This is a genomic window from Synechococcus sp. PH41509 (assembly GCF_020514285.1).
In the GTDB taxonomy this organism is placed as follows: Bacteria; Cyanobacteriota; Cyanobacteriia; order PCC-6307; family Cyanobiaceae; genus Parasynechococcus.
The window spans coordinates 54,658-103,858 of the sequence record NZ_VTLD01000003.1 but is presented as its reverse complement, the minus strand read 5'-3'; the positions used below and the strand labels follow the sequence as shown (position 1 = coordinate 103,858).

Annotated in this window: 55 protein-coding genes, 1 tRNA gene and 1 pseudogene (1 of these 57 cut by a window edge); 27 read left to right on the top strand and 30 right to left on the bottom strand. The window is 58.7% G+C overall.

Features of this window, described 5'->3' with window-relative positions:
- Positions 1-1,130, top strand: a 1,130-nt coding sequence (gene purB / locus FZZ88_RS00870; protein ID WP_230332789.1) for an adenylosuccinate lyase, incomplete at its 5' end; no start/stop codon positions are given.
- Here the strand turns inward: purB and FZZ88_RS00865 are convergent.
- Positions 1,131-2,324, bottom strand: coding sequence for a polysaccharide biosynthesis/export family protein (locus FZZ88_RS00865; RefSeq protein WP_226423722.1), 1,194 nt, complete (start codon positions 2,322-2,324; stop codon positions 1,131-1,133).
- A 69-nt stretch (positions 2,325-2,393) separates the two neighbouring features.
- On the opposite strand from FZZ88_RS00865, the gene FZZ88_RS00860 reads away from it, so the two are divergent.
- Genes FZZ88_RS00860 through FZZ88_RS00850 form a run of 3 tightly spaced genes read left to right on the top strand, consistent with a single transcriptional unit; the run spans position 2,394 to position 4,945 of the window.
- Positions 2,394-3,335 carry a GNAT family N-acyltransferase gene (locus tag FZZ88_RS00860; protein ID WP_166017780.1) on the top strand — a complete coding sequence of 314 codons (942 nt, stop codon included), beginning with the start codon at positions 2,394-2,396 and terminating at the stop codon, positions 3,333-3,335.
- A 42-nt stretch (positions 3,336-3,377) separates the two neighbouring features.
- The gene (locus FZZ88_RS00855) at positions 3,378-3,662 is read left to right on the top strand and encodes a phosphopantetheine-binding protein (RefSeq protein WP_166018078.1); all 285 of its coding nucleotides are present in this window, start codon (positions 3,378-3,380) and stop codon (positions 3,660-3,662) included.
- Between the two features lie 2 nt (positions 3,663-3,664).
- A complete protein-coding gene (locus tag FZZ88_RS00850; RefSeq protein WP_370520018.1) occupies positions 3,665-4,945 on the top strand; it encodes a beta-ketoacyl-[acyl-carrier-protein] synthase family protein in 1,281 nt (426 codons plus the stop codon).
- Here the strand turns inward: FZZ88_RS00850 and FZZ88_RS00845 are convergent.
- Positions 4,896-6,887: a capsular biosynthesis protein gene (locus FZZ88_RS00845; protein ID WP_226423721.1), complete on the bottom strand. Its 1,992-nt coding sequence runs from the start codon at positions 6,885-6,887 to the stop codon at positions 4,896-4,898. The two genes, FZZ88_RS00850 and FZZ88_RS00845, sit on opposite strands and share 50 nt — an antisense overlap.
- Positions 6,888-6,954: 67 nt before the next feature.
- Positions 6,955-8,952, bottom strand: coding sequence for a capsular polysaccharide biosynthesis protein (locus FZZ88_RS00840; protein ID WP_166017777.1), 1,998 nt, complete (start codon positions 8,950-8,952; stop codon positions 6,955-6,957).
- 32 nt (positions 8,953-8,984) lie between these two features.
- On the opposite strand from FZZ88_RS00840, the gene FZZ88_RS00835 reads away from it, so the two are divergent.
- The 8 genes from FZZ88_RS00835 to FZZ88_RS00800 are packed head-to-tail and all read left to right on the top strand — an operon-like array spanning position 8,985 to position 18,193.
- Positions 8,985-9,665, top strand: a complete 681-nt coding sequence (locus tag FZZ88_RS00835) for a cytidylyltransferase domain-containing protein (RefSeq protein ID WP_166017775.1) — start codon at positions 8,985-8,987, stop codon at positions 9,663-9,665.
- A gap of 26 nt (positions 9,666-9,691) precedes the next feature.
- On the top strand, positions 9,692-10,999 hold the full coding sequence (locus FZZ88_RS00830; protein WP_166017773.1) for a DUF6716 putative glycosyltransferase: 1,308 nt from the start codon (positions 9,692-9,694) through the stop codon (positions 10,997-10,999).
- The gene (locus FZZ88_RS00825; RefSeq protein WP_166017771.1) at positions 10,996-12,024 is read left to right on the top strand and encodes a DUF6716 putative glycosyltransferase; all 1,029 of its coding nucleotides are present in this window, start codon (positions 10,996-10,998) and stop codon (positions 12,022-12,024) included. Before FZZ88_RS00830 ends, FZZ88_RS00825 begins: the two co-directional genes overlap by 4 nt.
- Positions 12,021-13,340 carry a DUF6716 putative glycosyltransferase gene (locus FZZ88_RS00820; RefSeq protein ID WP_166017769.1) on the top strand — a complete coding sequence of 440 codons (1,320 nt, stop codon included), beginning with the start codon at positions 12,021-12,023 and terminating at the stop codon, positions 13,338-13,340. Before FZZ88_RS00825 ends, FZZ88_RS00820 begins: the two co-directional genes overlap by 4 nt.
- A 38-nt stretch (positions 13,341-13,378) precedes the next feature.
- Positions 13,379-15,664, top strand: coding sequence for an N-acetylneuraminate synthase family protein (locus FZZ88_RS00815; RefSeq protein ID WP_226423734.1), 2,286 nt, complete (start codon positions 13,379-13,381; stop codon positions 15,662-15,664).
- Positions 15,661-16,578, top strand: coding sequence for a hypothetical protein (locus FZZ88_RS00810; protein ID WP_166017767.1), 918 nt, complete (start codon positions 15,661-15,663; stop codon positions 16,576-16,578). The genes FZZ88_RS00815 and FZZ88_RS00810 overlap by 4 nt, the downstream gene beginning before the upstream one ends.
- A 3-nt stretch (positions 16,579-16,581) precedes the next feature.
- Positions 16,582-17,358: a sulfotransferase family protein gene (locus FZZ88_RS00805; protein ID WP_166017765.1), complete on the top strand. Its 777-nt coding sequence runs from the start codon at positions 16,582-16,584 to the stop codon at positions 17,356-17,358.
- Positions 17,342-18,193, top strand: a complete 852-nt coding sequence (locus FZZ88_RS00800) for a sulfotransferase (protein ID WP_166017763.1) — start codon at positions 17,342-17,344, stop codon at positions 18,191-18,193. The genes FZZ88_RS00805 and FZZ88_RS00800 overlap by 17 nt, the downstream gene beginning before the upstream one ends.
- A gap of 26 nt (positions 18,194-18,219) precedes the next feature.
- Here the strand turns inward: FZZ88_RS00800 and FZZ88_RS00795 are convergent, their stop codons facing one another.
- A complete protein-coding gene (locus tag FZZ88_RS00795) occupies positions 18,220-18,906 on the bottom strand; it encodes an SDR family oxidoreductase (RefSeq protein ID WP_166017761.1) in 687 nt (228 codons plus the stop codon).
- Positions 18,907-18,989: 83 nt separating this feature from the next.
- Here FZZ88_RS00795 and FZZ88_RS00790 point away from each other — a divergent pair, with 83 nt between their 5' ends.
- The 3 genes from FZZ88_RS00790 to FZZ88_RS12105 all read left to right on the top strand — a co-directional run bounded on the left by FZZ88_RS00790 (position 18,990) and on the right by FZZ88_RS12105 (position 19,972).
- Complete coding sequence (locus FZZ88_RS00790; RefSeq protein WP_166017759.1) at positions 18,990-19,205, top strand: Nif11-like leader peptide family natural product precursor; 216 nt, start codon at positions 18,990-18,992, stop codon at positions 19,203-19,205.
- 27 nt (positions 19,206-19,232) lie between these two features.
- A complete protein-coding gene (locus FZZ88_RS00785) occupies positions 19,233-19,769 on the top strand; it encodes a PAP/fibrillin family protein (protein WP_166017757.1) in 537 nt (178 codons plus the stop codon).
- A gap of 68 nt (positions 19,770-19,837) precedes the next feature.
- A complete protein-coding gene (locus FZZ88_RS12105) occupies positions 19,838-19,972 on the top strand; it encodes a hypothetical protein (RefSeq protein WP_255453091.1) in 135 nt (44 codons plus the stop codon).
- A gap of 10 nt (positions 19,973-19,982) precedes the next feature.
- On the opposite strand, the gene FZZ88_RS00780 is transcribed toward FZZ88_RS12105, so the two are convergent.
- Both FZZ88_RS00780 and FZZ88_RS00775 read right to left on the bottom strand, forming a co-directional pair.
- Positions 19,983-20,504, bottom strand: a complete 522-nt coding sequence (locus FZZ88_RS00780; RefSeq protein WP_226423720.1) for a DUF2808 domain-containing protein — start codon at positions 20,502-20,504, stop codon at positions 19,983-19,985.
- An 83-nt stretch (positions 20,505-20,587) separates the two neighbouring features.
- Positions 20,588-21,106: a hypothetical protein gene (locus tag FZZ88_RS00775; RefSeq protein ID WP_166017756.1), complete on the bottom strand. Its 519-nt coding sequence runs from the start codon at positions 21,104-21,106 to the stop codon at positions 20,588-20,590.
- A gap of 298 nt (positions 21,107-21,404) precedes the next feature.
- Here FZZ88_RS00775 and FZZ88_RS00770 point away from each other — a divergent pair, with 298 nt between their 5' ends.
- Positions 21,405-21,590 carry a hypothetical protein gene (locus tag FZZ88_RS00770; protein WP_166017755.1) on the top strand — a complete coding sequence of 62 codons (186 nt, stop codon included), beginning with the start codon at positions 21,405-21,407 and terminating at the stop codon, positions 21,588-21,590.
- A gap of 235 nt (positions 21,591-21,825) precedes the next feature.
- On the opposite strand, the gene FZZ88_RS00765 is transcribed toward FZZ88_RS00770, so the two are convergent.
- From FZZ88_RS00765 to FZZ88_RS00750, 4 genes are all read right to left on the bottom strand, one after another.
- Entirely contained in the window at positions 21,826-22,098 is a 273-nt protein-coding gene (locus tag FZZ88_RS00765; RefSeq protein ID WP_115022469.1) for a DUF3303 domain-containing protein, read from the bottom strand.
- 813 nt (positions 22,099-22,911) lie between these two features.
- Complete coding sequence (locus FZZ88_RS00760) at positions 22,912-23,193, bottom strand: Dabb family protein (protein ID WP_230332788.1); 282 nt, start codon at positions 23,191-23,193, stop codon at positions 22,912-22,914.
- Positions 23,194-23,483: 290 nt separating this feature from the next.
- Entirely contained in the window at positions 23,484-23,621 is a 138-nt protein-coding gene (locus tag FZZ88_RS00755; RefSeq protein WP_230332787.1) for a hypothetical protein, read from the bottom strand.
- A gap of 259 nt (positions 23,622-23,880) precedes the next feature.
- Positions 23,881-24,027 (bottom strand): hypothetical protein, encoded by a 147-nt coding sequence (locus FZZ88_RS00750; RefSeq protein WP_166017753.1) that lies wholly within the window; start codon positions 24,025-24,027, stop codon positions 23,881-23,883.
- A gap of 202 nt (positions 24,028-24,229) precedes the next feature.
- On the opposite strand from FZZ88_RS00750, the gene FZZ88_RS00745 reads away from it, so the two are divergent.
- Positions 24,230-24,430, top strand: a complete 201-nt coding sequence (locus FZZ88_RS00745; RefSeq protein WP_166017685.1) for a hypothetical protein — start codon at positions 24,230-24,232, stop codon at positions 24,428-24,430.
- Positions 24,431-24,586: 156 nt separating this feature from the next.
- Here FZZ88_RS00745 and FZZ88_RS00740 read toward each other — a convergent pair whose 3' ends face one another.
- From FZZ88_RS00740 to FZZ88_RS00690, 11 genes and pseudogenes are all read right to left on the bottom strand, one after another.
- Positions 24,587-25,021, bottom strand: a complete 435-nt coding sequence (locus FZZ88_RS00740; protein WP_166017752.1) for a hypothetical protein — start codon at positions 25,019-25,021, stop codon at positions 24,587-24,589.
- Between the two features lie 114 nt (positions 25,022-25,135).
- Entirely contained in the window at positions 25,136-25,360 is a 225-nt protein-coding gene (locus FZZ88_RS00735) for a hypothetical protein (protein ID WP_226426202.1), read from the bottom strand.
- Positions 25,361-25,533: 173 nt separating this feature from the next.
- On the bottom strand, positions 25,534-26,499 hold the full coding sequence (locus FZZ88_RS00730; RefSeq protein ID WP_166017751.1) for a carbamoyl-phosphate synthase: 966 nt from the start codon (positions 26,497-26,499) through the stop codon (positions 25,534-25,536).
- 266 nt (positions 26,500-26,765) lie between these two features.
- Complete coding sequence (locus FZZ88_RS00725; protein ID WP_166017750.1) at positions 26,766-27,092, bottom strand: hypothetical protein; 327 nt, start codon at positions 27,090-27,092, stop codon at positions 26,766-26,768.
- Positions 27,093-27,114: 22 nt separating this feature from the next.
- Positions 27,115-27,366 (bottom strand): hypothetical protein, encoded by a 252-nt coding sequence (locus FZZ88_RS00720; RefSeq protein WP_226426201.1) that lies wholly within the window; start codon positions 27,364-27,366, stop codon positions 27,115-27,117.
- A 1,174-nt stretch (positions 27,367-28,540) separates the two neighbouring features.
- The gene (locus FZZ88_RS00715; protein ID WP_166017748.1) at positions 28,541-28,765 is read right to left on the bottom strand and encodes a hypothetical protein; all 225 of its coding nucleotides are present in this window, start codon (positions 28,763-28,765) and stop codon (positions 28,541-28,543) included.
- Positions 28,766-28,925: 160 nt separating this feature from the next.
- The gene (locus tag FZZ88_RS00710; protein ID WP_166017747.1) at positions 28,926-29,864 is read right to left on the bottom strand and encodes a carbamoyl-phosphate synthase; all 939 of its coding nucleotides are present in this window, start codon (positions 29,862-29,864) and stop codon (positions 28,926-28,928) included.
- Between the two features lie 291 nt (positions 29,865-30,155).
- Positions 30,156-31,090 (bottom strand): annotated as a pseudogene (locus tag FZZ88_RS00705) (carbamoyl-phosphate synthase).
- 151 nt (positions 31,091-31,241) lie between these two features.
- Positions 31,242-32,369: a DUF1254 domain-containing protein gene (locus tag FZZ88_RS00700; RefSeq protein ID WP_166017746.1), complete on the bottom strand. Its 1,128-nt coding sequence runs from the start codon at positions 32,367-32,369 to the stop codon at positions 31,242-31,244.
- Between the two features lie 179 nt (positions 32,370-32,548).
- Positions 32,549-32,791 carry a hypothetical protein gene (locus FZZ88_RS00695; protein WP_166017745.1) on the bottom strand — a complete coding sequence of 81 codons (243 nt, stop codon included), beginning with the start codon at positions 32,789-32,791 and terminating at the stop codon, positions 32,549-32,551.
- 377 nt (positions 32,792-33,168) lie between these two features.
- Complete coding sequence (locus FZZ88_RS00690) at positions 33,169-33,330, bottom strand: hypothetical protein (RefSeq protein WP_166017684.1); 162 nt, start codon at positions 33,328-33,330, stop codon at positions 33,169-33,171.
- Between the two features lie 171 nt (positions 33,331-33,501).
- Between FZZ88_RS00690 and FZZ88_RS00685 the strand changes: the two genes are divergently transcribed.
- Both FZZ88_RS00685 and FZZ88_RS00675 read left to right on the top strand, forming a co-directional pair.
- Positions 33,502-34,197 (top strand): FkbM family methyltransferase, encoded by a 696-nt coding sequence (locus tag FZZ88_RS00685; protein WP_166017744.1) that lies wholly within the window; start codon positions 33,502-33,504, stop codon positions 34,195-34,197.
- 608 nt (positions 34,198-34,805) lie between these two features.
- Entirely contained in the window at positions 34,806-35,972 is a 1,167-nt protein-coding gene (locus FZZ88_RS00675; RefSeq protein WP_226423719.1) for a THUMP domain-containing protein, read from the top strand.
- 23 nt (positions 35,973-35,995) lie between these two features.
- On the opposite strand, the gene FZZ88_RS00670 is transcribed toward FZZ88_RS00675, so the two are convergent.
- The 3 genes from FZZ88_RS00670 to FZZ88_RS00660 all read right to left on the bottom strand — a co-directional run bounded on the left by FZZ88_RS00670 (position 35,996) and on the right by FZZ88_RS00660 (position 37,695).
- Positions 35,996-36,682, bottom strand: a complete 687-nt coding sequence (locus FZZ88_RS00670; RefSeq protein ID WP_166017743.1) for a hypothetical protein — start codon at positions 36,680-36,682, stop codon at positions 35,996-35,998.
- 204 nt (positions 36,683-36,886) lie between these two features.
- Positions 36,887-37,273, bottom strand: a complete 387-nt coding sequence (locus tag FZZ88_RS00665; protein ID WP_166017742.1) for a phage holin family protein — start codon at positions 37,271-37,273, stop codon at positions 36,887-36,889.
- Positions 37,273-37,695, bottom strand: a complete 423-nt coding sequence (locus FZZ88_RS00660; RefSeq protein WP_115093108.1) for a YqjD family protein — start codon at positions 37,693-37,695, stop codon at positions 37,273-37,275. The genes FZZ88_RS00665 and FZZ88_RS00660 overlap by 1 nt, the downstream gene beginning before the upstream one ends.
- A 59-nt stretch (positions 37,696-37,754) precedes the next feature.
- Here FZZ88_RS00660 and FZZ88_RS00655 point away from each other — a divergent pair, with 59 nt between their 5' ends.
- The 3 genes from FZZ88_RS00655 to FZZ88_RS00645 all read left to right on the top strand — a co-directional run bounded on the left by FZZ88_RS00655 (position 37,755) and on the right by FZZ88_RS00645 (position 42,988).
- Entirely contained in the window at positions 37,755-38,111 is a 357-nt protein-coding gene (locus FZZ88_RS00655; protein ID WP_166017741.1) for a hypothetical protein, read from the top strand.
- Positions 38,112-38,161: 50 nt separating this feature from the next.
- A complete protein-coding gene (gene smc, locus FZZ88_RS00650) occupies positions 38,162-41,767 on the top strand; it encodes a chromosome segregation protein SMC (RefSeq protein WP_166017740.1) in 3,606 nt (1,201 codons plus the stop codon).
- 90 nt (positions 41,768-41,857) lie between these two features.
- Positions 41,858-42,988: a PRC-barrel domain-containing protein gene (locus tag FZZ88_RS00645; RefSeq protein ID WP_370520029.1), complete on the top strand. Its 1,131-nt coding sequence runs from the start codon at positions 41,858-41,860 to the stop codon at positions 42,986-42,988.
- Between the two features lie 24 nt (positions 42,989-43,012).
- On the opposite strand, the gene msrB is transcribed toward FZZ88_RS00645, so the two are convergent.
- From msrB to FZZ88_RS00630, 3 genes are all read right to left on the bottom strand, one after another.
- On the bottom strand, positions 43,013-43,414 hold the full coding sequence (gene msrB, locus FZZ88_RS00640) for a peptide-methionine (R)-S-oxide reductase MsrB (RefSeq protein WP_115022496.1): 402 nt from the start codon (positions 43,412-43,414) through the stop codon (positions 43,013-43,015).
- A gap of 28 nt (positions 43,415-43,442) precedes the next feature.
- Positions 43,443-44,726, bottom strand: coding sequence for a glycosyl transferase (locus tag FZZ88_RS00635; protein WP_166017738.1), 1,284 nt, complete (start codon positions 44,724-44,726; stop codon positions 43,443-43,445).
- Between the two features lie 9 nt (positions 44,727-44,735).
- Positions 44,736-44,817 (bottom strand) — tRNA-Leu (locus FZZ88_RS00630).
- A gap of 119 nt (positions 44,818-44,936) precedes the next feature.
- On the opposite strand from FZZ88_RS00630, the gene accC reads away from it, so the two are divergent.
- Positions 44,937-46,283, top strand: coding sequence for an acetyl-CoA carboxylase biotin carboxylase subunit (gene accC, locus FZZ88_RS00625; RefSeq protein ID WP_166017737.1), 1,347 nt, complete (start codon positions 44,937-44,939; stop codon positions 46,281-46,283).
- A 2-nt stretch (positions 46,284-46,285) separates the two neighbouring features.
- On the opposite strand, the gene FZZ88_RS00620 is transcribed toward accC, so the two are convergent.
- A complete protein-coding gene (locus tag FZZ88_RS00620) occupies positions 46,286-46,633 on the bottom strand; it encodes a YggT family protein (RefSeq protein WP_226398624.1) in 348 nt (115 codons plus the stop codon).
- 62 nt (positions 46,634-46,695) lie between these two features.
- Between FZZ88_RS00620 and psbX the strand changes: the two genes are divergently transcribed.
- Genes psbX through FZZ88_RS00600 form a run of 4 tightly spaced genes read left to right on the top strand, consistent with a single transcriptional unit; the run spans position 46,696 to position 48,791 of the window.
- Positions 46,696-46,818, top strand: a complete 123-nt coding sequence (psbX, locus tag FZZ88_RS00615; protein ID WP_115022502.1) for a photosystem II reaction center X protein — start codon at positions 46,696-46,698, stop codon at positions 46,816-46,818.
- A 49-nt stretch (positions 46,819-46,867) separates the two neighbouring features.
- Positions 46,868-47,782, top strand: a complete 915-nt coding sequence (locus tag FZZ88_RS00610) for a Ycf66 family protein (RefSeq protein WP_166017736.1) — start codon at positions 46,868-46,870, stop codon at positions 47,780-47,782.
- 5 nt (positions 47,783-47,787) lie between these two features.
- Entirely contained in the window at positions 47,788-48,318 is a 531-nt protein-coding gene (locus FZZ88_RS00605; protein ID WP_166017735.1) for a hypothetical protein, read from the top strand.
- Complete coding sequence (locus tag FZZ88_RS00600; protein ID WP_166017734.1) at positions 48,315-48,791, top strand: hypothetical protein; 477 nt, start codon at positions 48,315-48,317, stop codon at positions 48,789-48,791. The genes FZZ88_RS00605 and FZZ88_RS00600 overlap by 4 nt, the downstream gene beginning before the upstream one ends.
- Here FZZ88_RS00600 and FZZ88_RS00595 read toward each other — a convergent pair whose 3' ends face one another.
- Both FZZ88_RS00595 and FZZ88_RS00590 read right to left on the bottom strand, forming a co-directional pair.
- Complete coding sequence (locus FZZ88_RS00595) at positions 48,792-48,992, bottom strand: chlorophyll a/b-binding protein (protein WP_115022509.1); 201 nt, start codon at positions 48,990-48,992, stop codon at positions 48,792-48,794.
- Between the two features lie 9 nt (positions 48,993-49,001).
- Positions 49,002-49,201 carry the end of an ABC transporter ATP-binding protein/permease gene (locus FZZ88_RS00590; protein ID WP_166017733.1) on the bottom strand. 1,777 nt of this gene lie beyond the right edge of the window, so 200 of the gene's 1,977 nt are visible here — the last part of the coding sequence; the start codon falls outside the window, past its right edge; it ends in the stop codon at positions 49,002-49,004.

Here is a 49,201-nt window from a genome sequence, read left to right as displayed (position 1 = left end):
TGGAGCGCATCCTCGAGATTGAAGCCGAGGTGCGCCACGACGTGATCGCCTTCCTCACCAACGTGAACGAGCACGTTGGTGATGCCGGCCGCCACATCCATGTGGGCATGACCAGCAGCGACGTGCTCGATACGGGCGTGGCCCTGCAACTGAAACGCTCTGTGGCCCTACTGCGAGATGAACTCGATCTATTGGCGGAGGCTCTGCGCGAACTGGCCAGGGCCCACAAGAGCACGGAGATGATCGGTCGCTCCCACGCCATTCACGGTGAGCCGATCACCTTCGGGTTCAAGGTGGCCGGCTGGCTGGCGGAAACCGAGCGCAACCGCACCCGCCTGGAACGGCTTGAGCAGGATGTGGCCGTTGGCCAGGTCAGTGGCGCCATGGGCACCTATGCCAACACCGATCCCCAGGTGGAAGCGATCGCCTGCGAGATCCTGGGGCTCACCCCCGACACCGCCAGCACCCAGGTGATCTCCCGTGATCGCCATGCCGACTACGTGCAGACCCTCGCGCTGGTGGGCGCCTCCCTGGAGCGCTTCTCCACCGAGATCCGCAACCTGCAACGCACCGATGTGCTGGAAGTGGAGGAAAACTTCGCCAAGGGCCAAAAAGGCAGCTCTGCCATGCCCCACAAACGCAACCCAATCCGCAGCGAGCGCATCAGCGGTCTGGCCCGAGTGCTGCGGAGTTACACCATTGCCGCCTTGGAGAACGTGGCCCTCTGGCATGAACGCGACATCAGCCACAGCTCCACGGAGCGAATGATGCTCCCCGATTGCTCGGTCACCCTGCACTTCATGCTGCGGGAAATGACCAGCGTCGTGAAGGGTCTCGGGATCTACCCAGAGAACATGCGTCGCAACATGAATGTGTATGGCGGCGTGGTGTTCAGCCAGCGGGTGCTTCTGGCCCTGGTGGGCACCGGCATGAGCCGTGAGGAGGCTTACCAGGTCGTCCAGCGCAATGCCCACACGGCCTGGAACACCGCCGGCGGTGATTTCCGCGCCAACCTCGAAGCAGATGGCGATGTCACCAGCCGGCTCTCAGCAGCGGAGCTGGCTGACTGCTTCAGCACCGCATTGCACCAGGAGAACCTGGGCGTGATCTGGAAGCGACTGGGGATTTAATCAGCGCCTGGGAGAGGATGATCCAAATCCCGTCGGCAGGCCGAGAAGCCGGAAGACCGAAGCCGCATCGACAATCGGCTCGAGCGGCAACATGGCATCAGTCATCGTGTCCGTGACCTTGGTGAAGGTATTGCGGTTCACAACCACAACATCACCATTGCGCAATGGCGGGTTGTTGGCACTGCTGAGCACAGCATTGGGGTCATAACGCAGTTGCTTGACCGTGGTGCGGCCCTGGCCATCCATGCGGATCAAGTCCACCCGCTTCACACTGCCGCGGCGGGTGACTCCACCGGAAGCCAGGATCGCACCGGACAACGGAGCATTGGAACGGATTTCAACCACTCCCGGAGAAAAGACCTCACCAATGACCTGCACATTGATCGCCGTGGGGGCGAAATTCGAGGCGGCGGTTGTAAGCAGATCCACATTGACTGGCGATTTCGCCTTGTGCACCCGGATGCTGTCGCCGTCATAAATCAACGGATTGGGAGCAAAACCTCCGTCTTTCAGCACTGTGAGGTAGTCGAAGACGTAGCTCTGGGTGGGTCCACCAGGGGTGGGGGAAGGGCGTAGAAGCTCCAAACGGGCCAAATCCCCCGTGGCGCTAATCCCCCCAGCCTTCTGGATCACATCCACCATGGTCGGCCAGCCGCCCCCGTCGCTGCCGACTCCGGTGACCTCGCCACTCGTCCCCAGGGATCCCGAACTATTGACAGGAAGGGTGAAAACTCCCGAGCGCAGGACCTCGCCCGTCACCGTGACCCGGACCGGACGCTGCTCAACCAGGTCGAGATAGACCAGAGGTCGCCGGAGGAATTGGTTGTAGCCATCGGTGATCCGCTGACGCGCCTCCTCAAGGGTCAACCCCCACACCTCAACCGTGCCAAGCCGCGGCAGGTTGATGGTGCCGTCGCTCAACACCTGAACCTGAGCCTCATAACCCTCGATCTTGAACACGGAGCTCACCAGCCGGTCCCCCGGTGCCAGGCGGTAGCGGAATGTCTGGGGCGGCAACCTGGGCGTGGATGGCAACGGCGGAGGCGCCTGCAGCGACGTGGTGGCCCTCACCGGTGTTTTCAGCCAGTTGATCCGCTCTTCAGCCTTCAGCCCACCGCCAAGGGACACAGGAGCCATGAGCACAACCGCTGCAGCAACACCTGCGGAGAGACCGGTCCTTGAGGGCACAACCATGGGTGGAACTGAGACAGCAGCCAATTTGACGCCAATCTTCCCGCATAATGCGATTCAGGCATATGGCCCATGACGCAGACCGGACCAGCAGCGCAGGATGACGTCCTGCTTCCTCAAGGCTGGAGCGAAACCAACCAAACCAGCAGCCTTCTGTTCCGGCTCGACGGCCTAGAGCTGCATCTGATCCCTGGATCAAAATTTGAGGCCGTCGCCGATGCCGTCGGCACCCTGAGGGAATCCACCTACCGCCAGCAGCTTTCCGGCTCCGGCAGCACCCGGGACCTCGATGGCCGTGACGCGGCCTACGACCACTTAATCCTGCTGGAGGCCGGCAGCAGTGCTCTGGCGGGCTCCGCCAGGCTGCAGTTCATTCCTCAGTTCACAGCCGCTGAGGACCTTCCCGGCAGCCAGCAGTCCTATTTGGAGCATGTCTACCCCGGCATCAAAGCGATGCTGGCTGGGCAAACCCACCACGTGGAAATTGGCCGGGTGGCGTTGGCCCACCGCTTTCAACGCCAACCGCATTCCCTGATGGCCCTCTTCCGCGGAGGGCTCCTAATCGCGGCTCGCTCGGGGTTCAGCATCCTGCATGGATTGGTCTCCTACAACCACTTCGCCCACAGCGATGCCGTCAATACAGCTTTTCTGACTGCATTGATGCGGCCTCCGTACCGCAGGATCAGTCCAGTACTGCCCCCTCCGCGTCACCCGATCAACGAAATCCAGCCCGATAACAGCATCCACCCGATCGGCAATGTTCAGGCCCTTGAAGTAGCGATCCGAGAAGAACACAGCGACGACTTCCGGCTGCCTGTGCTGTTGCGCCAATACTTCAACCTGATGGAAGCCAAGGTCTGTGACCTGTCGCTTGCGAGGGATTTCAATCAGATCACTGAAATCCTGATGGCCGCCGACCTCTCTCGCCTGCCGAAAGACCGCCTCTCCTTTTTCATCGACGTTGACCACCAACCCATCTACCAGCAATTCAGCTGGTACCGGGGAGAGAGATAAACGAAGCGACGCTGGTACTTTTACTGGATCAAAAGGGTGCGGGTGTTGACTGAGGGAATCTCCAATAAGCAACAGCTGGAGGGACGCCTTGTCGAGATCCTGCATCGCATTTCCGGCGCCGATCCAGCTGTCATCACCCGCGATGCGCGCTTGATGGAGGACATCGGGATCGACTCCTTAGGGTTCTACGAAATTTTGATCGAGGCCGACACCTGCTTCGGTATTCGCATCCAAGAGGAGCAGCTTCTGCAATTCAAGACAGTTGGTGATATCCAGAGCCATCTGGAATCTCTCGACATCGATCTCACCAGCTCCAAAACCGCCTAACCGTGGCAGTGCTGCAACAGCTCTCCCAGCGTGTTTCGATAGTGGGCTGGGGGTCAGTCTCACCCCTGGGCTGTGACGCAGGATCAACCTGGGATGGCGTCTTGGCTGAACGCTCCGGCATCCGTGCCCTAACAGCAGCCTGGAGCAACGATCTGCCGGTGCGCATTTCGGGCTGCGTGCCCGATGCCGCCACCCGGTCCCTTGAGCCCCTATTGCTGCGACGATCCGACCGCTGCGCCCAACTCGGGCTCCTGGCCGCCCGGGAAGCCTGGGCTATGGCCACCGCAGCCATCGGAGGCATTGATCCAGCGCGCGTTGCTGTGGTGCTGGGCACCGGCATCGGCGGGCTCCACACAATGCATGAACAGCACACCCAGCTGACCGCCGGAGGACCGAGCCGGGTCAATCCCCTCACCGTGCCAATGCTGATCCCCGACGCAGCAGCCGGCCAAGTCGCAATCGACCTGGGCCTGCATGGTGGTGCACACACCCCCGTCTCGGCCTGCGCATCGGGAGCCGAGGCCATGATGCTGGCCCAGATGCTGCTCAATGATGGGCGGGCCGATCTCGTATTGGCCGGCGGCACCGAAGCACCGGTGAACCGACTGGGGCTCGTGGGCTTCTCCGCCATGCGGGCCCTGTCCTCCCGTAACGATGCCCCTGAACAGGCCTCCCGGCCCTACAGCAAAAACCGGGACGGATTTGTGCTCTCAGAGGGTGCCGGAGTGCTGGCAATGATGCGGGTGGAGGACACCCCGTGCGGTGCTGCTCTGGGTTGGCAACTCGCCTGCGGCAGCAGCAGCGACGGCCATCACATCGTGGCTCCTGAGCCCCAGGGAACCCAGGCCAGCCTGGCGATCGAGGATGCCCTACGGCGGGCTGGGGTGGAACCTGGCGATCTCTGCGCCGTCCAAGCCCATGCCACCGGTACCAGCCTTGGAGACCTCGCCGAAGCAAGGGCGCTGAGGCGCAGCCTGGGCTCTGCCGCCGATCACATCCCGGTCTTCGCACCCAAGGGGCAGCTCGGGCATCTGCTTGGAGCCGCGGGAGCCGTCGAGGCAATTCTTGGATTGCAGGCGCTTCGGCAGGGGACGTTGCCCCGCAGTATCAACTCGGATCCTCTCGACCCTGAAGTGGAGCTCGCCGTGACAAGCCAAGGGCCAATCGAGCTTTCTGGCTCAGGTGCCGAACGGCTGATGCTCAAGAACGCCTTTGGCTTCGGCGGACACAACATCAGCCTTGTGCTGTCTGCTCCCGGTAGTACTGCTGAACGGCAGCGCTGAAACCCTCCCGATCGCGAGGGTCAGAGGGCAGCTTGAGATCATCCGCCCGCCCACGGCGGCAGTAAATCGTGCCCAATGGCGCTGTCAAACGACCCAGCAACAGCTGCAGCGGTTTGTAGCGCGCGCCGACGGCCCCCTCTAATCCGTCATAACTAAAGAACCACGGCACCACCCGGCCGCCGTAATGCTGGGCAAGCATGAACGCACTCGGCGACACCCGCTCCTCAATCGGCGTCACAAGCGAGCCGTTGGGGGCAATCATGATTTCGCCGTGATCCCTCAACAAGGTTGAGGCATTCATCATCCCGGCGAGGCGGGACTGGGGCTGGCGATGGTCCAGAACAGCTGAACCTGCGTTGCGCGCGGCAGCGGCATAACCGGGCAGCACCCAGCGCAGGTGCAGCTGCGCGGTGGTCAAGCCTGGCAAGCGAAGCACCCCTTGAGTCACAAGGCCATCACAGGGACTGCGGTGATTGAAGATGTGTACCAGGGGGATGTCGGCCGGTTCCGAGGGTTGGCTGTCATCCACCACCACCTGAATGCCCAGGGCCCGCAGAGCCACAGAGGAAGCCAGGGTCATCAAGGCTGCTGCCCAGTCCGGGCGCTGCAGCAGCATGGACGGCAGCTGCAAGCCATAAAGCGTGAAACCCACAGCGGCCCACGCCAGCCGTGCCACCAGCCGCCCCAGCACCAGCAAGGGGTTTTGCAGAGTCCCTGATTTCGGGATCGGCAATCGGGGACTGGGGGGCAGCTGACGGGCTTCCGGACCGATCGGGAACGTGGTGCGGAAGGGGAAATCTCCATCGAAATTTCCATTCACCTGCGTGGTGAGCACCAGATGGTTGTAGAAGCGATAAAACAGGGCCCGATCGCTGGGCTGGGGATCACACCAGAAGGCATCGAGCGGTTTCTGGTCCGTCAGACCCTCGAGGTTGTAGAAGGTGTTCCCCATCGTCTTGGTGGGCACCGCATGGAACAACGCCTGGAGACCCACGGTGCTGTTCACGGTGATCACCCCACGGCAAGTCCGCAGGTAGCGGCTGAGGGGGCCGTCGTGGATGTAATGGACCCGGCCCGAGACGCCGTATTGCTTGGCGAGGAGTCGGATCAGAGAGGCGTAGTTGTTGTAACCGCGATCCCGAGGATGGTGCTTGAAGGCCAAGTGGTCGGAAGCGTGAGCATGGCCGGCGAAGGAGCGGATGACGTCTTCAATGAAGTCATGCATGCCGCGATAAGACGACCCCATCTGAATCTGCGAATCACTCGAGACCTGCAGAACAGCTAGGAAAAAAGAGAGATGTTCCAGCAACCGCTGCTTCACCGCCCGTTCCTGCCAGCGGTAGAGCCAGTAACGCCAGGTGCCGCGCACCTGGCACCATAGAAACCCTGGTGAAGGCTGGAGCTTGTGCTCACCCTCAATGATCGGGTAGCGGGTCAAGGCGTGTTGAATAAATGTCGGAGCCTTCCAGGCCTTGCGCCAGCGCCAGCCAGGATCAAGCACGATGTTTTGGGGCAGCTGATCGCACTGAGGCAGGCTCCGGTAGAAGCCCGCTGACTGATTGAGGTTGGAGCGGGCATTGACCCGATCCCGTTCCAGCGTCACGTAGTTCGGGCGCAGATAGCCAAGCTCAAACACCCATGCCTCGACGCCGAGGGCGCGGGCTTCTTCAATGGCAATCCGGTGGGGAATGATGAAGTCGCCATACATAAAAATGTGGCGGATTCCGCGTTCTTCAATCAGGCGGCGCAGGAAGGGCCGCCAGGATTCCATTCCCTTGCTGTATGGCACACAGACATCGGCCGAGAAACCGAATTCCCTTAGAGGGAACGCAACCTTGGTGACCGGAATACCGCATCCCTGCAGGTAGCGGCAGAAGCGTGCAAAGAACAGACCGATGGGGCCCATCAAAAGCAGAACCGGTCCGTCAATCCGCACCTGCACTAGAGCTGGCGCCCGTCCCCTCCCCAAAGTGGATCTCGCCCATGAATGGGCAAAATCCTGGCACGCCTCAACGGCGCCGGAGCCGGCCCCAGTGGCGGAACAGGGCCTGCACAAGCGTGCGCCGCTGCGGTGGAGCGGCGCGCCAGGCCACCAGGTCGTCGATGGCCTGCTCTGGCGTAATGAACCAGCCGCTGTCGCGGCTGACATAGCGGGGGTAATCGATCAAGGCGGCATGCACCAGCTCGTCCAGCGACAAGTGCCGCTGTCGGCGACCGCAATGCTCCCGGTCGTGGGTGAGTCCCCAGCCGGCATAAAACGGCAAGCCCCAGCAATGCACCTCCAGGCCGCGCAGCAATGCCTCAAACCCCGCCAGTGACGTGAGCACATGCAGAGCATCGATCTGCGTGAACAGCTGCTGAATCGAGCCCTGCGGCAGCACAACATCGCATAGCTCAGCGGCATCTTCTTCGCCAGCACCGGCACGGCAGAGCCCGGCCACAACATCCGGATGCGGCTTGTAAACGAGATAGGCCTTCGGTTCCGCCGCCCGCACCGCCGCCAGCAAGGCGCGGTTGCTGCGCAGGCCCGGGGCGCCGAAACGGATCGAAGCATCGCTTTCCACCTGACCGATCACCAGCACGACCCGCCTATGACCAGGCGGGCGAATCCAAGGATCCGCCTGAAGGTTGTATTTGGTGATCGCCTCCTCCACCAACCGCTGACGCAACGCCGCGGCCCGCTGGCGTTGAACCGGCGACCACTGCCCCGTCGCCAGGCGTGTTTCCAGGTCGCTGGGCCGGGTGGCGTCGTAATAGACCCCCTGGTGATCCACCACCCAGGACACCGGATCCACCAGATCTGCCCCCAGTCCGACCGAGCGAAGAAAACCGTCTTCCACCTGCAGCACAGGCAGCTGCCGACGCGCAGCGGCCTCGAGCAACCGCGGCCTGGCGCGGCGGCCCCAGACCACCACAGCATCAACGCCCTGCGGAATCCGCCGCCATGGAGCGCGAAACCGCAGCTGACCGCCCGCCATGAAACGACGCAAATTGCGCTGTTTCCAGGGCGTGAAGCCGAAGGCCACACATCGCCGCGGCTGTTGCCTCTGCAGACGCCGCTGTAAACCAATCGCATCCATCAAGGTTTCAATGCTGCAGGGCTGATGCCGGTGGGGGTCGATGCAGCGGCAGGCACCCACCAGTGCGGCATGCACCAGGGCCTCCAGGCTCGCTCCCTGGCGTCGCCGGGCCGGGGCTTCACCTCGGTCATAGGTCAGCCCCCATCCGGCATAGAAGGGCATGCCGAAGCAGTGAACAGGGCGCCCCCACAGCAAAGCCTCAAATCCCATCTGGGAGGTGACCACATACACCGCCCGAGCCCCCTCGAGCAGCTGCGCGGGATGGCCACCATCCGCACTTAAGCGAACGCGGGGCTGGGCCAGATCCCGGGCATTGAAATGGCCCCGGGCGCGGCCGGAGATCACATCCGGATGCACCTTCAGCACCACCGTGCAGTCGGGATGTTCGACCAAGGCGGCCTGAAGCATCCGCTGAAAACAATTGGCATCGGCCAGTCCGAGAGCGATCGATCGATCCCCGGCGGATTGATCCACCACCAGCACATAGGGCTCCTGAGGAGCTTCCGCCTCCACGGGAGGGTTGACCTTGCTGAGCCGCTGCTCGCGCCAGAGCCTCTGCAGTGCGCGGGAACGATCGGCCTCAGCCGCGGTAATCGGCGCCGCGATCAACTGCTCCATTCGGCTGGGGGCCGTTGCATCGAAGTGCACCCCCACCTCATCCACCAGCAGACCAAGCGGTGGGTGAGCCCGGCCCTTGGCCACGGAGCGAAGCAGACCGTCCTCGATGTGCCACACCGGTAGCCCCCAACGGCGTGCGAGGTGCTGTACCCGCAGTGCACTTGGCCGCCGCCCCCAGGCGAGCAGCACGTCGACATCACGGCGGCGGCCCGGCACCAAACGGTCCGGTGCCATGAGCTGCGGCAGTGTGCGGTGTGCAAGCATCCCCTGGGCCGGAACCCCGAGCCGCAGAGCAGCAGGCCTGGTCATCGGGTAAGACAGGTCGGACTGAATCCTCACCGATGGCAGTACCCCGTGGCGCGCTTGCCTTAATTCCCGCCCGCGGTGGATCGAAGGGCATTCCCGGCAAGAACCTACAAACGGTGGGCGGTGTGCCCCTTGTCTGCCGCAGCATCCGTGCCGCCCAAGCCAGTAACGGCGTAGGGCGTGTGGTGGTGAGCACGGACGATGACTGCATTGCTGCAGCCGCCGAAGCCGAAGGCGCCGGTGTGATTCAGCGTCCCACAGCCATCGCCGGCGACACGGCCAGTTCGGAGTCGGCACTGCTGCATGCCCTCGACATCTTGGAACAGCAAGGGCCTCTGGAAACCGAGCTGGTTTTCCTGCAATGCACCTCCCCCTTTACGACCGGGGCTCAAATCGATGAGGTGCTGGCCGCCTTGAACCCAGAACGGTGCAACAGCAGCTTCGCCGTCACCCCATGGCATGGCTTCCTCTGGCAAACCGATGGACGGGGCATCAACCATGACCCTGAGCAACCCCGCCAACGCCGCCAGGACCTGGAACCGGCTTTTCTGGAAACTGGCTCGATCTACGCCATGCGCGTCGCGGCCTTCCGGCGCTGCGGAAGCCGCTTCTGCCCGCCGTTTAGCCCAGTCGTACTGGAGGAGGTGGGGCCAGAAATCGACACACCGGACGATTTAGCTCTCTGCCGCAGCATCGCAGCACAGAAAGCCGAGTAATTTTGCTCGATAAAGTGCTGGAGTCGATGGCGCCTGCAGAATCCAAGCGCCTCCTCGGCCGCAAGGTCACAGCCGTTGCCTGCTTCGACTCCTTCGGGAAGCTGGCGATGACCATGCTGGCTGCCTGCCGGCGTGAGGGAGCTGAAACAAACCTGCTGCTGCTGCAACTGAACAACCGGGCCCTCTCCCGGCGACAGCGCCTCGAAATTCGCCGGATCGACCCCAAGATCCGCATTGAAAAACACAACTGGAACGATCTGCGCCAGCTCTGTGGCGCCATGGCAGGGGATGTCGATGCCCTGATCCTTGGCCTGGATGGCCAGCGCAGCCGCGATGCTCTGCTGCAACTGCAAAACATCTGGGCAGATCAGGAGAAACGGCCACGCCTCATCAGCGCTTACCCAGGGATCCTGTTCCGATTCGGCCTCGAAGGGATGATGGATCGCTCGGGCGCCGACCTGCTCTGCCTCAACAGTGCTGACGATCTGGCTCTTTATGGCCGAGGGCGCAAGGCCCTCGGCCTCGACAGCAGAAATGCCGTGGTGACGGGTTTGCCGATTCTCTGGCATACAAAACCACGCACGGCAGCCCCGGACAACCCATCGATCGTGTTCTTCGAACAGCCCTCGATTCCGGTGCATCCCCTACAGCGCCGGTTCCTCTGTGAGCAAATCAAAGAGCTAGCCGAGGCCTGGCCCGATCATCCCGTGATCTTTAAACCGCGAACGTCGAGCATCGAGAGCACCCTGCACCGGCGCCATGGGGAGATGGCGAGTGTGATCGACAAGATGACGCGCGATCAGCCGAATCTTCGCCTAAGTTTCAAGCCCGCCACCCGACTGCTGCGGCAGTGCGGTTGCGCCATCACCGTCTCATCGACGGCCGCCATGGAATCGATGGCGATGGGCATCAGCACACGCATTGTGGGTGATCTGGGCGTGACCGAAACCCTCGGCAACCACTTCTTCGCCAGTTCGGGCGCCATCGCCAGCTTCGCTGCGATCAAGGCCAACCCCTTCGACGTCACCCATGACGCTCAGTGGCTCGAGCAGCAAGGTCTGCAGCGGGACGGTGAGGATCGCTTCATCACGGCCTTAGTCGACCGGATCAACAGCCCAGCTGCACCACTCGGAACCTCAAACCATGGCCCTCTGAGCTGGGGCAGCAGTGACTGGCAGAAGGCCGCCTTGCGCAACGGGGGCAGAAGGATGCTGAGCAGTGGTGGTGCCCGCTCCAGCCAGCGCAAACGGCACCGCACCCGTCGCATGCTGCGCAGCCTGCGGGACAGCGTGGTGGGATTCGGCTGGCTCTCGAAACTGCTGCGGGAACGATGACCCTCCTGCTGGTCAGCGACGGAGGGCTGGAGCGTTCCGCCTGCTTGCTGATGGCAGAGGCGCTGGAACACCAGGGTCAGAGCTGCATCACGGCTGGGCCAAAGCTTCATGGACACCAGCCCCTGGCCACCCCTGCACAGCAGCTGAACATCGATCTGCAGCATCTGCCTGCACACCCCCTGTTGGATCAGGTCTCAGCCATTGGCTTGTTCCTGGAGAAGCCAGAGCAGGTTCAGCACTTCATCCAGACCTATCAAGGCCTCTGCAGTGCGCGCGGTCGGCGCGCGGCAAAGCTGTTCAGCGGCCCCCTCGTGCCCTTGGTGGGCGATGCCCTGATCCGCGATCTCACGCTGCGCATGGGCTGTGATCTTTTGCTGGTGAGCGGCGAACACCAGCGCCGTGAACTTCAATCACTCACGTTCAACTGGCCCGCCAGCCTGCCGGCGCCGCCTGTGATCAGCACGGGCTTCTGGTTTCCCCAGACCGCACCCTGCGCACCAGCCCAGCAGCCCCTCCTGCTCGCATTGATCCAGGAGAGGATCCCCACCCACATCGGAGCCCGGGATCAACTGCTGCGCCAACTCAACTCCTGGGCGCGGCAACGGCCGAACTGGACCGTGATGTTGCAACGCGACCACAGCTGGAGCTCGACGACAGCGCTGACGCCAGTCGACGCCCCCCTCGCCGAGAACCTGGTGGAAGCCTCACCCGGACAGTTGCTGCCGCTGCTGGGATCCTGCACCGCCTGTCTGACGGTGAGCTCTCCCTGGAGCCTGGCGGCGATGGATTGGGGCCGCATCCCAATCATCGTGGGTGATTACGGCATCCATGATGAACAAAAAACGACGGGCTTCTTCGGCTGCGGCGCTATGCATCGCCTACGCAGCATCCCCAACCTGGATGCCATGAACGAGCTGCCCATGGCGAACCAAGCCTGGCTCGATGGCATGGGCGCTGACATCGAAGACGGACCGAAGCGCCTGATCGGAGCCCTGAGCGAACTTGCCCGCCGGGACGTGAGATGACAGCGACACCGACCCGGTCCACGCTCGACGTGTTGCTGATCGCCGACAGTGACAGCCAACTGCTGGCCTGCGAGGCCCTCTGCGGTGCTCCAACCGCGCTGAACGTGCACTGGACCATCAACGTGATTCCACGGGATGGAACACCCCAGGCGTTGTTGCAACGCCTCGCCCAGCACGTCAACCTTCGCCATCAAAGCTTGGCTCGGCTGCTGAGTGATCAACGTCTGCAGAGCTTTGATGCCATCGGCGTCTACTTGACGGGCAGCAAGCTCAATGACATCCGTCTTGCGTTGCAACGGGCTCGCCAGCGCCCCTTGCTGTTCTGTGGTTTCAACGGCGTGGTGCTGGACCACTTCATCGAAGGGGTGAGCTGGCGGCTTGGCTACGACCTGATCTGCCTCAGCGGACCGCGTGATCAGGAGGCCCTGGCCCAGCTGGTGGAGGGAACCCCTTTTGCCCATCAGCGCACCGTGCTCACCGGTCTAAGGCGGAACTCCCTTTGTCCGGACCTGATTCCTGTCGCCCAGCGTCCGCGGCGACTGGTGTTTGCCGAACAGGTGATCATGCCCGCATCGCCCCCCGAACGGGCCCGGCTGGTCCGTCTGCTCAGCGATCTGGCCAGCCGTTCTCCCAACTGGGAGGTGCTGATCAAACCCCGAATCGCGCCGGGGGACGCCACCTTTCATGACGTTGACACCCACATCAGCACGACCCTGCAGCAGACCCTGGGAGTACCTCCCGCCAATCTGCGACTGGACTATCGCCCCCTGCCTTTGTTGCTAAAGCAAGCCAGGCTGCTGGCCACCCTCTCCTCGACTGCGTTTTTCGACGCCCTCGACTTCGGCTGCCGAACGATTGCCATCAGCGATCTGGGGCTGCAGCCGGACTACGGAGGCCACGTTTATGCCGGCAGCGGCGTGTGGCGCTCCTTAGAGGCCATCCCCAACCTGGATGCCCTTGATGCCGAAGGGCCATCCCCAGATCCTCGCTGGCTGGAGTGGATGGGCTACGGGCAGCAATTCAGCCCTACCGCCCTGCTCCGAGCCCTGCACGAGCAGAAAGGCCAGCCACCGCAGTCCATCCCCAGCACGATCGGCTATCCGGGCAATTCCCAGTCCAGCTTCAACCAACTTCGGTTGGGAGCGGAAGCCGCCATCGCTACTGGCGACTGGCCCAGTGCTCGGGAGCTGCTGTGCCAGGCAGCCCTGATGCGACCGCTCCACCGCGGCGTCGCTAGTCGATATTGGGCTGTCCGCCAGACCAACCCACTGCTACGGCAGATCGCACTGCTGATCTCCTACAGAGATCTGAAGTAGGTTCAACGACTGACTCAACCCAGGTGGCCGACAGAACGGTGAGAGGCATCCTGATTGAGCGAAATTTCACCCAGTTTGTTGTCTTCGCGGAAGACAGCATCCTGTCGGCGCTCAGCAAGATCACGGCCAACCAATCACGCCTGATCTTTGTGGTTTCCGAGAGCGGAATCCTCCAGGGCGTCCTCACTGATGGCGACTTCCGCCGCTGGATTGCCGGTTGCGGCGAGATCGACCTGAACCGGCCGGTCACCGCCGCGATGAACGCCAACTACCGCTCGGCCGACGAGGGCACAAGCGCCAGTGATCTAAGCGCCCTGCTGAATTCACGCATCATCGCGCTGCCGCTGCTCGACAGCCATGGCCGGATCGTGGCCGTGGCACGACGGGCCACCGATGGGCTCCAGATCGGCTCCCACCGCATCGGCGATGACGCCCCCTGCTTCCTGATCGCCGAAATCGGCAACAACCACAACGGCGATCTCGACACCGCCATCCAACTCATCGATGCCGCCCATGCAGCGGGGGCGGATTGCGCCAAGTTCCAGATGCGGGATATGAGCCGGCTGTACCGCAATGCGGGCAACAGCAACGACATGGCCTCAGATCTGGGCACCCAGTACACCCTGGATCTGCTCGAGCGCTTTCAGCTCAGCGACGATGAGCTGTTCCGCTGCTTTGACCACGCCGCAAACAAAGGCTTGGTGCCCCTCTGCACCCCTTGGGACGAAACAAGCCTCGACAAGCTCAACCGCTGGGGGATGGAAGGCTTCAAGGTGGCTTCCGCTGATTTCACCAACCACGCCCTGCTCTCCAGCCTCGCGGCCACTGGCAAGCCCCTGATCTGCTCCACCGGCATGGCCTCCGAGGGGGAGATCCGCTCCGGCATCCGTCATCTCCAAAACGAGGGGGCCGGCTACGTGCTGCTCCACTGCAATTCGACCTACCCCACCCCGTTCAAAGACGTCAACCTGCGCTATCTCGAACGTTTGCGCGACCTGGCCGAGGCTCCCGTCGGCTACTCCGGTCATGAACGGGGCATCGAAGTGCCGATTGCTGCCGCCGCCCTCGGCGCCGTGGTGATCGAAAAGCACATCACCCTCGATCGATCCATGGAAGGCAACGACCACAAGGTGAGCCTGCTGCCCGATGAATTCGCCCAGATGATCCACGGCATTCGTCGGGTGGAGGAATCGATGGGCAGCAGCGGCGAACGCAGCATCAGCCAGGGCGAAATGATGAACCGCGAAGTGCTGGCCAAGAGCTTGGTCGCCACCTGCGACATCCCCGCAGGTACGGAGATCACCGAGGCCATGGTCGGCATCCAGAGCCCGGGGCAAGGGCTGCAGCCCAACCGTCTGGAGGACCTACTTGGCAAGACGTTGCCGGTGAGCAAAGCCACCGGGGAATTCTTCTTCCCTTCAGACCTCAATAGCCCTGCCGCCGCGCCTCGCGCCTACCGCTTCCAACATCAATTTGGCGTCCCGGTCAGGTATCACGACATTGAGAGTTTTGCCGCCACCAGCAATCTCGACCTTGTTGAAATCCACCTCAGCTACAAGGATCTCGAGGTCAACCTCGATCAGGTACTTCCAACACAGCAGCAGCTCGGCCTGGTGGTTCACGCCCCCGAACTCTTTGCTGGCGATCACACTCTCGACCTTTGCAGCGCTGAGCACGACTATCGGCGTCACTCGATTCAAGAACTCCAGCGCGTGGTCGACATTTCCCGTGACCTGCGCCGCCGGTTCCGCTGCCCCGATCCCGTCCTTCTGGTGACGAACATCGGCGGCTTCTCAGAGCACCACCATCTCGAGCCCACTGAATTGGAACCGCTGCGGCAACGGCTGATCGAAAGCCTTCAACAGATCAACACAGCTGGTGAAGTGGAAATCATTCCCCAGACCATGCCTCCCTTCCCCTGGCACTTCGGTGGGCAGCGATATCACAACCTGTTTGTCGACACCGACTTCATACGTGAGTTCTGCATCGAAACGGGCATGCGCGTCTGCCTGGATGTGTCCCACTCCAAGCTCGCCTGCACCCACCTCAATGCCTCCTTCAGCACCTTCCTCAAGGCGATCCTTCCTTTCACCGCTCACTTGCACCTGGCCGATGCGAAAGGCGTCGATGGTGAAGGCCTGCAGATTCACGACGGTGAAATCGACTGGGTCCAGCTGTTTTCCCTGATGGACCAGCTCGCCCCCAAGGCAAGCTTCATTCCCGAAATCTGGCAGGGCCACAAGAACAACGGCGAGGGCGCCTGGCTTGCACTCGAACGCCTGGAAGGCTGTGTTGAGCCCAGCCCGCAACGGCAGGTCGCGTGATTCAGCTCAAACCGAGCCGAATTGTTCTGCATTGCGGGCTGCACAAAACCGGCAGCACCTACATCCAGCGGAACCTGCAGACCAACCGCGAGCTTCTACTGGGGCATGGGGTGCTGTATCTCGGCCCCAAGACCTTCAAAAAGCGTTGCTCCGAGTTATGGCGTCACCTGCAATGGGGCCGTAGGGATCGCAAAACGTCCAAAAGCCTGACGTCACAGACCAGAGCCACTCTGCTTGAGCTGGCAGGTGAGCATCCAGAATCGATCCACACCATCGTTCTGTCGTTCGAAGCCATTTTCGGCACATTGCGCAGCGGCCTTGCGGAGCCACCACGCAGAAAACCTCGCAACAAGGAGTACGAGACGGGCTTGTACCGCTATGCCAGATCGCGCACGAAACGCTTGATGATCGGGTTGGAGGACAGTCTTGAAGAGCGTTCGATCACGTGGACCATTCTGTTTGCCAGCAGAACCCATGAAGCGTTTATCCGCTCCTGTCATACCCAGCTGCTCAAGGAAGGGCGACACACGCCCGAAACCAGCCACTTCGAAACGTTCCGACAAACAGCCGATTTCTCTCATACCGACCCCAACCACCTGGAGCAGACCCTCTCAAAGCTTGGTAGCAAACGCGACCTTAGTTTCGTGAACATCAACTACGAACAAGCCATCGATCCGCATGAGCCCAGCACCTTTTTGTGGAATGTGCTGAAACAGGCCTTGCCCGAGCAAGCCGACCTGCTCAGACAGCAGCTGGAAGCGAACAGGGACAACGTCAACCTGACCAAAACCACCAATCCGGGTCTGAACGAACGGGGGCTTGAACTGGCGATCCAGGCGCGACCGCTGTTCAACCGCAGTGAATGGAAGCTGTTTCGCAAATTCCTCGAAAAAAATTTCGCCAAAAGCCGTTAATCCATGGCACAACCGCATCACTTCATCCGGATGAAGCGCCACAACCTGCTCTACGGGAGGGTTCCAAAGGCGGCAAATTCCTCAATCAAAGCGGCTTTATGTCGTTTGCTCAGCGAAAGGCCTCCCAAAGGAACCAAAACGACGTCAGACAAGTTCTGGCAGCACGAAACGAATCAGGAAACGGAGCTGATCACCCTGCGCCGTGCCCGCAAGTACCGGCGAAGCCATTTCAGCTTCAGCTTCGTGCGCAATCCGTTCGACCGACTGATCGCGGCTTACAACAACAAAGTGATCGAAATCGAGACGCCACCTCTACCGATGCAGAACATGGGAATTACCCATGGCATGTCGTTTGACGCTTTTCTCGATGTCTTAATCGAGACACCGTTCAAGCACTATGACGTTCACGTTTTGCCCCAGAACCAATTGCTTTGCATCGGCAATCAGATCGTGCCGAAGTTTGTTGGACGCGTTGAACAGATCAACGAACACTGGGCTGAACTGCGCGACATCCTGGCCCGACGCGGGATCGATGTGATGGAGTCTTTACCTCAGAAAAATGTGCGGCGCAGTGATCGCGGCAGCCTGCAGAGTTACTTCACCAGCGATGCTCTGATCGAAAAAACAATGCGAATTTATGGCGATGATGTGCGCCTTTTTTACAACGATGTGTCTGTGGATCACTTGATCCAAAATGCCCCCCTGCCGACGATCAATCCCTTGCGCAGCACGGGATTGAAGCTGTCGAACTGGCTCCGGACCCATGGCTTCGGGCGCTGATAAGACAGGTTGGCTGGAGTCCTGGCGTTGCAGGCATCAGATCAATCGCAGCCTGAAGGGACGGCACGACCAAATCGCGGCGATCTACCGCTCTCAGTTGCCCACGTTCATCATTATTGGAGCGGCCAAATCGGCCACAACAAGCCTGGCCACGGCGCTGCGACAGCATCCTCAGATTCAGATCAGCAAGTCGATGGAGCCGAAATTCTTCGGCCGGCACTACCTGCGGGGTTGGGAGTGGTACGCGAATCAGTTTGCGGCAGATCCGCGGCGTCCCCTGCGAGGCGAAGCCAGCACGATGTACACCTCGTCCTATGGCTCCTACGCCAGAACGCCGGAGCTGATCCACCATCACCTCGGCCCCATTCCTCTGATCTACCTGGTGCGCCATCCCTTGCGACGGATTGAATCCCACTGGCGGCACTGGCGCGGACGCATCAATGACTGCCCGTCATTTGATCAACTCCTCCGCTCGCCTCGTCTGAGACAACGCATTGTGCAGGCCTCGCTTTACCACCAGCAATGGCAGCGCTACCGACGCTGGTTTCCGCAGCAGTCGATGCTTAGCATCACCACCGAAGAACTCAGCACTCATCCTCAAACCAGCCTGCGACGCATCCTGAGCTTCATTGGCGCAACCCCGGATTGCTCCAGGCTGCTGGAGGAGGGCAAACTGCCACGCATGAATCTGGCGGGGTCCAAGGGGCGACAAGAGATATCAGCACCGACCTGGAGCGAAGGCCTCAAACAGGAAGCGATTGACATCATTCGCCCTGACAGCGAACGCTTCTTGGCAAGCACAGGCCGACCCACGAACACATGGGAGTGGGTCTAGAGCAATCCAATGAATCAATCCTCGGATCAACAGAGCTCATCCAACAACTGGCCCAGTTGCTGCTGAGGCTGGGCAGGCGAGCTGGTGATTTCGAGGATGCGACCACAGGCACGTGGCTGCTCCAGAGCATCCAGGCACACCTGGGCCACGAGGCGCCGAGGAATGCTGTTGCTCTGCTGTTGATCCGCCTCCGTCAGCAGCACCCCCTCCGTGGTGCTGCGGCTGTCGTCTTCGCTGAGACCTCCAGGCCGGATCACGGTCCAAGCCAGACCGCTCCGTTCCAGGCAGCGCTCACCAACCCGCTTCCAAATCAAGATCAAGCCAAACAGGTTGAGGGGATGCAGCCAACGGCCGGCACAAAGGGAACTCACCAGCACAACACGCCGCAGACCCAGGAAGCTGCAGGCCTGCAGCTGCGCCTGCACCCCCCAGGCATCCACCTGCAAGGGGCCCGCCAAATTGATCGAAGGGCGAGCACCGGTGGCGATCACCAACGCCGAACAGCCCCGCAGCGCATGGAGCAATGCTTCCGCCGTATCCAGCTCAAGCCGACGCACATCAAGGCGTCCCTCCTGCTCGGCTTGGGCCAGGGCAGGGGGCAGCACGGAAGCGGGCCGAACGATGGCTCTGACCGATTGACCACGCTTGAGCGCCTCGTCGACAACCCGCCATCCGGTTTTGCCAGAGGCACCTGACACCGCCAGTTGAGTCATCCCATCAAAACTCGTCTCCGCACCAGTCAACAGACCAGCGTCAAGACCAGACCGGTCAGAATCAGCTCGACAGACCCAGCCGCATGAGTACGGACCAACTCCGGCAATTTTTTGCTCACATCGCACGAGATCCAGCCTTGAAGCAGCAGGTGATCCAGGCCGTCAGTGCCGATGCTGCCGCCCTGATCGCCCAACAGCTGGGCTATGAAGTCTCTGGCGATGAACTGCTGCGGTTCTCCGGCAAGAGCGCGTCGGGCGTCAGCGTCACCAAGATTCAGCACCCCGGCGAATACCACTAGAACGGCTGGAGCAGTTCAAGCCATTCCGTGGGGCATCACCGCGACCAACTGGTGCATCTGCTGCAGGAGAAACCCAGCGATCCAAGCCTGCAGAGGCTGATCAACCTTGTGGAACAGGAGGATCCCGCCGACCTCACAACCTCAGCAAGCTTGCTGCGTGGGGTCTGGGAACTGCGCTGGAGCAGTTCCAAACAACCATGGCTGAAACAGACCGCCGGACTGGAGAACCTGCAGGCGCTAGATCCAGAACAGGGGCGCGGCTGCAATCTGCTGCGGCTTCGCGCCCCCTTCGGAGCATTAGGGGGCATCAATCTGCAAGCCGAGCTGCAAATCGCCGACAACAAGAGGGTCGAGGTGCGCTTTTGCCGGGGAGGCTTGATGGGGCCATGTCTGCCGAACCGGCAACAGTTGAGCCTGATGCGACAGGTTCAGCAGAGCACTCCAGCCTGGCTCGACATCACCGTGCTGGATGAAAAGCTGCGGATCTGCCGCGGTAACGCAGGAACAACATTCGCGCTACTGAGGCGCAACGATTTGAACCTGAGTGAACTCTTGGGCGTATGAGGAGTCGCAAACAAGGCTGGAATTTGTCAACCACCTGAGCCAGAACCGAAGGGCTTGAATTCGTCCTGATGGCACGCCTTCTTCAGATTCTGCAGGGATCCAGCAACAGCGCCGATCTGGCGGCATGGACCGCCGTGATCTTTGCCTCGATCACCGCACTTGTGATCTGGGGTCTTTTCAACGCTTACCCCAACATGCTTTAGGCGGTACCAACTAGCGAAATGGGTCCTGCTCGTAAACATTCGAACGCAAGGTGGGACCTACATAACGGACGGGATCCTCACCATCTGCCAAGAGTTCCGTGGACCATTGATAAATACTGGAGTCGGGGTTAAAACCACGGAACACAACATTCACAGTCTGCCCCGGCTGAACCGCCGGAGTGAGTTGGATATTCAAAACCCCTTCGGAATCTGAGACAACAGCAGAGGCCAAACCAGTTGCTCCTTTACCGCGAAGTGAGTAGTCGCCAAAATAAACCCGAGGTTCTGATTGACCCCAGTCCCACTGATCAATGTTGGGCAACTGACGTAAAACAATCGATCTCAAAGTATTGCCTGCATCCTCAGGAACCACAACAGTGATTGTGGTGCGATTGCGCAATCCTTCTGTGGCTTCAGGGTTATGAATCATGACCCGCGTTGGGGGTCGATCAAACAACGATTGCGCGAGCGACGGCACCTCCAGCAACAGCATCGGAGCCAGTAAAAGCATCGCCATCCATTGTTGCTTCACCCGATTGACCCGACGAATGAAACAAGATTAGCCAGGGTGATCAGGTCAACATTGCAGGCCGAAGTGTCAGCCATTGACAGGCTTCAGCAATGCCTGGCCAACAAGGATTCGACCATGCCGGTGTGGCCTTGAAGGGCATAGGCCTCGACTTCACGGCGGCGCTGCAGCGGCCCCAGCGACTGAGTCACCCGCAGCACATGGTCGGCCGTGGACGAGTCGAGATGGTGGGCAAAAAACTTGTCGACCTGAACACGGCTCAAACCACCCTGCGACTGCAACATCAAGCTGATGGTGGACGAGGACGGCGTGTCCAAACCAGCCAGACAGTCCTGAACCACATGGATGGCCTCATGGGCGAGAACATCCAACTGAAGCCATGGCTCATCGCGCAGCCCCTGCGACAAACACAGTCGGTTTACGCCCATGTTGTAAGCAGCTCGTTCGGCTCCGGGGCCACAACGATCAAGGCGATCAATGACAACACCAAGCGGCTGAAGCCGATCGATCAAACGATCCGTCCGAGCTGAAAGTGAAACCGAATGGGCAGGAACGCCCCAGGCAACCAGCAACGCAATGGAGAGCAGCAGGCGAGGAGCCAGCAAGCGAGACGCATCAGACGCGGACTGAACCTAGGCCTGCGCTCAAGCCCGCTTCCGGTCACATCACCACCGAAGAGGGGCCTGAAGTGCAATGCAGAACTATGGTTCTGAGGTGGGAGGGAGACCTCTTCGGGCGTGGTTGCTTGATTTGGTGGGTGGTGTCACGACCTACCGCCTCTCTCACACCTCATTGAATTAGTGGCGATCAACACCACAACAGGATGAGAGTGGGTATTGATGCTCTGGAACACCACCATCAATTCGTCGTAAGAATCGAATCATCAGCCCAGAGGAGGCTGCAATGTTCGAGGTACTTAAGGGTCACACTGGCAGCTGCCAGCGCAGAACTTGCCTGAAGTGGGAGATCAACGGCGAACTGTCAGCCCTCGATCGCCAGAACTTGATGCAGCTGTTGTGTCAGGTGGACAAGCAAGCCTGTATCGACGATGTCGGCATTGCCCCAGCGGCAGACATTGAAGGCAATTGATTGAGCATTGGCTCTCAACTTGCATTTAGCTTTCCGTCAATGCGCCATGCAGGTCATGTCATGGATCCAACTGAACACTTGAGCCACAACTGAGGAGCCAATGGAATGGACTCAGGCCAAGCCTCAGTGTTCGTTGAATGCGTCGACCGGTCCGAGGGGGCCGGTTTTTTATGCCTATTTAGCTGTGTCGGAAACACCCCCCGCATTCGCGAGGGGCAGCCTTCCACGCCGATGATCAGCTGTAAGCCTTGGCGATCAGCGGGCCTGCTTGCTCGTCTGCCAGCACGGGGGTGACGTCCCAATCGAGGCACTCTGCCCACTCCGCAGCGTGCTCATAACAAGCATCGGCATTGTCAGACTCCACGAGAATCCAACCCTCTACGGAGCCAGGCGCATGAAAACGCTTCCATGACTTGCATTCGGGAAAGGGCGCGCCCGTCGCCAGGAACTTCTTGGCAGCAATTTCGTGGTAGCCGGTCTTGAACGACCAGTGCATCAAAAAAGTCATCGATATGGTTGAAGACGACGAAGATTCCCACACATTCGAAATCTTGTCTGCAAGTCAAATCACGTCACAACAAGGGTGGTGAACAGCGCCGCCCGCCAAACGTCACCCCCCGGTTTCTGCAGCAGGGTATTGATGCCATCGTCCTTGCGTGGCCAGACAAAGAGTCTGGAGACATCAATCGGCGGATCGCTGCACAGACAAACCTTGATCGGTCGGCATCGGCATCATGCCGTTCTGCTGTAGGTGGAGTGCCACGCAACCTGGCCCCCATACGACCCCCGCTGCAAACAGCCATGACCAAAAGGGAGATTTCACGAGAAGATCTTGCAAAGCCGCTTTTTGAACTCAGCGAAGCTGTTCTACGGATTGCAATTCAAGGCCTGATTACGTCCTGATTAAGGGAAGCGACCTGTTGGGTGACCAGGACTCCATTGACTGAATTGGGGGGATGGCACGAGAAGACAGCTCTAAAAACCAGCTGCCACAGGAACAGTGCACTGCGGGCATCAAGGGTCAGGGTTCAGACGTGACGGCCTGAGGTGTGACCTCTGTGCATCTTTGACGGAATCTTTGCTACGAAGCGATCAGCTCAAGCCAAAACAATGCGGCTAAAGCGGTGGAGCCAACTGCCAAAGCGAACCATTGGTCTTTCAGGGTGCGAACCACGTTGCCTGAGCTACTACCCCAATAAACCAAGCTTTCAGAAATGAGCTAGCCCCACCACACACTGCTGCACCATCAAGCGTAAGCATTGATTTTTGAACAGCTTCGCAGGCCCTATCCCAATCAGAAAAGATGCCAACATTCCTCTCATCAAGATTCGAGATCAAAAACTATCAAATCAGCCAAAAGGGCCAACAAAACAGCCTCTAACTTTTTATGGTCTGGATGAACCAAATAACGATCACGAGCCAACAAATCAGAAAATGTCACCACAACGGCGTGCGTGAAATTCTTGTTCAATTTTTCAGGATTTTGATTGGCTCCATACTCGATTGACTCGATTCCATCAATTGTTGACTTTAGATCAACAAACTGATTGAACATTGCATCGATTCGATTTTGGCCTGCACTTTGATTGAACTGTAGCAACAAGAGATGTCTAATCATTCATCAATGCATGACGTCATGAGTTCACTTTAGTTCGAGAAAGGATGGTCAGGACTCACTTTTGCCCCCATAGGACGACTCGATCACTGACTTGTTACTCAGACGGGAGCGGACTGCCTGAGAGCAGCCAATCGCGCTAGACAGGCGGACCCAACAGTTGCCGCTGACATGGGTCCGCGTCCCGAGCTAGGTACATGAGTCCGGGACGCAACACAAATAAGCCAGTGAAGCCAGACGATTCAGCGAAATTCGATACCAACCGGGGTTGTTTGTAACTAGCCCCAATGCGGAAACCACTCGGGGACAAGACCCACACGGGATAGCCCCAGGACAACTGCAGCGATCCCCAGCTTCATCCCCACCAGGATCCCCGCATACTTCCAGCTGAACACGGATTTCGTCTTGGTCGTCACAAGGCTCATCTGGCTCCCCCACATCATGCGCCCTTTTTGCTGCGGACCCTGATGAGCAGCTTCAATCCTCGGTAGAACGCTTCCGACGACGTGCGCGGTCACTAAAACGAATGATCACCCGCGTGATCCCCCACGCCAGTGCGACACCCAACACGATCGAGAGCAGTGTCTCCAAAGCACATCTATTGAGGACACCGGCAAGCACCGGATGACCCTCAATATGCCGTTCTGATCAAGCGATGCGTTCGAACTGTTGCGATCAGTCGCGTGCGTTCACGTCCTTGTCCTTGGGTGCCTCTGTCTTCGCCTGAGGCTTGGCGGCCGCCTTGGAGGCCAGAGAGGCTTCCAGGCGCTGCAGCTGCGCTTCGCGCATTGCGCCTGAAATACTGAGGGTGCGGTCAGTCATCGATTGGCGTTCCCGACGGCGGCAGACACAAGGCCTTATGCGATCGAGGGGGCGCCTACAGATCTGAGGACCGACGAAACCTAGTCGCTCAACACCCCACGTCCAGGGAGCAAAAGTGCTTACGTCATCGTCTTGCAACACAAGGCTTAGCCCGCATCAGGAGCCCAGACAACTTGCTTCTGCCAGGTGGGAAGGCACTGATTTGCAGACTGGGCGGTCTGAAGCCAAAACCCGAGAAATCATCAAGGCTGACAAATCAGCCGAACGTTCTGACTTCCTGAGTAGCCGTTTGGCACTGCTGGACACGATCATTCAGGCCAGCATCGATTCCAAGCAACACTCAAATGCCGTTGGTGCTCTCAAACTCCAGGTGCAGCTGACACGGCTGCTGGAAGGCAGCTAGTCGCCAATGAGAAACACCGCCATTGCTGACGGGGTGAACTGTGTGAGGTTTTGTCGGGAGATGGATAGCGACAATCACAACGCCCCCTGCTTTTCCCCGAAGGGTTTTGTATTGCTTTCAGCCACGAGGCATCAGGCTTTTCGACAACATGTAGAACTAGTGGGCCGTGATAGATAGGAAGCAATCTCCGACTTGCCTTTTTATATGTTTACTGCGAGATAGAGTCTCTAAGTCTCGTGGAGAAAGGCTGCAACTAAGTTGCTCGATCTTAATCTCCTCAATTCCTTCGATTCCAGGGCAAAAGCCTTTTTCATTAATGGCTTTGTTAAGTGTTTGATTGTATATGTACTGGTTAAAGGGTTGCGGTTTTGCTGACGAAGTGGCTACCTCGCTTTCTGCTTGCCGAATTGCTGAGGCTTGAGATACTCCCGCCTTCAGGAAGTCACAGTACGTTTGAGCAACTTTCTTTGCATATTGTGGGGTTGTCGTTGCACCTGCAGTTCCACTCTCAAGTTTCTGAGCTTGGGCTGGAGAAAAAATAGCCAGCAAGCTTATAGAGGTGATACATGCGATTGCTTTGGATGGTTTCATTTGATTCATGCGTGTTGCGAGGCTCTCGCTCTGTAAACACACCATCTCCGTTCTGGCTGGGAATCACCTCCCCTGATCTAGTGATTTATTCGGCGGGCTTTATCCCCCATTTAGTTACAGCCTCACCCCCAGGTGCCAACCCAAAAGCCTGTCCTGCTCTTCCACGGTCAGGAACGAATAAAGCCAGTCCAGAAGCAACTCCTCCACCACTGGCTCACCTAGGTCCTGCACCCCTCCAGACAGCAAGCCTTGGAAGACATCAGGGTCATTGGCGGTAGGGCTGCCACTAGCTCCCTCATCAGGAACAGAGCAATACGGGTGTCTTGAGGCATCGGTCAAACGTGACTGCCTTGAGTGTTCCCCGCTCTAGTCACGCAATAAAAAACCCGCCATTGCTGACGGGGTGGTGTTTATTTTGTGCCAGGCATTGGATTGCACTTAGGCGTGATTAGGCAGTGAACAAAGAAATAAAAAGCCCCTGTGGTCGCAGGGGCGTTGAGTGATAAGTTGCATCAATCATTTTTCCATGGTTGGCACGTATTACCCACTACCTGATTAAATATTACTCCATAACACCAATCGTGTACCCTCACATCCCGGTTGCTTGGTGTTGATGTTAAGGAATTGATTACAGGTAGTTGTTGAACTGCTTTGCGCTGCGCTGTTGTACTTGCACCACCAAAGCGAACTTTAATATCAGCTGAAACTCTGGTGTCGAATGCTTCGTCGTAGGAGACATTCACACCAGCCGTTAAACCATTGCTGATCTGATAGGCCAAGCGTCCACGCACACCAGAGCCATCAACTTCTTCTTGATCACGATGTTGGTAGTAATAACCAATTGATGCTTTCAACACTGGAGTGATGAAATATCCAGCATCCAATCCATAGGTGTTCAATGCACCGCCTTGGTAAACACTATTGAGCTTTTGCTCGACATCACCAACGGGGATCAGTCCATAGCCGTTCAAGGTCCAGCTGTTTGAGACCGCTTCCGCATTCAATGCGATCTGCTGGAAGCCGACGGTCTTCTTGTTGGTGACGTTCACGCCGGTGTCGGCATCACCTGATTTCAATGAACGGCTGTCATAACCACCATTCAAACCAAACATCCAACTGCGGTCGCTGTTCAGCCAGCGATAACCCAGGCGCGTTGACGTGGAGAACCCACCATCCACATCGGTGTTAATGATGCTGCTCTCGCCGTCGCGATCAGCGAAGTTGGCGTTGACCAGGGCATCAAGGAACCAAACACTGTTCTCGCCAACAGACAGTGGGAGGAAACCACCGATGCCTGCTTGGTTCGGTGTGCCAGCACCTTGCAGTGCGCCTTGAAAACCAATGGTGGGTTTGACCACATCAGCCAGGGTGATGCTCATCACACCAAGGTCTTCTGCTGAGCCCTCTTGTGCAGTGGCAGGCAGTGGTGCAACAAAAGCAGCAGTGGCAAGCAACCCTGCAGAAAAACGACGCAGCATCAAAGGGAGAGTGGACTAATCGAATGGTGGCGTGTCAGGGCTAATGCCGCCCACTGAAATGACCAGTTTCAGCTTTGCTTCTGAGCGATAACTAATAAAAAACCCCGCCTTGCGACGGGGTGGCAAGTGTGAGGTTGTGTCGGGAGATAGATAGCGACAATCACAACGCCCCCTGCTTTTCCCCGAAGGGTTTTGTATTGCTTTCAGCCAATCGGCATCAGGCTTCCCGACAAATGTTTTGCTAAATCAGATATTTATAGCTTCAATTAACTGAAAATTGCATTATATAGATAGGGTTTGATAAGCTTGTATTGGCGAACATATCCCTTGATCTTTATCCAGCAAATATCAGAACCGTCGACCTGTCCATTTTTTAGTGAGTAGTTCCATGCTTGTTTTAATGTTGCTCCTCCAGCCATCAAGGTTTCCATCTCTCTTGTAGCAGTGCTTGCGTAACATCCAGCGGCCTCGGCAGGCGCAGTAGTGATTGAAGACGCGCCGATAACGGCAGCGGTTGCGATTGCGGTAAAGAGTTTCATTTGATTCTTGTGATGTGTAAGGCTCTCACCTTGTTGTGAAAAATTGCCCGCCATTTAGACGGGCATTGCTTGTTTATCAATTGCAGAAGGTGCTGCTACCAATGGTCGTGCATGAACCGCTGTAGCTGCTTCCACCGCTGGTAGTACCGTTGTAAAAGGTGGTGCCACCAATGCTGTTGGTATTGAAGCTTGAGCCGTTGCTGCCGTAGGTGTATGTGGAGTTCCCGATGCGATTGGTGTGGTACATATCAGCCTTTGCTTGTGGTGCAACTGCGATAAATGAAGCGCCGATTACAGCAGCAGTAGCGATTGCGGTGAAGAGTTTCATTTGAGTTTTGGTGTTGTGGAGGTCATCCCTCCTGGACCTCTTCACCATCTCCGTTCCAGCTGGGAATCAACTCCCCCAACTGAGTGATTTATTCAGCGGGCTTTATCCCCCAACTGGGTAGGCAATAAAAAAGGGCGGCAGGGAGTGCCGCCAGCAACGAGGGGTCGAACGCGTCGAAAACGCTGGACTCTCTCCAGCGGCACCACCCTCTTCAGGCGGTCAGGGGTGCCGTGGGTGCCCTTTACATACTGCCAAAAAAAAGAGGGGTCCCACCCCCTCTCAGTTCGACGCATTGGACCCCCTTACGGAGGGTTGACCTAATACTCTCTATCCACGCCTATGCCGCCATCCGTAGAAGCGCCCATTGAGAAGGGGGGGCGTCGCGCCCCCCTGAAGGTCATTGAGACCTGGTTACTGCTCATCGGTCTCTGACCTCATCACAGTTCTAAGGCGGATCAGAGCAGCGGGTCATGAGCGGAATTACCGCTTTCTGTATCAAGAGGCACAAAAAAAGGAGCGGTATCCCTATCGCTCCTTCGGAAACTGAAAGTGCCGCTGGGCGGGACGACGCCAAGCGACCACCACCATCACCGATGAGGTGGGACTGCCGTGAGTTCCTCGAAGGTGGATGGGGGTCGATTGATTGGGTGGCGTGATCAGGCGTCGTTAATTGGTGCCAGATCACACTTCAATTCCGGCAAGCCAAGGCCAGCGTTAAGTCAGTTCTCTGAACTGATCACATGGATTTCAAAAGCAAGAGCTGCCAAGACCTAAACAACCAATTGGCTATCTACCAAGCATTCCGCAACATGCATGGAGTTGCTGCGGTCTTACGCCAGATGGCGAATGAACACTGTTCTATTCAGAAGGTGGTTAGTCGCTAATCACCGCACCGGTGGGCTAGGGGCTTGAATCGGGTTAGTGATGCTTAGTAAGCCGAACATCTGTAAGGGCCTCATGACCCAACAACCCAAAACTCATTTCAGTCGCCAATGTCGGATCGTTAGTCAACACGATCCCTCTTCATAGAGCTGCGGGGGGCTCATTTCTTGGCAAGCGAAGCCACTACCCTCATAGAGTTGGCCTCGCCGCTCCGGACTTGCAATCAAACAGAGCACCTATGTCTTAACCCTGGTGTTCGAAGCGTTGACGCATTACTTGATACTGAGACGTGTTAATCAGCGAGTTGCACTTGGTCATCAACCCCAAGCGTGCTGATCACCATCTGGTCACACAAGTGCATCAGCTTGAGGTCGGCGAGAGAAGAGCTGCACCCCTGGGACTGACACCACCAGGGGGCTTTCTTGCCGCAGCGGAGGGGAGGCTTACGGCTGCCTCCCTCTCCCTCACCGTTGAACGTGCTTGGGGCGCAGAAATTGGGCCCCTTACTTCCCGACATTAATAAACCCCGCCTTGCGACGGGGTGATGTTTATTTAGTGCCAGGCATGGGATGGCATTTAGGCGTGATTAGGTAGTGATTAAAGAAATGACAAGCCCCTGTGGTGGCAGGGGCATTGAGATTAAGTTCACCCAACATGTTCCCTACACCCTCCCCTGCTCAACATCCTGGCGCTTTGTCTTTGTGGCACTTTCCATCGTGTACCCTCACATCCCTGTTGCTTGGAGTTGATGTCAGGGCATTAATCACAGGCAGTTGTTGAACTTCTTTGCGCTTTGCTGTTGTGTTAGCCCCACCAAAGCGTACCTTTAGGTCTGTTGAAACTCTGGTGTCAAATGCCTCATCATAGGAGACATTCACACCAGCAGTTAAACCATTGCTGATCTGATAGGCCAAGCGTCCACGCACACCAGAGCCATCAACTTCTTCTTGATCACGATGTTGGTAGTAATAACCAATTGATGCTTTCAACACTGGAGTGATGAAATATCCAGCATCCAATCCATAGGTGTTCAATGCACCGCCTTGGTAAACACTATTGAGCTTTTGCTCGACATCACCAACGGGGATCAGTCCATAGCCGTTCAAGGTCCAGCTGTTTGAGACCGCTTCCGCATTCAATGCGATCTGCTGGAAGCCGACGGTCTTCTTGTTGGTGACGTTCACGCCGGTGTCGGCATCACCTGATTTCAATGAACGGCTGTCATAACCACCATTCAAACCAAACATCCAACTGCGGTCGCTGTTCAGCCAGCGATAGCCAAGCCTTGATGAGGTGCTGATGGTGGTGCCAGCCACCTTTGTATTGATGATGCTGCTGTCATTGCCGTAATCAGCAAAGTTGACGTTCGCCAGTACATCAGCAAAGAAGACGCTGTTCTCGCCAACAGCAATTGGAAGGAACCCTCCAATGCCTGCCTGATTCGGAATGCCTGCACCCTGCAGTGCGCCTTGGAAGCCAATGGTCGGCTTGACCACATCCTTGAGGCTGATGCTCATCACGCCAAGGTCTTCTGCACTCCCGTCCTGAGCGTTTGTGGGCAACGGAGCGAGAGCTATGGCAGAAGCCAACAGCCCCAGGGAGAGATGACGGAGCATCGGGGGTTTATGAGTTGAACTAAGGGTGCACTGCTTGAGCTGCTGATGCCCGCTGCAGTAGGCAGTTTCAGCTTTGCTGCTATTCAGCAAGCAATAAAAAACCCCGCTCGTGGCGGGGCTAAGTATTAATGAGTGCCAGGTATCAAAGGCTGATTTAAGTGTTTATGGTGTTAGTTGAAGAAATAAAAAGCCCCTGCAATTGCAAGGACTTTGGGGGTTAGGGTCAATCAAAAGTCAAAGTTGGAGGGTGAAGAAAGGAAGGGAAGATAAATATTCTTCCTCGGCTTGTAGTCAGCACCCAAAAATATTTTTAAAGGTAAAGCAATCATGCACCCTCACATCTCTGTTGCTTGGTGTTGATGTTAAGGCATTGATCACAGGCAGTTGTTGAACTTCTTTCCGTTTCGCTGTTGTAGCTGCACCACCAAAGCGAACTTTAATATCAGCTGAAACTCTTGTATCGAATGCTTCGTCGTAGGAGATATTTAATCCTGCTGTGACTCCACTGGTCATTTTATAAGCCAAGCGTCCACGCACACCAGAACCATCAACTTCTTCTTGATCGCGGTGTTGGTAGTAATAACCAACTGATGCTTTCAACACTGGAGTGATGAAATAACCAGCATCCAACCCATAGGTATTCAGTGCACCGCCTTGGTAATCGCTATTGAGCTTCTGCTCGACATCACCCACAGGGATCAGTCCATAGCCGTTCAAGGTCCAGCTGTTTGAGACTGCTTCTGCATTCAGTGCAATCTGCTGGAAGCCGACGGTTTTCTTGTTGGTGACGTTCACGCCTGTATCGGCATTGCCAGATTTCAGTGAACGACTGTCGTAACCAGCATTCAGCCCATACATCCAGCTGCGGGCGCCATTCAGCCAGCGGTAGCCAAGGCGTGTGGAGGTGGAGAAGCCACCCGCGACTCGGTGTTGATGATGCTGCTGTAGCCATCTCGGTCGCCGAAGTGGGCATTGACGAGGGCATCAAGAAACCAAACGCTGTTGTCGCCAACAGAGAGAGGAAGGAAGCCGCCGACGCCTGCTTGGTTCGGTGTTCCTGCACCTTGCAGTGCGCTCTGGAAGCCAAAGGTGGGTTTGACCACATCCTTGAGGCTGATGCTCATCACATCGCCAAGGTCTTCTGCGGTGCCGTCCTGAGCCCTTATGGGCAACGGTGCAAGAGCTATGGCAGAAGCCACAAGCCCGATAGAAAGACGGCGGAGCATCGGACAGGTTCGATTCCGCGAATGATGCCGCGGTTTGTTTCGGTCGACACGCGATGACTTCAATCAACGCACTGGCGGCCTGCACCGCCGCCAGCCTGTTTTGAGCATGTTGTCCAACGCCTCGATGGCATTGTGCCGAAGTATCAATTTTTTAATTAACACCAATAGTAGACTGTATTTCAGGAACTTTCCAGCTCCCGTCAAAGTAAGCCTCTTGGGGAGAGTAGATTCGAAGTGTGGCGTTTGAACCAGGGTAAATTTCTAGAAAATTTTCTTTTGTTGGATCTTTTCCGAAATTGAGCACATAGCTTCCGTTGTCGCCCTTCTTTGCGAAGGAGCTATTAATATTGTAATTATCTCCTTGAGCGAATCCATCTTTATCGTAAACAGTTACCGACCAAAAAGCATTATCAGCCATAGGCACATCTTTCAAAGTGAGCGTCAAGTCCTCACCTGATTCAGGGATAGAGATAGACGGATAGACAGCTCCTTTTTTAGTAAGTGCTCCCCACCCGAAGGCTACCCCCATATTTCTCATTTCAGAACTGATCTCGCCTTTCTTACCAAACAAATCCTCGGGATTAATACCTTTTTCCTCTTTTTCCTTTTGATAGTCTGACCTCATTTTAAGCATTTGGTCTCTATCCCAGTTTTTAGTTTGTACGAATTCGCCGCGACTCTCTTGGCTGATATTTATTTTATTTTCAATTGCACCAACCCGCTTGATGTCAGCGGGATCCTGCATATTTACCTGGGTGCGAATAATGACATATGCGAAGCGGCTTCCAACCATTTCTTTGGTGATTTCATAGTCTCCAGGCTTGCTCGATTCCAATGGAATCCAGGAATCTGAGCTAATGACTTCCAGGATTTGCAACCGGTCGGAGGCTGGCAAGGTAATCGTTACTGGACTTGTCAAGTCAAGGACAGCCATTGAATACAACGTATCGAAATTCGCTCTTAATATGGTTTTATCTTTTGGATCCATTGCCTTGCGGAGATGCATGAAAATACCCATGCCACCTGAACATGTTGCTTTAGCAATTTTTTCAACATAATCACCAAGGATTATTTCCGTTTCAGCAAACGCATAGTTGTCTGTATTAACAACGGCTATTGTTGAGCTTTCCTTTTTAAAGGCAGGCTTGATATCGGAGCAATTCGAAGGCGCACTGCCTGCAAAAACAGGAGCATTGGGACTCATTGCCAATGAAACTCCAATGGAAGTAGCAATACAAGCAGCAGACGCAATAAGGCCCTTTTTAATTTTCGATTTCATCTACTTTGTTTTGGTCACCCTAGTGTTTTAAGCACAGAACCCACTTTTGCCAATAAAGCTTGGTCAGCGGCAACTGCCCAATTGCTCCAGCGCGGGATTGGTGGCACGGTCCTTGTTCGCCATGGGGTGGAGTCTGGCGAGCGGGGAAAACTCAAGGCGGAAGCAAGTTGGCTTGGCGATCAAAAACCGCGGCCGTCACGCTCCCGCATTTCCAGGCGGAGTTGCTGGTAGCGAACTAAAGCCCGATCCTCATCCAATTGAGGAAATAACAAACGGGCCTCTTCCAGGCTCGCGGGCTCAAGAAGCCAATCGTTAGAGCGATCCGGGGCCACTTGCTCAGGATTGCGATCCCAGGGCTGGCGACATGGCAGCACCCAGCTGAACCAGCGACGAAAGCAGTCGAATAGGTCGAGTGGATGCATCTATAGCGCGGTCCTTATTCGGCATGGGGTGGAGTCTGGCTGAGTCAACTAGGCGTTGACTGCGGCTACGAGGTCAGCCGTCGCGTTGGGTTTGAAGCGGGCATAGCTCTTGAGATGCACCTCGATGGTGTGACCCATGGCCGAGGGGGCAATGTTGTTTTAGACGTTGCGCCGCTTGCGTGAGGCGTTGGGAGCGATGGTGCTGGATCACCTGGAGGTCAAGGCGTTGTCAACGCAGACTGAATTCCCAAATCGTTGTCAACGCCTTGTCAACGGGCGGGATTCTGTCAACTATCTGAATCCCTGAGATCCCTTGCCCTGAAATATTTGAGGGGGCCTTCCAGCCCCCATGAGTCATTTGGGTGATAAGGCCGACTTCACCCCATCTCTCCTAAGGGGTCGTCGGCGAAGGCCGCATCCATCCACTCCTTGTGGGCATCGGACACGACACGATGGGCTTGTCGACGTGAGCACCCCCATGTATCGGCCACAAGGGACGCAAGCTCAGAGAATCCGACACCCTTATCGATCTGCTTCATCGACCATTCGTGGCGTTGCTGCTTCTCTTGCCTACTGACCCAGGCGTTCGTAACAACAATCCTGCTCAAATTAACATTAACATCGACACATCCTCTAAGGAGATAATCGAATACAATAGCGATTTCCACTCGAAGGCAAGCTAACTTGGAATACAAAAAAGAAGGCTCACAATGGCGAAAGTAAATTCGACCGGCTTGCTAGACAAAACACTTTTCCAACTTATAAAACAAAACCTAATACACGTAATCTATGACATCGGCGCAAACAAAGGCGATTGGACAGAAAAATATGCTGCCAAACTCCCGGGAATTGAGTTTCACATGTTCGAAGCAATGCCTGGCACCCCAGCGCCAAGAGCCAGAGGGCACTGGCATAATGTTGCTCTTAGCAATCAAGCAAACAAAAAAGATTTTTTTATCAGTCCTCACTTTAGCGGTGCGGGCAACAGCTTTTACCAAGAAAACTCTGAATTATACAAAGATAATCAGCAAAAAATCAGCCTAGAAACCCACGAACTTGATAAGTATTCAAAAGCATTTGGCATAAGAATGCCAGACTTCATCAAAATAGATACTCAAGGCTCTGAGCTTGACATCCTTGAAGGCGGCCAAGAGTGCCTAAAAAATTGCATCGCATTAATGTCAGAAGTTCCAATTGTCAAATACAACAAAGGAGCGCCATCAATGGCCGAATATATTAATTTCATGAAAAGCCAGCGAATGGTACCAATCGGCATAGAAGAAATTCATATTTTAGACAGCCTGTTAGTTCAAATTGACATCGTTTTCGTTAAAGAAGACCATTACAAGTCAAGCCTTGAGCAAGTCAACCCAATTGGATGGAAGCTGGGTGTTGAGTGGGACTAAGTAAATAAATCAATCGGTCCTCCCAGAACTATTGTTCCAAAAAGAGAAGCGGGCCTGCTGAAATCACAGCAAGCCTGCTCCGATTCACCTCACAGACGCGTGCCCGTTGCCCTATTGCCGTGAGTTGCCGTGGCAATAACCCCAACCCGGACGACTGGCTTTGCCAGCTTCTCTATGGCTCCCCAGACTTCATCAGCGGGGATTTGTGACCCCAGAGGAGTCACTTAGGCCGAAAACGGGGATCGCGGGGTCACACCCTTGGTCACAAGCTCGTGAAGTGACCCGCTCGCAAACGAGACTCCAGTCCCAGACAAGTTAAAGAGGGCCTTCCAGCCCCCATGAGTCATTTGGGTGATAAGGCTGACTTCACCCCATCTCCCCTAAGGGTCAGGCAGCAACAGGGGCTGCTTGACGGGAGAAACGAACGATGTTGTTCGCAGTTACGGGTTTGCTCTCACCGAGCAGGCTTCAGTCACCCTCCTTATGCCCCGTCGAAACCATTGCAGCCCCGAAAGGGGGAATGGAGCTGAGCGGAATCGAACCGCTGTCCGAAACACTGGTGTGGATCACCTAGTCCGACAAAGCCGGACCCTGTCATTCTGACAGGAGTGGTGGCCTGGAGCACAACGCCCTTGGGTCGAACAAACCGGCTATCTGCTGTTGCAGTTCTTCCCCAGGGCCTTGAGGCTGCCGGCAGCGAAGAACTGACCGACCTCGGGGCCCATTCCGTGAAGCCCGGCAGGCGTGCCGTCAGCTTCGAAGCAGACATGGCCTGTCTGTACAGGATGCACCTACAGGCTCGGCTGCCCTTCCGCGTGCTGCGTCAGGTGGCGAGCTTCCCTTGCCAAGGCCGGGACGACCTCTATGACGGCATTCGCCAGGCCCTCGACTGGGAACGCTGGCTGCATCCCTCCATGACCTTCCGGGTAGATGTGACCGGAACGGCACCGGGGCTGAACCACAGCCACTTCACGGCCTTGCAGGTCAAAAACGCTCTTGTGGATGCGCAACGGGATCTCTGGGGAGAACGCTCCTCTATTGATCTCGACGACCCCGACCTCTCCCTACATCTCCACCTTGGCCGCGGAGTGGCCGAACTCAGCCTCGACGGCAGTGGCGGGAGCCTGCACCGCCGCGGCTATAGGGCAGCCATGGGGGCAGCACCCTTGAAAGAAAATCTGGCCGCCGGCCTGATCCGACTGACGGGCTGGGATGGAATCAGCCCCTTGGTGGATCCCTGCTGCGGATCGGGAGTGCTCTTGATTGAAGCGGCACTGGCAGCGCTGCAGCAAGCACCGGGATTGGAGCGGCGTTTTGCCCTCGAGGGCTGGGCGGATTTCCAGCCCGAACTCTGGGAGAAAGAAGTCGATCGAGCCAGGCAACGCAGGCGGCGAGACCTCACTCTTCCCCTCCTGCTTGGAATCGAAGCGGATCCCGTCATCGCTGATCAGGCCCGCGCCAACGTGGAGGCCGCAGGCCTGAGCGGAATCATTCGCATCAACACCAGCCCATTTGAAGACGAAACACTGCCCGATGGTCCGGGAGTTCTGGTGTGCAATCCGCCCTATGGCCAACGCATTGGTGACGAACAGGAGCTCGATGCGCTCTACAGCGCTCTGGGGCAATTTGTACGCCGAGAAGCTTCCGGCTGGCAGCTTTGGCTGTTGAGTGGCAATCCGAAGCTCACGGGTGCACTGCGGCTCAAAGCATCGCGACGGATTCCTGTGAGCAACGGCGGAATTGATTGCCGCTGGTTGCACTACGACATTCGCTGATGCGACAACACGAACCCCGGGTTTCAGCCGTCGTAGGAGACAAAGCTTCCATTCACAGAAAATCCATCATCGGAGTCAACATTGATCGAAACATTGGCGACGGGTGACATCTGGTCCAACGCGCTATCCCAGCAGCGATAAATCTCAGCATGAATCGCTCGGGCGATGTGATCAGGGGCTGAAAAATATTTCATCCATTTGCCGCTTGAACGACGCTTGCGGGCCGCCAACTGAGAGGCATTTCGCTCGAAGCTGCAATGAACCGTTGCAACTGCAACCTGTGTGAAACGTTGGAACAGTTTTTTGGCCAGAAAAGCTTGCATCATCAAATCATTTTGACGAGGCTTGAGCAGATCTTCAAAGCATCGTTTCGGCAATCTGTCGGACTCATTTGAAAGCCGCTGTGCCTTTCTTTTCAGCCCCCTAGGCCAATAGGACGCATCAATCCCCCGCAGAATTTGATAAAGATCAAGATGAAGCAATAGACCAGATGGCAGGGCCGACTCTCGCGATAACCGCTTCACATGACTGGCCTGAAAACAGGAATGTTGCTCTAAAGCAAGGCTGTAATCGTCATATTCACGACCGGATCGATCCAAAATAGACTCGAGAAACTCACCTCTCAGTGCATCACCGAACAAAGAAAGATCAGCCTGGACCGCTTTCTGGATGACGGATGACTTTCCAGATCCGCAGGGACCGGCCACCAAGAAAAGAGTTGACTGTCCCGAGCCAAGCTCAAGACGCGAATCGGATTGCTGATCAGGAACAAGATCCTGCCGAAACCTTCGCCTGAAGGGGAAGCGCAACGATCACAAAAGAACAATCAAGACAAGTTAACCCGGCATTAACCGTGCGTTAACCGTTAATCGCCTGGTGAAGTGATGACGATGCGTCTACCGCGCTGGGCCGGTTCAGACCCGCCCCATCACCGCACGCACAGTTTTCATCAGGCCCTCAAGCGTCTGGGGCAAGAAAGGCCCCTTCAAAACCTGCCCACCGATGCGCAAACTGATGCCAGCCAGCACAAGATTGGCAATGGAAAGGGTCAGCAGCGCGCGGATCCAATCCAGCCCCCACTCGGCCTGAATCCAAAGCAGCAACGACGCTTCTCCCGCCAACAACGCCAGGAACATGGCGGTGCCTCCGATGGCGAGGAACAAACCACCGCTGATCAATCGGCGTTTTTCCCGATCCACCTCCTGCAGAGCAATACGCACATGCAGGTCCATGACAGACGCCGCCAGCGCCGTGACCCTGGCGGCTGCTCCAAATCCACGCGGAGAGTTCTGATCGGCCATCAGGAACGCCGTCCTCCACGAAGCATGCTGCCCAGCAGCAAACCAACACCTAGAGCAACACCGACGGCCAGAAGCGGTCTCTGACGCACAGGCGCCTCAATTTTTGGCCGCAGCGTGCTGTTCAACTCATCCAGCAGCTGTTCCAGTTGCTCTTCCAGCGGGTCAAGACTGTCGGCCCAGTCGCGGCTGCGATCACCCGCGTTATGGAGAAGATCCTCAAGTTGATCGCGCACTCCTTGAGGAGTTAGGCCTGTATTCGCTTCGATCAGACGAACAAGCTCATCCACACTTCCCCGGGTCGCTTCCAGGGTGTGATGGGCCAAATCCGGCCAACGCTCTTGGATGGTGGGGAGCAGGCTGTCGAACCGCTCACGGAAGTGATGCTCGAATCTGCCGTTGGACTGCGGCGGTGTCGAGGCCATAAAGACCGGTGGCAGAAACCTCTAAAAGGGTAGGGAGACTGAAGGCTGAGGGAAAGTCTTTGCCGCGATACGCCCTACTGCGTCACACCGGAGCACCGGACGACCCCAGCGGATGCCATATCGATCTGCTACTTGAGCATGGGGACAGCTGCAGAACCTGGCGCCTCGCGACCGTGCCGCGCCCGAACGCAGGGGGGCAACCGGCGGTTCCCCTGCCACCACATCGGCGGGTCTGGCTGGAACCACGCAGTGCCGCCGTTTCGGGCAACCGGGGCTGGGCCGAACGGATCCATGCCGGGAGCTACAGCGGCGAACTTCCAAACGCCACGGATGCAGACGTAACCCTGCAGCTCCAGGGCGACCTTCAGGGCTGCCTACGCATCGCCGACGGAAACTGCTCGTTAACGATCCCTTGAGCTTTTCGTGAGCTCCGCTAGTTTCGGCCTGCTGACAGCCCCAGATCCTGTTGGTTCATATCAATCAGGTTGGGCTTACGCACTTCAAGTCGTTCGGCGGAGCGATGACAATCCCTCTTGAGGAGGGATTCACCGTTGTGACCGGACCCAACGGTTCCGGCAAGAGCAACATCCTCGACGGCGTTCTGTTCTGCCTAGGCCTTGCCACCAGTCGCGGCATGCGGGCCGACCGCTTACCGGACCTGGTCAACAGCGGCATGCTCAAGGCTGGCAAGGCCGCCGAAACCAGCGTCAGTGTTCGCTTCGATCTCAGCGACTGGTCACCTGATGCCGCCGAGGAAGGCCTCGACGCACCGGCGGAAGGCCCCTGGATTCAACCGGGGCAAACCGAGTGGACGGTGACCCGCAAGCTGCGGGTGATGCCGGGTGGCTCCTATAGCTCCAGCTACAGCGCTGACGGAGTGTCCTGCAATCTGCAGCAGCTGCAGACCCAGTTGCGACGAATCCGGATCGATCCCGAAGGCAGCAATGTGGTGATGCAGGGGGACGTCACCCGCATCGTCTCAATGAGCAACCGGGACCGCCGCGGCCTCATCGATGAGCTGGCCGGTGTCGCCCTGTTCGACACCCGGATCGAACAGACCCGCCGCAAGCTCGATGACGTGCAGGAGCGCCAAGAGCGTTGCCGGATCATTGAGCAGGAATTGCTGACCAGCCGCCAACGGTTGGAGAAGGACTGCGCCAAGGCCCGCCAGTACCAGGAGTTAAGGGAACGGCTACAGCTGGGACGCCGCCAGGAAATGGTGCTGGCCTTCGAGGCAGCCCAGCAAGCCCTGAAGGATCTGGCCACGCGCCAACAGGCTCTGGAAGCCCAGGAACAGCGCGACGCTGCGGCCATCGCCAGTGGCCGGGAGCAACTGAACAAGGCTGTGGCCGAACTGGAACTGCTGCAGGAGCAGGTCAAGGCCCTGGGAGAAGACCAACTGCTTGCAGTTCAGGCAGAACTGGCTGGCCTCGACACGAGCAGCCGGGAACTTGAACGCCAGGCCACCCTCCACCAGGACGAAGGCCAGAAACTGCAGGGACAGCGCCATGACCTCGCCACCCGTCGCCAGCAGTGGCAACTGCAGTCGCGGGAGCTGGAGCGCGACCCCAATCAGGACGCCCTGAACGCCGCTGAAGACAACTGCAAAGCCGCTGAGGCGTCGGTTGAGATGTCCCGGCGCCGACTGGCGGATGTTGCCGGCCGATCTGGCGCCTGGGTGGAAGAACAAAAGCGCCGCAGTGGCCGCCGTCACGAGTTGCAAAGCAGCGTCGCTCCCTTGCTGGAGGAGCAACAGCAGTTGCAGGAACGGCTGCGTCAGGAACGGGAGCGTCTTGAGGAGCTCACCGAGGAACAGCAGCAGGACGGCTCCGACGGTGCCGCCGTGCAGCAGCAACTCGAGACCCTGGAGGAGACCTGGCAAACCCTTCTTCAAGCCATTGCCGATGGCAAACAGGAGCTCCAGCAAACGGCCGACTCCCTGGCCATCCAACAGCGCACCCGCAGCCGGCTTGAACAGGAACAAACCCGTTTGGAACGGGAGATCGCTCGTCTGGAGAGCCGTCGTGATGCCCTTCAGGAAAGCCGCGGCACCGGTGCCCTTCGCCTGTTACTGGAGGCCGGCCTCGATGGCATCCATGGCCCTGTGGCCCAGCTGGGGGAGGTGGAGGATCGCCATCGCCTCGCCCTTGAAGTGGCGGCTGGGGCCCGTCTCGGCCAAGTGGTGGTCGACGACGACCGCATCGCTGCACGCGCCATCGAGCTGCTCAAAAGCCGCCGAGCCGGCCGGCTTACTTTCCTGCCCCTGAACAAGATCCGCTCACCCGGGGGGGGCGGCTCAGCCGCCTTCGCCCGGGGGTCACGCCCGGGAGGGCAAAGCAGCGCTGGACTGATCGGTCGAGCTGTGGAACTGGTGCGCTTCGAGCCTGTTTATGACCAGGTGTTCGCTTACGTCTTCGGCGACACCCAGGTGTTCTCCGACCTGGCCAGCGCCCGCCAACAGTTAGGCCGCTCCAGGGCTGTGACCCTGGATGGCGAGCTGCTAGAGAAAAGCGGCGCCATGACCGGCGGCAGCTTCTCCCAGCGGAGCAGCAGCCTGAGTTTCGGTCGCAGCAGTGATCAAGACGAGGCCGAGCCCTTGCGTCGGCGCCTGCTGGAACTGGGTGAATCTCTGGTGGCCTGCCGGCGGGAGGAGTCGAAGCTGGCGCAACTGATGGAACAGCAGAAACCCCAGCTGCGCCAGCTCGAGCAGCAACAAGCCGCTCTGATCGCCGAGCGCAATGCGGCCCGGCGGAACCACGGCCCCCTGCTCGAGCGCAGCCGCCAGCGGGCCGAACGGCTCAGCAAACTGCAGCAGGACCAGACGGAACAACAGCAGCGGCTCGAAGCGATCAGCCGTGAGCTCGCCCCCCTGACCTCGGAGCTCAAAGCCCTGGATGAGGCGGAGCAGAACAGCGGTAATAACGACGATGCCGCGGCCTGGGCCCAACTGCAGAAGGAGCAGGAAAGCTCAGATCAACGGCTGGAGACGGCCCGCAGCGAGCGGGACCAGCTGCTGAATGCCCGCCGCGAGCGACAGCTGGCGATCGAACGGCTGGGGGATCAGGAAAAGGCTCTGGCCGCAGAGGAGGCCCGGCTGCAGGAGGCTGTGAAGGCCCTGGCCAGCGCCCATGGTGCCTGGCGCCAGCAACAAAGCGACCTCCAGCAGAAGCGTCAACAACTGGAGCAACAGCAGAGCGAGCTGCAGGAACGCTTTGGCAGCCAGCGCCGGGCCAGGGATGCCGCGGAAGCCGAGGTGGGCCGGCAGCGTCAGGCCCTGCAGCAGGCCGAGTGGAATCTGGAACGGCTCAAGGAAGACCGGGAAGGGTTGATCGAAGAGCAGCGCAGCGGTGCGGTGCGCCTCCAGGAGATGGAACAGGCCCTGCCGGACCCCAGACCTGAGATCCCTGAGGCCTTGCGACTGTCTGGCCTGGAGGCCTTACAAGCCGATCTTCATGCGATCCAGCAACGCATGGAAGCGCTGGAGCCCGTCAACATGCTGGCGCTGGAAGAACTTGAGGCCCTCGAACAGAGGCTCAACGAACTGAACGAGCGGCTGGATGTGCTCAACAGCGAGCGGGAAGAGCTGCTGCTGCGGATCGAGACCGTGGCCACCCTGCGACAGGACGCCTTCATGGAAGCTTTCACCGCCGTGGATGGCCATTTCCGCGAGATCTTTGCCTCGCTCTCCGATGGTGATGGCCACCTGCAGCTGGAGAACCCGGACGATCCCCTGGAAGGTGGCCTCACCCTGGTGGCGCATCCCAAGGGCAAGACCGTACGGCGCCTGGCCTCGATGTCAGGTGGTGAGAAATCGCTCACGGCTCTGAGCTTCCTGTTTGCCCTGCAGCGCTTCCGGCCGTCGCCGTTCTATGCCCTGGATGAGGTGGACAGCTTCCTCGACGGCGTCAATGTGGAGCGCCTTGCGGCCCTGATCGCCCGTCAGGCCGAGGCGGCACAGTTCATGGTGGTCAGCCATCGCCGCCCGATGATCGGCGCGGCCCAGCGCACCATTGGGGTGACACAGGCCCGCGGCGCCCACACCCAGGTGGTGGGTTTGCCGGATGCCGCCTGAACGATCGGGGTTTTCGCTGTGCAACCTGAACGTGACAGGCGGAACCCCTGCGCCACAATGGCCTGAATGTCCATGGCCGAGGGCCCGCGCTTGACCCCGACCCCTTCCCCAACTGAAGCCATCACCACTGGCGTACCCAGCGATCGCCTCTGGTTGCGCTCCGAACTGATGGGCACCCAAGTGATCACCCGCGACACCGGCCGCCGCCTGGGGGTGGTTGGTGAAGTGATCGTGGATATCGACCGCCGTGAGGTGGTCGCCGTCGGGCTTAGGGACAATCCGCTGACCCGTTTTCTGCCCGGCCTGCCGCGCTGGATGCCGCTGGACCGGATCCGTCAGGTGGGAGACGTGATCCTGGTGGATTCCGCCGACTCCCTGAGTGAGAACTTCAATCCCGAGCGCTATAGCCGGGTCATTAACTGCCAGGTGATCACCGAATCCGGTGAGCAGCTGGGTCGCGTGCTCGGCTTCGCCTTCGACATCGAAACCGGAGAAATGACCACCCTGGTGATGGGAGCCCTCGGCGTGCCCCTACTGGGGGAAGGGGTGCTGAGCACCTGGGAAATGCCGGTGGAGGAGATCGTCAGCAGTGGCCCGGATCGGATCATTGTTTACGAGGGGGCCGAAGACAAACTCAAACAGCTGAATAGCGGTGTGCTGGAGAAACTTGGGGTTGGAGGTCCCAGCTGGGAAGAACAGGAGCGGGAGCGTTACCGGGTCAATTTGGTGCCCGTGGAAAACCAGCTCACCTCTGGACAACCCCAGGAGCAGGAACAACGGCGCCTCCAGGCCTCAGAAGCTGAGCGGCTTGATGCTGATGCGGAACTCGAATACGTGGAACTGGAGGATCGGCGAAAGGAGGCCATGCAGCAACGCCGTTACCTCGATGAGCCCCAGCGGTATGACGAGCGGCGCTACGAAGAACGTCCCCGCTACGACGAGCGGGACAACATCAGAGACGACCGCTCCACTGAACGACCGCGGTCCTATGAGCAGCAGCAACCCCCCGCCTACGACGAACCAGCGCGTTACGAGGAACAACCTGCTTATCAGGAAGAGCCGCCATACCAAGAAGAACCTGCATATCAGGAACAGCCGCCGAGGCGCGCCATGCCAGCCTCCCGCCGTGCTGTTCAGCAGTCCGGTGAACCCCTGGATGTGGAACCAATGGAAGACTCAGCTCCTCAGAGCGGGACCAAGGATCTGGACGACCCCTGGTGAGCGAGCCTGATCGCGAGAAGGCGATCAGGCCGACTTGAAGTCCAGAGATGCGCTGTTGACGCAGTAGCGCTGGCCTGTGGGGGCGGGGCCATCAGCAAAGACATGCCCCAGATGGGCATCACAGCGGGCGCAATTGATTTCGGTGCGCACCATTCCGTGGGTCAGATCCTGTTTGGTGGTGATCGCATCGGAACTCACACCGTCCCAGAAACTCGGCCAGCCGGTGCCCGAGTCAAATTTGGCGTCAGAACTGAACAACGGCGATCCACAGCAGATGCAGTGATACATCCCGGTGGCCTTGTTGTTCCAATAAGCACCGGTGAACGCACGCTCAGTACCGCCGCAACGAGCCACCTGGAACTGTTCCGGCGTCAGGGATTGCTTCCACTCCTCTGCACTGCGTTCGACCGGATTGGACGGGGTCATGGTCGTCGGATTTAGCAGCCCGTTTAGCCTAGGAAGAGCTGAGCTCGCGGGGGAGCAATGCCCTCACCTCTGCAGCCAGGGCAGCCACCGCCCCTGGGTCCCCCCGCAACGCCTGGAGATCCTGCCGCTGGCCCTCCAGCCGCTCGGGAGCATTCAGCCAGTCGCATGCTTCCAGCGCGATCTGCTCCGGCGTGATCGCCCCCACTCTCTCCGGGACCACGACGCGGCCAGCGCTGATGTTGGGCCAGGCCATCAGACCGTTGTTGCGCAGACGCCAGAGGGTCAGCAAGACCCCAATCAGACGCCGCAAGCCCGGCAAGCGCGCCAGCAGCCCGAGCCCACCATCCCAGGCCTGCATTACCTCAAGGTGCTGGGTGGGAACAATCACGATCATCGGCACAGCCAGTGCTCCAAGCTCGGCCGTGTTGGCACCAACGGTGGTCAGGGCCAGGGCGCACTGGCTCAAGGCCCCGTGGGCCGGATGCTGCTGCAACAGACGAATCCGCGTCCCCGCCGCCGTCACCAACTCGGTGACCAACTCCTCTTGGTCAACCGACGCGACGGAAGCGCTGTAACGCGCAGCGATTGGATTGGATCCACCGGCAAAACGGAGTAGCTCCGCCACGCTTGTGGTGGGAGCCAACGGGAGCAAGAAACGGCATTCGGGTTGCAATCGAGCCAGGCGGTCGGCGGTGTCGAGCAGAAATGGCATGCCCACGCACAGCTTTGCCGGCTTGGAGCCCGGCAGCAGGGCCACCCACTGGCCTTCAGGCAGGGGATCCTCCCGACGGGCGAAGGATGACAAATCCGCCATCAGATCCCCAACCACACGGCATCGGGACTGATAACGAACCGGAAGCTGGCGCTGAACCGCCTCCGACATGGCCGCGATCCGGTCGTTCCAGCCCGGCCAGCGCGCCACCCATTCGGCATAGGTGATGTGGCGATACCCAAGTCGAGCAGAGAGCAGAACGGTCCAGAACTGATCTCCTCCCAGGAACACCACCACACCCCGCCGGGGCCAGGGGCCGTACCGCTGCGGGCGCAACAACAGCGACCAGAAACGCCGTGCCGGCACGATGCGCTCAAACAAGCCCCAGGGCTCTGCCGCCATGGGCTCCTGCCCGGTGGCATTGGGACAGGGAACCAGGACCAAATGCAAGGACGCCGCGGCCGTAGAGGACCGTGGACGAAGGCGGAGGCTGGCATGCAGACGTTCCGCCAGTGGGCGGACCCATGTGGTCAGCTCACCGGGACCGTTTGAAACAAGAACGACGGCCGGTCCAGGTTCTGCTGCGCGGGGACGGGCCAAGAGAAAAAGTGCGGATGGCGAGACTTGAACTCGCAAGGCCGAAGCCACACGCCCCTCAAACGTGCGTGTCTACCAATTCCACCACATCCGCGTGGTCGACTTCACCGCTCGGGCGCTGTCGACGTCAGATCATACCGGGCGGGGTCTTTGCTTTCGGCTTGATCGGTCGGCGCTGATACGATCCGGCGTCAGGCCTGAAGATGCTGCGGGATGCCCATCGGCAAAGTGCTGATCGCCAACCGCGGCGAGATTGCTCTCCGAATCATTCGGAGTTGCCGCGAGCTCGGCATCGCCACCGTGGCGGTTTACAGCTCAGTCGACAAAGACGCACTCCACGTTCAGCTCGCGGATGAAGCGGTTTGCGTCGGCGAGGCGCTGAGCAGCAAGAGCTACCTCAACATCCCCAACATCCTGGCGGCGGCCACCTCCCGCGGCGCTGACGCCATCCATCCCGGCTACGGCTTTCTGGCCGAGAACGACAAGTTTGCCGAGATGTGCCGTGATCACGGCCTCACTTTCGTTGGACCGTCACCCCACGCGATTCGCTCGATGGGGGACAAGTCGACCGCCAAAACGACGATGCAATCGGTGGGTGTCCCCACGGTTCCCGGCAGCGAAGGTCTGCTCAGCAGCACGAACCAGGCGGCGGCCCTTGCCGAGGAGATGGGCTATCCCGTGATGATCAAGGCCACCGCGGGCGGTGGCGGACGCGGCATGCGGCTCGTGCCGGACGCCAGTCAACTGGAAAGCCTGTACAAGGCGGCCCAAGGCGAAGCGGAAGCCGCCTTTGGCAACCCTGGGCTCTACATGGAGAAATTCATCGACCGGCCCCGCCACGTTGAAGTGCAGGTGCTGGCCGACCGCCACGGCAATGTGGTGCACCTGGGAGAACGCGACTGTTCGATTCAGCGTCGTCACCAGAAACTGCTGGAGGAGGCCCCCAGCCCGGCCCTAGATCCAGAACTGCGGCTGCGCATGGGTGAAGCCGCCGTTGCTGCCGCCCGCAGCATTAATTACGAGGGCGCTGGAACGGTGGAATTCCTGCTTGATCGCAGCGGGGGCTTCTACTTCATGGAGATGAACACCCGCATCCAGGTGGAGCATCCGGTGACCGAAATGGTCACGGGTGTTGATCTGATTGCCGAGCAGTTGCGCATCGCCGGTGGCGAACCCATCAGCGTGCGCCAGGAAGAGATCCAGCTCACTGGCCATGCGATCGAATGCCGGATCAACGCGGAGGATGCACGCCATAACTTCCGCCCCGCCCCGGGACGAATCACAGGATGGCTGCCCCCGGGGGGACCAGGCGTGCGCGTCGACAGCCACGTTTATACCGGCTACGACATCCCGCCCTTCTACGACTCCTTGATCGGCAAGCTGATTGTCTGGGGCAAAGACCGCGACCACGCCATGACCCGGATGAAACGGGCCCTAAACGAATGTGCCGTCACCGGAATCCCAACAACGGTGGAATTTCATCTCGAAATGCTGGATCGACCGGAATTCATCAATGGCGACATCCACACCAAGTTCGTCGAGCAAGAGATGCTCCCCTGAACTCAGGCTGCCGCCTGAGCGTGCATCAGAATTTGCGACAGCAGCCCCTGCTGACCAACGAGCAACTCACGCACGAGGCTGATCAATCCAACCCAGATCACGGGGGTGACATCGACCCCACCAATCGGTGAGATCACGCGGCGGCTAAGCGCCAGCACAGGCTCCGTCGGCCAGGCCACCACGGGCCAAACGCCCTGGTTCAGGTCCACCTGGGGGTACCAAGTGAGCACGATGCGAAGCAGGAACGCCAGGGTCCAGGCTGCCAACAGCAGACCAAGGAGAAGATGAACAACTGGCAGGACCTGCAGCAGCAGCGGCGTCACAAAGCTCAAAGCAAATCGTCCCGTCATCGTAGAAAGCCGACATCGCTCCTTAGGATCAGCGCGGCTTTGATGCAGACAGCAGCAACCCCATGACCCCCTCCCTCTCCAACTTCCTGAGCAGCCTCGTTTGGGGAGGTGTGATCGTTGTTGTTCCCGCGACCATCGCGCTGATCCTGCTGAGCCAGACCGACCGTCTCGACCGCAAACTCTGACCTGCCCCTGGCGCCCCTCGTAGACTGAGCCCCTAGCGGGATCAGAGTTTTGGTTAACGCCAGTCTCAACTGGGCCAGCATCGTCGGCATCGTGTTGGCCGTCGGCGGAGCTCTGCTCTATTTCATGCGGACGTTCAAACCAGCCCTGGCTCGGGACTACGACGTCTTCTTCGCGGCGATTGGACTGCTTTGCGGAGGCATCCTCTTTTTCCAGGGATGGCGTCTTGATCCGATTTTGCAGTTCGGCCAATTCCTCCTAGCGGGTACAACCGTTTTCTTCGCTTACGAAAGCGTGCGCTTGCGCGGCGTCGCCACCGAGCAAGCTCGGCGTTCCGCCTATTTCGATGACGAGCCCGCCCCTGCTCGCGGCGATGATCCTGGTGGACTGCGCGGGGGATGGGATGACGGCTACGACCGTTTTGATGAACCCCAGCCGGTGCGGCGGCGTTTCTCCGGCCGCGACGACGACCCTGAAGAGCGACCTGAAGAGGAGTTCTACAGGCCGCGCCGCACCAGCCGCGCCGCGATCCCTGAAGAGGCAGCCAGCCGTCGCTCCATGGGTCGCAACCAAACGGATTCCGGCTGGGAGCAAGACAGTGAACGCTCCCGCCGCATGGCCCGCTTCCGGGCCGGAGAAGCCCGTGATGAGCAAAGCCCCGATTTTGGATCCAGACGATCGGAGCGGGACGATCAACGCCGCGGCAGCCGTCCTACGGGCCGCTCTGAACGTCCTGCCGGCGAACCCGCCCCGTCCGGCGCAGAGGATGCCGCATTCAGTCCCAGCCGCAGCGCATCACTGAACCGCGGACGTCCCGGGGCCAACCCGGTTGCGACAACAGAGTCGAGGCGTTCTGCTGAACCGCCGCTGGCCTCGAACCGCCCGACCAGTAGCCGTCAACCCCCCCGCAGCTCAAGACCGTCTTCCGGCAGCCCTCGGGACAACAGCTCCCGCTTTGACGACTGAGCCACTTGCGTCGCCCGCTGCTCCTTCTCCTGGCCAGCCTGGCGCTGATGGGCTGCAACGGTCGCCAAGAACGGGCCGGTGGAGCCCTGTTCAGCAGCAGTCAGCAGGCACCCGCCCTGAGTGGCAGTGGTGAATGGTTGGCGGTCGTCAGCGATCGCCGCGGCAGACCCACGGTGCAGCTGCGCCGCCTCAGCGACGGATCCGTGGTGTCCGTTCCGCAGCTGAGCCGTCATCAGCCCCACAGCTCCCCCTCCCTCAGCTGGAACGGTCGCTACCTGGCCGTCATCACCCAGCGTGGTCGCCGCAGACTCGCGGTGGTGACCGACCGCCTGAATGGACGAATGCATCCCCTGCCGCTGCCGGGGGGACGGGACCCTGTGCTGCTCAGCCTCGCGCCAGATGCACAGCAAATCGCCCTCCAGGTGACAGATCAGGGCCGGTGGCGCGTGGAACTGCTGGATCTGAGTGAAGTACTCGAACCCGACCGTCCACCGGGCCAGAGCCTCTCCACGCCAACGCTGTCGTCAGAGCCATGATCCGCGTTGCTCTGATCTGCAGCCTGGTGCTGATGACGGGCTGCAGCAGTCCCAGACCCACACCCCGGCCCGATCTCAACGGCTTGCTGCGCCAGTCGGTGAACAGTCGCCGGGATCCATCCCTGGGGGGAAGATGGTTAGCGAGCCTTGGCCAACGCAATGGGCGGGAACGGGTCGAACTGATTGATTTACGGGACCGCAGCCCCGTCCCGCTGCCAGGCCTCAACCGTGCAGACGCCCAACCCATCAGCGTCAGCGTCAGTGCGGATGGGCAGCGCTTGGCCGTCGTCCAGCAACGAGATGGCCGCACGGAACTGGTGCTCTATCGCCGCAACGTGGGCGCAACACAACGGCTGCCTCTGGATCCACCGGGCGTGCCCCGCAGCGTCAGCCTTGACGGTGCAGGCCGGCGTCTGGCGGTGCAGGTCAGCCGAAACGGACGCTGGGATGTGGATCTGATTCGTCTGCCCTGATCAGGGCAGCAACCCCGCCCAGTGCAGAAAGGTGTCGCGGCTGAGGGCCTCGATCAAGAGCACCGCGACAAAACCCACCATGGCGAAACGGCCGTTCACGCGCTCGGCATACCCACTCCAACCGAATGCCGGTACATCGTTGGTGGTGGCGGACGTCTCCGGAACAGACGTGGAATCAGGCGTCTCGCTTGTGGAGGTCATCCGGCCGGTTCAGGAACGTTCGAAGTCATAGCTGGTCGCCGGGATCAGCCGCCAGTCGCGATCTCCACTCAACTCGAGCACGGTGTCATGGAACTCCTTCAAGGTCGGCCGGTGACCAACGCTGATGAAAGCCACCTCGCGTTCGCGCAGCAGCGCATAAAGACGGGATTCAGTGTCGACATCCAAGGCACTGGTGGCTTCATCAAGCA

What these genes read in the sequence shown, in the direction of transcription:
- FZZ88_RS00805 (WP_166017765.1), top strand. Translation starts at nt 16,582, where the DNA reads ATGGCACAACCGCATCACTTCATCCGGATGAAGCGCCACAACCTGCTC.
- FZZ88_RS00685 (WP_166017744.1), top strand. Translation starts at nt 33,502, where the DNA reads ATGGCGAAAGTAAATTCGACCGGCTTGCTAGACAAAACACTTTTCCAA.
- FZZ88_RS00770 (WP_166017755.1), top strand. Translation starts at nt 21,405, where the DNA reads ATGTTCGAGGTACTTAAGGGTCACACTGGCAGCTGCCAGCGCAGAACT.
- FZZ88_RS00820 (WP_166017769.1), top strand. Translation starts at nt 12,021, where the DNA reads ATGACAGCGACACCGACCCGGTCCACGCTCGACGTGTTGCTGATCGCC.
- FZZ88_RS00725 (WP_166017750.1), bottom strand. Translation starts at nt 27,092, where the DNA reads ATGGCGGGCAATTTTTCACAACAAGGTGAGAGCCTTACACATCACAAG.
- FZZ88_RS00710 (WP_166017747.1), bottom strand. Translation starts at nt 29,864, where the DNA reads ATGCTCCGTCATCTCTCCCTGGGGCTGTTGGCTTCTGCCATAGCTCTC.
- FZZ88_RS00830 (WP_166017773.1), top strand. Translation starts at nt 9,692, where the DNA reads ATGGCGCCTGCAGAATCCAAGCGCCTCCTCGGCCGCAAGGTCACAGCC.
- FZZ88_RS00740 (WP_166017752.1), bottom strand. Translation starts at nt 25,021, where the DNA reads ATGAAACCATCCAAAGCAATCGCATGTATCACCTCTATAAGCTTGCTG.
- FZZ88_RS00790 (WP_166017759.1), top strand. Translation starts at nt 18,990, where the DNA reads ATGAGTACGGACCAACTCCGGCAATTTTTTGCTCACATCGCACGAGAT.
- psbX (WP_115022502.1), top strand. Translation starts at nt 46,696, where the DNA reads ATGACCCCCTCCCTCTCCAACTTCCTGAGCAGCCTCGTTTGGGGAGGT.
- FZZ88_RS00730 (WP_166017751.1), bottom strand. Translation starts at nt 26,499, where the DNA reads ATGCTGCGTCGTTTTTCTGCAGGGTTGCTTGCCACTGCTGCTTTTGTT.
- FZZ88_RS00795 (WP_166017761.1), bottom strand. Translation starts at nt 18,906, where the DNA reads ATGACTCAACTGGCGGTGTCAGGTGCCTCTGGCAAAACCGGATGGCGG.
- FZZ88_RS00660 (WP_115093108.1), bottom strand. Translation starts at nt 37,695, where the DNA reads ATGGCCTCGACACCGCCGCAGTCCAACGGCAGATTCGAGCATCACTTC.
- FZZ88_RS00715 (WP_166017748.1), bottom strand. Translation starts at nt 28,765, where the DNA reads ATGTCGGGAAGTAAGGGGCCCAATTTCTGCGCCCCAAGCACGTTCAAC.
- FZZ88_RS00865 (WP_226423722.1), bottom strand. Translation starts at nt 2,324, where the DNA reads ATGGTTGTGCCCTCAAGGACCGGTCTCTCCGCAGGTGTTGCTGCAGCG.
- FZZ88_RS00695 (WP_166017745.1), bottom strand. Translation starts at nt 32,791, where the DNA reads ATGCATCCACTCGACCTATTCGACTGCTTTCGTCGCTGGTTCAGCTGG.
- FZZ88_RS12105 (WP_255453091.1), top strand. Translation starts at nt 19,838, where the DNA reads ATGGCACGCCTTCTTCAGATTCTGCAGGGATCCAGCAACAGCGCCGAT.
- FZZ88_RS00665 (WP_166017742.1), bottom strand. Translation starts at nt 37,273, where the DNA reads ATGGCCGATCAGAACTCTCCGCGTGGATTTGGAGCAGCCGCCAGGGTC.
- FZZ88_RS00620 (WP_226398624.1), bottom strand. Translation starts at nt 46,633, where the DNA reads ATGACGGGACGATTTGCTTTGAGCTTTGTGACGCCGCTGCTGCTGCAG.
- FZZ88_RS00720 (WP_226426201.1), bottom strand. Translation starts at nt 27,366, where the DNA reads ATGAAACTCTTCACCGCAATCGCTACTGCTGCTGTAATCGGCGCTTCA.
- FZZ88_RS00600 (WP_166017734.1), top strand. Translation starts at nt 48,315, where the DNA reads ATGATCCGCGTTGCTCTGATCTGCAGCCTGGTGCTGATGACGGGCTGC.
- FZZ88_RS00840 (WP_166017777.1), bottom strand. Translation starts at nt 8,952, where the DNA reads ATGACCAGGCCTGCTGCTCTGCGGCTCGGGGTTCCGGCCCAGGGGATG.
- FZZ88_RS00835 (WP_166017775.1), top strand. Translation starts at nt 8,985, where the DNA reads ATGGCAGTACCCCGTGGCGCGCTTGCCTTAATTCCCGCCCGCGGTGGA.
- accC (WP_166017737.1), top strand. Translation starts at nt 44,937, where the DNA reads ATGCCCATCGGCAAAGTGCTGATCGCCAACCGCGGCGAGATTGCTCTC.
- FZZ88_RS00595 (WP_115022509.1), bottom strand. Translation starts at nt 48,992, where the DNA reads ATGACCTCCACAAGCGAGACGCCTGATTCCACGTCTGTTCCGGAGACG.
- FZZ88_RS00860 (WP_166017780.1), top strand. Translation starts at nt 2,394, where the DNA reads ATGACGCAGACCGGACCAGCAGCGCAGGATGACGTCCTGCTTCCTCAA.
- FZZ88_RS00690 (WP_166017684.1), bottom strand. Translation starts at nt 33,330, where the DNA reads ATGAAGCAGATCGATAAGGGTGTCGGATTCTCTGAGCTTGCGTCCCTT.
- FZZ88_RS00750 (WP_166017753.1), bottom strand. Translation starts at nt 24,027, where the DNA reads ATGACTGACCGCACCCTCAGTATTTCAGGCGCAATGCGCGAAGCGCAG.
- FZZ88_RS00700 (WP_166017746.1), bottom strand. Translation starts at nt 32,369, where the DNA reads ATGAAATCGAAAATTAAAAAGGGCCTTATTGCGTCTGCTGCTTGTATT.
- msrB (WP_115022496.1), bottom strand. Translation starts at nt 43,414, where the DNA reads ATGACCCCGTCCAATCCGGTCGAACGCAGTGCAGAGGAGTGGAAGCAA.
- FZZ88_RS00825 (WP_166017771.1), top strand. Translation starts at nt 10,996, where the DNA reads ATGACCCTCCTGCTGGTCAGCGACGGAGGGCTGGAGCGTTCCGCCTGC.
- FZZ88_RS00765 (WP_115022469.1), bottom strand. Translation starts at nt 22,098, where the DNA reads ATGACTTTTTTGATGCACTGGTCGTTCAAGACCGGCTACCACGAAATT.
- FZZ88_RS00800 (WP_166017763.1), top strand. Translation starts at nt 17,342, where the DNA reads ATGGCTTCGGGCGCTGATAAGACAGGTTGGCTGGAGTCCTGGCGTTGC.